The sequence below is a fragment of the Pseudescherichia sp. genome, assembly GCF_032052675.1.
Classification (GTDB): Bacteria; Pseudomonadota; Gammaproteobacteria; order Enterobacterales; family Enterobacteriaceae; genus Pseudescherichia.
The window spans coordinates 169409-224907 of record NZ_DAMBWA010000004.1 but is presented as its reverse complement, the minus strand read 5'-3'; the positions used below and the strand labels follow the sequence as shown (position 1 = coordinate 224907).

At 57.0% G+C, this 55499-nt stretch carries 60 protein-coding genes and 2 tRNA genes (2 of these 62 running past the window's edge); 40 read left to right on the top strand and 22 right to left on the bottom strand.

Translation table 11 applies throughout. The features are described 5' to 3' along the window. The 7 genes in view from rpoN to RTX96_RS07905 are tightly spaced (at most 47 nt apart) and all read right to left on the bottom strand, a layout consistent with a single transcriptional unit that may run on beyond the window. Positions 1-1019, bottom strand: partial view of an RNA polymerase factor sigma-54 gene (gene rpoN / locus RTX96_RS07935; protein ID WP_103821360.1) — the 5' portion only. 415 nt of this gene lie to the left of the window's left edge; 1019 of the gene's 1434 nt are visible here — the first part of the coding sequence; the start codon lies at positions 1017-1019; its stop codon lies beyond the left edge, outside the window. A gap of 47 nt (positions 1020-1066) precedes the next feature. Next, positions 1067-1792 (bottom strand): LPS export ABC transporter ATP-binding protein, encoded by a 726-nt coding sequence (gene lptB, locus RTX96_RS07930; RefSeq protein ID WP_103821359.1) that lies wholly within the window; start codon positions 1790-1792, stop codon positions 1067-1069. Positions 1793-1798: 6 nt separating this feature from the next. Further along, complete coding sequence (gene lptA, locus RTX96_RS07925; RefSeq protein ID WP_103821358.1) at positions 1799-2353, bottom strand: lipopolysaccharide ABC transporter substrate-binding protein LptA; 555 nt, start codon at positions 2351-2353, stop codon at positions 1799-1801. Beyond that, positions 2322-2897, bottom strand: a complete 576-nt coding sequence (lptC, locus tag RTX96_RS07920) for an LPS export ABC transporter periplasmic protein LptC (RefSeq protein ID WP_103821357.1) — start codon at positions 2895-2897, stop codon at positions 2322-2324. Before lptC ends, lptA begins: the two co-directional genes overlap by 32 nt. Further along, a complete protein-coding gene (gene kdsC, locus RTX96_RS07915; protein ID WP_103821356.1) occupies positions 2894-3460 on the bottom strand; it encodes a 3-deoxy-manno-octulosonate-8-phosphatase KdsC in 567 nt (188 codons plus the stop codon). Before kdsC ends, lptC begins: the two co-directional genes overlap by 4 nt. A gap of 13 nt (positions 3461-3473) precedes the next feature. Beyond that, entirely contained in the window at positions 3474-4460 is a 987-nt protein-coding gene (kdsD, locus tag RTX96_RS07910) for an arabinose-5-phosphate isomerase KdsD (protein ID WP_103821355.1), read from the bottom strand. Positions 4461-4473: 13 nt separating this feature from the next. After that, a complete protein-coding gene (locus RTX96_RS07905; RefSeq protein ID WP_312670673.1) occupies positions 4474-5439 on the bottom strand; it encodes a calcium/sodium antiporter in 966 nt (321 codons plus the stop codon). A 224-nt stretch (positions 5440-5663) separates the two neighbouring features. Between RTX96_RS07905 and mlaF the strand changes: the two genes are divergently transcribed. The 7 genes from mlaF (at position 5664) to murA (ending at position 10460) form a co-directional block, all read left to right on the top strand. Next, positions 5664-6476 carry a phospholipid ABC transporter ATP-binding protein MlaF gene (mlaF, locus tag RTX96_RS07900; protein WP_103821353.1) on the top strand — a complete coding sequence of 271 codons (813 nt, stop codon included), beginning with the start codon at positions 5664-5666 and terminating at the stop codon, positions 6474-6476. Positions 6477-6483: 7 nt separating this feature from the next. Continuing rightward, positions 6484-7266: a lipid asymmetry maintenance ABC transporter permease subunit MlaE gene (mlaE, locus tag RTX96_RS07895; protein ID WP_103821352.1), complete on the top strand. Its 783-nt coding sequence runs from the start codon at positions 6484-6486 to the stop codon at positions 7264-7266. A 4-nt stretch (positions 7267-7270) separates the two neighbouring features. Then, complete coding sequence (mlaD, locus tag RTX96_RS07890) at positions 7271-7825, top strand: outer membrane lipid asymmetry maintenance protein MlaD (protein WP_312670672.1); 555 nt, start codon at positions 7271-7273, stop codon at positions 7823-7825. Between the two features lie 13 nt (positions 7826-7838). Next, the gene (gene mlaC / locus RTX96_RS07885) at positions 7839-8474 is read left to right on the top strand and encodes a phospholipid-binding protein MlaC (protein WP_103821350.1); all 636 of its coding nucleotides are present in this window, start codon (positions 7839-7841) and stop codon (positions 8472-8474) included. Next, positions 8474-8767 carry a lipid asymmetry maintenance protein MlaB gene (gene mlaB / locus RTX96_RS07880; RefSeq protein WP_103821349.1) on the top strand — a complete coding sequence of 98 codons (294 nt, stop codon included), beginning with the start codon at positions 8474-8476 and terminating at the stop codon, positions 8765-8767. The genes mlaC and mlaB overlap by 1 nt, the downstream gene beginning before the upstream one ends. Before the next feature lie 125 nt (positions 8768-8892). Next, complete coding sequence (gene ibaG / locus RTX96_RS07875) at positions 8893-9147, top strand: BolA family iron metabolism protein IbaG (RefSeq protein ID WP_042390090.1); 255 nt, start codon at positions 8893-8895, stop codon at positions 9145-9147. A gap of 53 nt (positions 9148-9200) precedes the next feature. Continuing rightward, a complete protein-coding gene (gene murA, locus RTX96_RS07870) occupies positions 9201-10460 on the top strand; it encodes a UDP-N-acetylglucosamine 1-carboxyvinyltransferase (protein WP_312670671.1) in 1260 nt (419 codons plus the stop codon). Positions 10461-10525: 65 nt separating this feature from the next. Here the strand turns inward: murA and sfsB are convergent, their stop codons facing one another. Continuing rightward, the gene (gene sfsB / locus RTX96_RS07865) at positions 10526-10810 is read right to left on the bottom strand and encodes a DNA-binding transcriptional regulator SfsB (RefSeq protein ID WP_103821347.1); all 285 of its coding nucleotides are present in this window, start codon (positions 10808-10810) and stop codon (positions 10526-10528) included. Positions 10811-11020: 210 nt separating this feature from the next. After that, positions 11021-11992 carry an octaprenyl diphosphate synthase gene (gene ispB / locus RTX96_RS07860; RefSeq protein ID WP_103821346.1) on the bottom strand — a complete coding sequence of 324 codons (972 nt, stop codon included), beginning with the start codon at positions 11990-11992 and terminating at the stop codon, positions 11021-11023. A gap of 260 nt (positions 11993-12252) precedes the next feature. Between ispB and rplU the strand changes: the two genes are divergently transcribed. The 4 genes from rplU to cgtA all read left to right on the top strand — a co-directional run bounded on the left by rplU (position 12253) and on the right by cgtA (position 15089). After that, the gene (gene rplU, locus RTX96_RS07855) at positions 12253-12564 is read left to right on the top strand and encodes a 50S ribosomal protein L21 (RefSeq protein ID WP_042390095.1); all 312 of its coding nucleotides are present in this window, start codon (positions 12253-12255) and stop codon (positions 12562-12564) included. Positions 12565-12584: 20 nt separating this feature from the next. Further along, entirely contained in the window at positions 12585-12842 is a 258-nt protein-coding gene (gene rpmA, locus RTX96_RS07850; protein WP_017457338.1) for a 50S ribosomal protein L27, read from the top strand. Between the two features lie 96 nt (positions 12843-12938). Beyond that, complete coding sequence (locus RTX96_RS07845; protein WP_103821345.1) at positions 12939-13904, top strand: DMT family transporter; 966 nt, start codon at positions 12939-12941, stop codon at positions 13902-13904. Between the two features lie 15 nt (positions 13905-13919). Beyond that, complete coding sequence (gene cgtA / locus RTX96_RS07840; protein ID WP_103821344.1) at positions 13920-15089, top strand: Obg family GTPase CgtA; 1170 nt, start codon at positions 13920-13922, stop codon at positions 15087-15089. Positions 15090-15834: 745 nt separating this feature from the next. Here the strand turns inward: cgtA and dacB are convergent. Next, positions 15835-17268: a serine-type D-Ala-D-Ala carboxypeptidase gene (gene dacB, locus RTX96_RS07835; RefSeq protein WP_312670670.1), complete on the bottom strand. Its 1434-nt coding sequence runs from the start codon at positions 17266-17268 to the stop codon at positions 15835-15837. A 246-nt stretch (positions 17269-17514) separates the two neighbouring features. Here dacB and greA point away from each other — a divergent pair, with 246 nt between their 5' ends. Next, positions 17515-17991 carry a transcription elongation factor GreA gene (gene greA, locus RTX96_RS07830; protein WP_042390099.1) on the top strand — a complete coding sequence of 159 codons (477 nt, stop codon included), beginning with the start codon at positions 17515-17517 and terminating at the stop codon, positions 17989-17991. Between the two features lie 154 nt (positions 17992-18145). Here the strand turns inward: greA and yhbY are convergent, their stop codons facing one another. After that, positions 18146-18439, bottom strand: coding sequence for a ribosome assembly RNA-binding protein YhbY (yhbY, locus tag RTX96_RS07825; protein ID WP_042390674.1), 294 nt, complete (start codon positions 18437-18439; stop codon positions 18146-18148). A 126-nt stretch (positions 18440-18565) separates the two neighbouring features. On the opposite strand from yhbY, the gene rlmE reads away from it, so the two are divergent. From rlmE to RTX96_RS07785, 8 genes are all read left to right on the top strand, one after another. After that, entirely contained in the window at positions 18566-19192 is a 627-nt protein-coding gene (gene rlmE, locus RTX96_RS07820; RefSeq protein WP_042390101.1) for a 23S rRNA (uridine(2552)-2'-O)-methyltransferase RlmE, read from the top strand. Positions 19193-19294: 102 nt separating this feature from the next. Continuing rightward, on the top strand, positions 19295-21226 hold the full coding sequence (ftsH, locus tag RTX96_RS07815) for an ATP-dependent zinc metalloprotease FtsH (RefSeq protein ID WP_103821342.1): 1932 nt from the start codon (positions 19295-19297) through the stop codon (positions 21224-21226). Positions 21227-21321: 95 nt separating this feature from the next. After that, on the top strand, positions 21322-22170 hold the full coding sequence (gene folP, locus RTX96_RS07810; protein WP_103821341.1) for a dihydropteroate synthase: 849 nt from the start codon (positions 21322-21324) through the stop codon (positions 22168-22170). Continuing rightward, positions 22163-23500, top strand: a complete 1338-nt coding sequence (glmM, locus tag RTX96_RS07805) for a phosphoglucosamine mutase (RefSeq protein WP_103821340.1) — start codon at positions 22163-22165, stop codon at positions 23498-23500. The genes folP and glmM overlap by 8 nt, the downstream gene beginning before the upstream one ends. 113 nt (positions 23501-23613) lie before the next feature. Continuing rightward, the gene (locus RTX96_RS07800; RefSeq protein ID WP_312670669.1) at positions 23614-24264 is read left to right on the top strand and encodes an A24 family peptidase; all 651 of its coding nucleotides are present in this window, start codon (positions 23614-23616) and stop codon (positions 24262-24264) included. Between the two features lie 241 nt (positions 24265-24505). Beyond that, positions 24506-24841: a preprotein translocase subunit SecG gene (secG, locus tag RTX96_RS07795; protein WP_042390130.1), complete on the top strand. Its 336-nt coding sequence runs from the start codon at positions 24506-24508 to the stop codon at positions 24839-24841. A 9-nt stretch (positions 24842-24850) separates the two neighbouring features. Continuing rightward, positions 24851-24937: transfer RNA gene (locus tag RTX96_RS07790), tRNA-Leu, on the top strand. Positions 24938-25081: 144 nt separating this feature from the next. Next, positions 25082-25741 (top strand): metallophosphoesterase, encoded by a 660-nt coding sequence (locus RTX96_RS07785; protein WP_312670715.1) that lies wholly within the window; start codon positions 25082-25084, stop codon positions 25739-25741. Between the two features lie 35 nt (positions 25742-25776). Here the strand turns inward: RTX96_RS07785 and RTX96_RS07780 are convergent, their stop codons facing one another. Beyond that, positions 25777-26526, bottom strand: a complete 750-nt coding sequence (locus RTX96_RS07780; protein ID WP_312670668.1) for an SDR family oxidoreductase — start codon at positions 26524-26526, stop codon at positions 25777-25779. 100 nt (positions 26527-26626) lie between these two features. On the opposite strand from RTX96_RS07780, the gene RTX96_RS07775 reads away from it, so the two are divergent. Beyond that, a complete protein-coding gene (locus RTX96_RS07775) occupies positions 26627-26986 on the top strand; it encodes a winged helix-turn-helix transcriptional regulator (protein ID WP_103821336.1) in 360 nt (119 codons plus the stop codon). Positions 26987-27075: 89 nt separating this feature from the next. Beyond that, positions 27076-28311 (top strand): bifunctional glucose-1-phosphatase/inositol phosphatase, encoded by a 1236-nt coding sequence (gene agp, locus RTX96_RS07770; protein ID WP_312670667.1) that lies wholly within the window; start codon positions 27076-27078, stop codon positions 28309-28311. Positions 28312-28510: 199 nt separating this feature from the next. Here agp and argG read toward each other — a convergent pair whose 3' ends face one another. Next, positions 28511-29857 carry an argininosuccinate synthase gene (gene argG / locus RTX96_RS07765; RefSeq protein WP_181016664.1) on the bottom strand — a complete coding sequence of 449 codons (1347 nt, stop codon included), beginning with the start codon at positions 29855-29857 and terminating at the stop codon, positions 28511-28513. Positions 29858-30210: 353 nt separating this feature from the next. Here argG and RTX96_RS07760 point away from each other — a divergent pair. The 12 genes from RTX96_RS07760 (at position 30211) to mtr (ending at position 43920) form a co-directional block, all read left to right on the top strand. Continuing rightward, a tRNA-Met gene (locus RTX96_RS07760) sits at positions 30211-30287 on the top strand. Positions 30288-30494: 207 nt separating this feature from the next. Further along, positions 30495-30947, top strand: coding sequence for a ribosome maturation factor RimP (rimP, locus tag RTX96_RS07755; protein WP_042390143.1), 453 nt, complete (start codon positions 30495-30497; stop codon positions 30945-30947). 28 nt (positions 30948-30975) lie between these two features. Continuing rightward, positions 30976-32463, top strand: a complete 1488-nt coding sequence (gene nusA / locus RTX96_RS07750; RefSeq protein WP_103821333.1) for a transcription termination factor NusA — start codon at positions 30976-30978, stop codon at positions 32461-32463. Positions 32464-32487: 24 nt separating this feature from the next. Further along, positions 32488-35205, top strand: coding sequence for a translation initiation factor IF-2 (infB, locus tag RTX96_RS07745; RefSeq protein WP_103821332.1), 2718 nt, complete (start codon positions 32488-32490; stop codon positions 35203-35205). Between the two features lie 82 nt (positions 35206-35287). After that, a complete protein-coding gene (gene rbfA / locus RTX96_RS07740; protein ID WP_042390148.1) occupies positions 35288-35689 on the top strand; it encodes a 30S ribosome-binding factor RbfA in 402 nt (133 codons plus the stop codon). Continuing rightward, complete coding sequence (truB, locus tag RTX96_RS07735; RefSeq protein WP_103821330.1) at positions 35689-36636, top strand: tRNA pseudouridine(55) synthase TruB; 948 nt, start codon at positions 35689-35691, stop codon at positions 36634-36636. The genes rbfA and truB overlap by 1 nt, the downstream gene beginning before the upstream one ends. Positions 36637-36788: 152 nt before the next feature. Beyond that, positions 36789-37058 (top strand): 30S ribosomal protein S15, encoded by a 270-nt coding sequence (gene rpsO, locus RTX96_RS07730; protein ID WP_004385056.1) that lies wholly within the window; start codon positions 36789-36791, stop codon positions 37056-37058. A 242-nt stretch (positions 37059-37300) separates the two neighbouring features. Then, positions 37301-39436, top strand: a complete 2136-nt coding sequence (gene pnp / locus RTX96_RS07725; RefSeq protein WP_103821329.1) for a polyribonucleotide nucleotidyltransferase — start codon at positions 37301-37303, stop codon at positions 39434-39436. A 112-nt stretch (positions 39437-39548) separates the two neighbouring features. After that, positions 39549-40433: a lipoprotein NlpI gene (nlpI, locus tag RTX96_RS07720; RefSeq protein WP_103821328.1), complete on the top strand. Its 885-nt coding sequence runs from the start codon at positions 39549-39551 to the stop codon at positions 40431-40433. Between the two features lie 109 nt (positions 40434-40542). After that, positions 40543-40623 (top strand): protein YrbN, encoded by an 81-nt coding sequence (gene yrbN / locus RTX96_RS07715; RefSeq protein ID WP_131406004.1) that lies wholly within the window; start codon positions 40543-40545, stop codon positions 40621-40623. Then, complete coding sequence (locus RTX96_RS07710) at positions 40616-42541, top strand: DEAD/DEAH family ATP-dependent RNA helicase (protein ID WP_312670666.1); 1926 nt, start codon at positions 40616-40618, stop codon at positions 42539-42541. Before yrbN ends, RTX96_RS07710 begins: the two co-directional genes overlap by 8 nt. A 134-nt stretch (positions 42542-42675) precedes the next feature. Continuing rightward, complete coding sequence (gene mtr / locus RTX96_RS07705) at positions 42676-43920, top strand: tryptophan permease (protein ID WP_312670665.1); 1245 nt, start codon at positions 42676-42678, stop codon at positions 43918-43920. A 53-nt stretch (positions 43921-43973) separates the two neighbouring features. On the opposite strand, the gene RTX96_RS07700 is transcribed toward mtr, so the two are convergent. From RTX96_RS07700 to RTX96_RS07690, 3 genes are all read right to left on the bottom strand, one after another. Then, positions 43974-44981: a luciferase-like monooxygenase gene (locus tag RTX96_RS07700; protein ID WP_103821418.1), complete on the bottom strand. Its 1008-nt coding sequence runs from the start codon at positions 44979-44981 to the stop codon at positions 43974-43976. Between the two features lie 80 nt (positions 44982-45061). Next, on the bottom strand, positions 45062-45955 hold the full coding sequence (locus RTX96_RS07695; RefSeq protein WP_312670664.1) for a U32 family peptidase: 894 nt from the start codon (positions 45953-45955) through the stop codon (positions 45062-45064). Further along, positions 45946-46941, bottom strand: coding sequence for a peptidase U32 family protein (locus RTX96_RS07690; protein WP_312670663.1), 996 nt, complete (start codon positions 46939-46941; stop codon positions 45946-45948). Before RTX96_RS07690 ends, RTX96_RS07695 begins: the two co-directional genes overlap by 10 nt. Before the next feature lie 237 nt (positions 46942-47178). Between RTX96_RS07690 and RTX96_RS07685 the strand changes: the two genes are divergently transcribed. Beyond that, complete coding sequence (locus RTX96_RS07685) at positions 47179-47703, top strand: SCP2 domain-containing protein (RefSeq protein ID WP_103821323.1); 525 nt, start codon at positions 47179-47181, stop codon at positions 47701-47703. Then, on the top strand, positions 47697-48200 hold the full coding sequence (locus RTX96_RS07680) for a GNAT family N-acetyltransferase (RefSeq protein ID WP_103821322.1): 504 nt from the start codon (positions 47697-47699) through the stop codon (positions 48198-48200). Before RTX96_RS07685 ends, RTX96_RS07680 begins: the two co-directional genes overlap by 7 nt. On the opposite strand, the gene RTX96_RS07675 is transcribed toward RTX96_RS07680, so the two are convergent. Continuing rightward, on the bottom strand, positions 48187-48489 hold the full coding sequence (locus tag RTX96_RS07675; protein WP_312268631.1) for a GIY-YIG nuclease family protein: 303 nt from the start codon (positions 48487-48489) through the stop codon (positions 48187-48189). The two genes, RTX96_RS07680 and RTX96_RS07675, sit on opposite strands and share 14 nt — an antisense overlap. Before the next feature lie 53 nt (positions 48490-48542). Between RTX96_RS07675 and RTX96_RS07670 the strand changes: the two genes are divergently transcribed. Beyond that, positions 48543-48980, top strand: a complete 438-nt coding sequence (locus RTX96_RS07670) for a YhbP family protein (RefSeq protein ID WP_312670662.1) — start codon at positions 48543-48545, stop codon at positions 48978-48980. On the opposite strand, the gene RTX96_RS07665 is transcribed toward RTX96_RS07670, so the two are convergent. Next, positions 48966-49484, bottom strand: a complete 519-nt coding sequence (locus RTX96_RS07665) for a type 1 glutamine amidotransferase domain-containing protein (protein WP_103821319.1) — start codon at positions 49482-49484, stop codon at positions 48966-48968. The two genes, RTX96_RS07670 and RTX96_RS07665, sit on opposite strands and share 15 nt — an antisense overlap. A 124-nt stretch (positions 49485-49608) precedes the next feature. On the opposite strand from RTX96_RS07665, the gene RTX96_RS07660 reads away from it, so the two are divergent. Both RTX96_RS07660 and RTX96_RS07655 read left to right on the top strand, forming a co-directional pair. Continuing rightward, positions 49609-50256, top strand: a complete 648-nt coding sequence (locus RTX96_RS07660; protein ID WP_103821318.1) for an NAD-dependent epimerase/dehydratase family protein — start codon at positions 49609-49611, stop codon at positions 50254-50256. A gap of 75 nt (positions 50257-50331) precedes the next feature. Beyond that, positions 50332-51372 (top strand): permease, encoded by a 1041-nt coding sequence (locus RTX96_RS07655; RefSeq protein ID WP_312670661.1) that lies wholly within the window; start codon positions 50332-50334, stop codon positions 51370-51372. Positions 51373-51454: 82 nt separating this feature from the next. Here RTX96_RS07655 and dolP read toward each other — a convergent pair whose 3' ends face one another. The 4 genes from dolP to RTX96_RS07635 are packed head-to-tail and all read right to left on the bottom strand — an operon-like array spanning position 51455 to position 55136. Continuing rightward, positions 51455-52030 (bottom strand): division/outer membrane stress-associated lipid-binding lipoprotein, encoded by a 576-nt coding sequence (dolP, locus tag RTX96_RS07650; RefSeq protein ID WP_103821316.1) that lies wholly within the window; start codon positions 52028-52030, stop codon positions 51455-51457. Between the two features lie 9 nt (positions 52031-52039). Beyond that, a complete protein-coding gene (gene diaA / locus RTX96_RS07645) occupies positions 52040-52630 on the bottom strand; it encodes a DnaA initiator-associating protein DiaA (RefSeq protein ID WP_103821315.1) in 591 nt (196 codons plus the stop codon). Between the two features lie 20 nt (positions 52631-52650). Next, positions 52651-53049 carry a YraN family protein gene (locus tag RTX96_RS07640; protein ID WP_103821314.1) on the bottom strand — a complete coding sequence of 133 codons (399 nt, stop codon included), beginning with the start codon at positions 53047-53049 and terminating at the stop codon, positions 52651-52653. After that, positions 53007-55136 carry a penicillin-binding protein activator gene (locus tag RTX96_RS07635; RefSeq protein WP_312670660.1) on the bottom strand — a complete coding sequence of 710 codons (2130 nt, stop codon included), beginning with the start codon at positions 55134-55136 and terminating at the stop codon, positions 53007-53009. The genes RTX96_RS07640 and RTX96_RS07635 overlap by 43 nt, the downstream gene beginning before the upstream one ends. Positions 55137-55198: 62 nt before the next feature. On the opposite strand from RTX96_RS07635, the gene rsmI reads away from it, so the two are divergent. Then, positions 55199-55499, top strand: partial view of a 16S rRNA (cytidine(1402)-2'-O)-methyltransferase gene (gene rsmI, locus RTX96_RS07630; RefSeq protein ID WP_312670659.1) — the 5' portion only. 560 nt of this gene lie beyond the right edge of the window; 301 of the gene's 861 nt are visible here — the first part of the coding sequence; its start codon is at positions 55199-55201; its stop codon lies beyond the right edge, outside the window.

Genomic DNA, 55499 nt, shown 5'->3' with positions numbered 1-55499 from the left:
AAGGTATCGTTGCGGCTCTCCAGGCTCTTAATCAGCCATTTGGCTTCCTGAAGATTGCTGCGGATAAACTGGCTGTCCGCGTCGTTGCGCGTGCCGCTGCACATGGCCGCATAGTGCTGGTTAATCTGCAGGCGCGGAATGCTGTCAGCGTTCAGCTCTACCGTCCAGCGGCCATTATGCTTGCGCACCAGCACGTCGGGGATCACATACTCTGGCTCACCGGTCTGGATCGACTGGCCAGGGCGAGGATCCAGGGACTGGATCAGATTCACCGCCTCTTTCAGCACCTCTTCCTTCAGGCGGGTAACGCGCATCAGGGTGCGGAAATCGTGGTTGGCCAGCAGATCGAGGTGATCGCTGATGATCAGTTTGGCTTCGGCCCGCCACGGGGTATCGCTGGCGAACTGGGAGAGCTGGATCAGCAGGCAGTCGCGCAGATCCCGTGCCGCCACGCCCACCGGATCGAAACGCTGGACGCGTTTCAGCACCGCTTCGACTTCATCCAGACCAACGTTGCTGTCGCCCATGCTGTCGAGGATATCCTCCAGCGAGACGGTCAGGTAGCCGGTCTCATCCACGGCGTCGACAATAGAGGTCGCAATAGCGCGATCGGTATCGGAGAAGGGGGTCAGCTCCACCTGCCACATCAGGTAGTCCTGCAGCGACTGGGTGGTTTCGCCCTGGTAGACGGGAAGCTCGTCGTCCTGATAGTCCACGCCGTTGCCTGACGGCGTACCGGCGGTGTAGATCTCATCCCAGCTGGCGTCCAGCGGCAGCTCCTCGGGCATATCTTTCTGCTCAAGGGCGTCGGCGGAGTCTAACGTTTCGGTGTCCTGGGTCTGCTGTGCGTCTACTTCGTCGTGAAGATCGGTTTGCTCCAGCAGTGGGTTACTATCCAGCGCCTGCTGAAGTTCTTGCTGAAGTTCCAGCGTCGAGAGCTGCAACAGACGAATAGCCTGTTGCAGTTGGGGCGTCATGGCGAGCTGTTGGCTTAGCCGTAGTTGCAAACCTTGCTTCATGTTCAGAGCACTTCTCTCCCGCTAAAACATTACAGTAACTAACCCTATCAGAGTCTGAAGTCTTCCCCAAGATATACGCGTTTAACCTGTTCGTCTTCAAGGATTTGCTGCGGCGTGCCGTGGGCAATCAGATGACCCTGGCTGACGATGTAGGCGCGCTCGCATACGGCCAGCGTCTCTCGCACGTTGTGGTCGGTGATCAGCACGCCGAGCCCGCTGTCGCGCAGGTGCTCAATGATGCGCTTAATGTCGATAACCGAGATGGGGTCAACGCCGGCAAAGGGTTCATCCAGCAGGATAAATTTAGGATTTGCCGCCAGCGCGCGGGCGATCTCAACGCGACGGCGCTCGCCGCCGGAGAGAGCCTGGCCGAGGCTGTCGCGCAGGTGCTCGATGTGAAACTCTTCCATTAGCTCATTGGCGCGGTCTTCACGCTGTTCCGAGGAGAGATCGTCACGAATTTGCAGTACTGCCATCAGGTTATCATACACGCTCAGGCGGCGGAAAATGGAGGCCTCCTGCGGCAGATAGCCGATACCACGGCGCGCGCGGGCGTGCAGCGGCAGCAGGCTAATATCTTCGTCATCGATAATGATATTACCCGCGTCGCGGGAGACAATGCCAACGACCATGTAAAACGTGGTGGTTTTACCCGCCCCGTTAGGGCCAAGCAGGCCCACAATTTCGCCAGAGTTAACGGTCAGGCTGACATCCTCGACCACGCGGCGGCCTTTATAGGCTTTAGCAAGATTTTTTGCAGTTAACGTTGCCATAACGAATTAGTTACTCTTCTTCTGTGCCGGTGCCGGTTTATTGCCTTTGTCCTGCAGCTGAGACGGAACCAGGACGGTGGTCACGCGCTTGCCTTTTTCGCTAAACGCCTGCATTTTTTGCTCTTTGACCAGATAGGTAATCTTGTCACCGTTGATATTGCTATCCTGCTGCTCAAGGAAGGCATTGCCGGTCAGCACGACGAAGTCATTTTGCAGCTCGTAGTGCAGCTGTCCAGCATGACCCTGCACCGGCTTACCGTTATCCTGCATCTGGTAGAAGGTGGCCGGGTTGCCGTAGCCGTCAATGATCTCTTTGCCCTGCTCGCCGCCCGGACGGGTAACAACCACTTTATCGGCATTGATCTTAATCGTGCCCTGGGTCACCACCACGTTGCCGGTGAAGGTGACCACGTTGCCCTGCATGTCCAGAGACTGCTGGTCAGATTCAATATGGATCGGCTGATCGGTATCGCCGGTCACCGCCAGCGCCGGGACAGACGCGGCCAGAAGTACGCTGGCAAGCGCAAGATTAAGGCTGAGTTTGTTTATTTTGAATTTCATAGGAGGTTCTAACCTTTTCAATCAGCTCGGCGTTTTTGCTGCGTAAGTTGCCGCGCATTTTCAGGCCGCTGGAATTAAATGTTGTACCGTATAACGTGACCAGATCGTTCGAGGTAACATCCTGAGTGATCAGGTTAATCTGAGCGTTATCCGTCGTAATTTTCCGCAGTTGGGACTCTGCTGTCAGGGCATTGACCTCAACATGTCCATAAAGATACAGCATACGGTCATCAGTCAGTTTGGCTTTATCTGACCTAATCGACCAGGTCGGCACTTTATTTTCGTCAAAGGTCGTTAATACCGGCTGTGTAAACCATGACACCGCCTGGTCAGAAAAGTACTCAACGTGCTGGGCAATCAGGCGATAGTTCAGCGCCCCTTCCGGGCTATAGACCACGGTATCGGTATGCTCGCTGCGGTAGGTCGGATCGCTATTGTTGATCACCACCTCGCTGTCATCGTCCCGATCGGTCAGGTTGATGCCAATCAATACCAGCACCGCCAGCGATAGCAGAATGATAACCCAACGTCTGGTTTTACTCATATCGATTGCCCTTTGGCCTCTTCCAGTTTGCCCTGCGCCAGCAGCAGCAGGTCGCAGACTTCCCGTACCGCGCCGCGTCCACCCTGAATATGCGTAACGTAGTCTGCGCGCGGCAGCAGCAGCGGATGCGCATCGGCCACGGCCACGCTTAAACCCACTTCCGCCATCACCGGCCAGTCGATAAGGTCGTCACCCACGTAGGCAACCTCATCGGCATCCACGGCGAGGGTGGTGAGCAGCTCCCGGTAGGCAATCAATTTGTCAGACTGCCCCTGATAGAGGTGCGTGATCCCCAGCGTAGCGCAGCGGTCTTCCAGCAGTTTAGCCTTGCGGCCGGTAATAATCGCTACCTCAATGCCCGAGGTCAACGCGCAGCGGATGCCGTAGCCGTCGCGCACGTTGAACGCTTTCAGCTCTTCACCATTATTACCCATAAAAATCAGGCCGTCAGACATTACGCCATCGACGTCCAGGATCAGCAGGCGGATCTTCTCCGCCTTCGCTATCACTTGCGTACTGACCGGCCCGTAGCAGGTCGCCAGTGACGCACCAGCATTACTCATTCTCGTATCCTTTTTACACCACGCCCGCACGCAGCAGATCGTGCATATGTACCACACCCAGCAACTGGTCGCCATCGGCTACCATCACCGCCGTAATGTGGCGGGACTGCATCAAATTCAGGACGTCAACCGCCAGCGTACCTGCGCGAACGCGAATGCCGCCGGGAGTCATGACGTCCGCGATACCTAAGTTTCTCACGTCGGCACCCATATCAAACACGCGGCGCAGGTCGCCATCGGTGAAGATGCCTTCAATCTTCATCAGATCGTCGCACACCACCGTCATCCCCAGATTTTTACGGGTGATCTCCAGCAGCGCGTCGCGCAGGGACGCGTCTTTGCTGACGTGGGGGATCTCATCTCCGGTGTGCATAATATCGTTCACCCGCAGCAGCAGTTTGCGTCCGAGCGCGCCGCCGGGGTGGGAGAGGGCAAAGTCCTCGGCCGTAAAGCCGCGCGCCTTCAGCAGCGCTACCGCCAGCGCGTCGCCCATCACCAGCGCCGCCGTGGTGCTGGAGGTGGGTGCCAGCCCCAGCGGGCAGGCTTCACGCGGTACTTTAACGCACAGATGAATATCTGCCGCCCGCGCCATGCTGCTCTCCGGACGGCTGGTAACGCAGATTAACGGTACCTGCAGACGTTTCAGCACCGGAATAAGCGCAAGGATTTCGTTAGATTCACCGGAGTTTGACAGGGCGATCACGATATCCTGCGGCGCAACCATGCCGAGATCGCCGTGGGCGGCCTCGCCAGGATGAACAAAAAACGACGGCGTGCCGGTGCTGGCAAAGGTCGCCGCCATTTTACGCCCGATATGGCCAGATTTGCCCATGCCCATCACCACCACTTTACCGGCGCAGTAGAACATCTTTTCGCAGGCTTCGGTAAAGTCCTCGTTGATATAGCGGTCAAGCTCGGCCAGGCCTTCACGTTCAATGGTCAGAACATCCCTGCCTGCCTGTTGAAAGTCAAAGCCCGGCGGCAAATCTATGTGCGACATAATAGGTTTCCGATTATCCAGTGATATACGGCGATAGCCAGTAGAGCATCGCCATCCATATAATAAAACCGCCCAGTAACAGCGCCCCTGCGCCTCTGCCCGTCTGGCGCTGCCGACGCCAGCACAGCAGGGCAAAGATAACGCTGACCACCAGCATCACGCCGTAGTCGCGCGTAAAGGCCAGCGGATTAAAGGAGCCAGGTACAATCAGCGCGGGCAGGCCCAGTACAATGGCGATATTAATAATGCTGGAGCCGATAATATTACCGATGGCGATATCATCTTCGCCTTTCCGTGCCCCGGCGATAGCGGTGGCCAGCTCCGGCAGGCTGGTGCCAATGGCAATGACCGTCAGGCCAATGGTCAGCTCGCTCATCCCCAGCACGTTGGCCAGCACCGTGGCGTTATCAATCACCATGCGGGTTGCCATCGGCATAACGATAAGCGCGACGCCCAGCCAGAGAAACGCCACCGACAGGCTACCTTCCCGGGGCAGCTCTGCCAGCTGCTCCCGCGTCAGGCTATCGTTGCCCTGGCGGCCAATCTTAACAATGAATACCAGCCAGAGCACGGCTAACAGCAGTAAAAAGAGGCCGTCCGCCCGGCTAAGCTGGCCATCGTACAGCACCACGCCGGCCAGCGCGCTAACGATCAACATTAGCGGGATTTCGCGACGCAGAATATCAGAATGTACGGTAAATGGATGGAACAGGGCGGCCAGACCGAGGATCAGCAGAATATTGACAGTATTAGAGCCCAGCGCCGTGCCAATCGCTAAATCCATCTGCCCATGCAGGGAGGCGGCCATTGAGACAATGATTTCTGGCAGGGAGGTGCCGATGGTGACCACCGTCATACCGATGATCAGCGGCGGGATCCCGACGCTCCGACAGAGAATAGATGCGGCAAACACCAGACGATCGGCACTGTAGACCACCAAAAGTAAACCAATAATTAACAGCGCCATCGCTAAAAGCATCTAAAGTCCTTTCTTCAGGTATAATCGCCGGTCCGCAGTCAGCGATCGCCAGGCGAGAAGAGGATCGGTTAGACACAGCGAGTCCTAATTTTGACTTTAAGCGGCTTAAAAGTAAAACAAATGCCAGCTTTAGCTAACCTATGCAGCCAATATTCTGTAAAAATATCGTGACCAGGCGCAATGACGCGCCGCGGTTACACCTCATAAGGCAGAAGGAAAAGTAAATGAGCCAGACGATGGCGAATTTAGTCGATGTCCGTGGCGTCAGCTTCTCCCGTGGCAATCGGTGTATCTTCGACAATATTTCACTGACGGTGCCGCGCGGCAAGATCACCGCAATCATGGGACCGTCAGGGATCGGTAAAACCACGCTGCTGCGCCTGATCGGCGGGCAGATCCCACCGGATGGCGGTGAGATCCTGTTTGACGGCGAAAACGTGCCGGCGATGTCGCGCACCCGCCTCTACACCGTACGCAAGCGCATGAGCATGCTGTTCCAGTCCGGGGCGCTGTTCACCGACATGACCGTGTTTGACAACGTGGCCTATCCGCTGCGCGAGCACACGCATCTGCCGCCTGCGCTGCTGAAGAGCACGGTGATGATGAAGCTGGAGGCCGTTGGCCTGCGCGGCGCGGCAAAGCTGATGCCGTCCGAGCTCTCCGGCGGCATGGCCCGCCGGGCGGCGCTGGCGCGGGCAATTGCCCTGGAGCCGGATCTGATCATGTTTGATGAGCCTTTTGTCGGCCAGGATCCCATTACAATGGGCGTGCTGGTTAAGCTCATCTCCGAACTGAACAGCGCGCTGGGGGTCACCTGCATTGTCGTCTCCCACGACGTGCCGGAGGTATTGAGTATTGCCGACTACGCCTATATCGTGGCCGACAAAAAGATTGTCGCCCACGGCAGCGCCCAGGGCTTACAGGAGAATGCCGATCCCCGGGTACGCCAGTTCCTCGACGGCATTGCGGATGGCCCGGTGCCGTTCCGCTATCCGGCAGGCGACTATCTTCATGATTTACTAGGAACAGGGAGCTAAGCCACTCATGCTGTTAAATGCACTGGCATCGCTTGGGCATCGCGGGATCAAAACGATCGCGACGTTCGGGCGCGCCGGGTTGATGTTATTCAATGCGCTGGTCGGCAAGCCTGAGTTCCGCAAGCATGCGCCGCTGCTGGTTCGCCAGCTCTATAATGTGGGCGTGCTTTCGATGCTCATCATTCTTGTCTCCGGGGTGTTCATCGGCATGGTGCTTGGGCTACAGGGTTACCTGGTGCTCACCACCTACAGCGCCGAAACCAGTCTCGGTATGCTGGTGGCGCTGTCGCTGCTGCGCGAACTGGGGCCGGTGGTTGCCGCGCTGTTGTTTGCCGGGCGGGCGGGGTCGGCGCTGACGGCCGAAATCGGCCTGATGCGGGCGACCGAGCAGCTCTCCAGCATGGAGATGATGGCCGTGGATCCGCTACGGCGGGTGATCTCGCCGCGCTTCTGGGCGGGGGTGATCTCGCTGCCGCTGCTGACGATCATGTTTGTCGCGGTCGGCATCTGGGGCGGCTCGCTGGTGGGGGTAAACTGGAAAGGCATCGATTCCGGCTTCTTCTGGACGGCGATGCAAAATGCCGTCGATCTGCGCCTCGATCTGGTGAACTGCCTGATCAAAAGCGTGGTGTTCGCTATTACTGTTACCTGGATCGCGCTGTTTAATGGTTATGACGCGATCCCCACGTCGGCAGGGATCAGCCGGGCCACCACACGTACCGTTGTGCACTCATCGTTGACCATTCTTGGCCTCGATTTTGTGCTCACCGCTCTGATGTTTGGGAACTGAGTAGATGCAAACGAAAAAAACAGAAATTTGGGTGGGTATTTTTCTTCTGATTGCCCTGCTGGCAGCGCTCTTTATCTGCCTGAAGGCGGCGGATGTCGCCTCTATGCGCACGGAGCCTACCTACCGCGTTACCGCCACCTTCGACAATATCGGTGGGTTAAAGGTGCATTCGCCGGTGCGCATCGGCGGCGTAGTGATTGGGCGCGTGGGCGATATTGAGCTTGATCCTAAAACCTATCTGCCGCGCGTGTCGCTGGATATTGAAGAGCGTTACAACCAGATCCCGGATACCAGCTCGCTGGCCATTCGTACCTCGGGCCTGCTGGGCGAGCAGTACCTGGCGCTTAACGTCGGGTTTGACGATCCTGAGCTGGGAAGTTCTATGCTTAAAGACGGCAGCACTATTCAGGATACCAAGTCCGCAATGGTACTGGAGGACCTGATCGGACAATTCCTTTACAACAGCAAAGGTAGCGACAATAAGAGTTCAGGTAATGCGCCAGCGCCGGGCGCTGCCGATACTCAAGCTGCACCGTCCGCCACCCCGACGAATCCATGAGGAGAAGTGACGCATGTTTAAACGACTGTTAATGATTGCCGTACTGGCTATTGCTCCGCTGACGGCAGCGACCGCCGCTGACCAGAGCAACCCGTACAAGCTGATGCAGGAAGCGGCGCAAAAGACCTTCGATCGCCTTAAAACCGAGCAACCGAAAATCCGTGCTAACCCTGACTACCTGCGTGAGGTCGTTGATCAAGAACTGCTGCCCTACGTGCAGGTGAAATACGCCGGGGCGCTGGTGCTGGGCCGCTACTACAAAGAGGCAACGCCTGCCCAGCGTGATGCCTACTTCGCTGCATTCCGTGAATACCTGAAGCAGGCCTACGGCCAGGCGCTGGCAATGTATAACGGCCAGACCTACCAGATTGCGCCGGAGCAGCCGCTGGGTAGCGCCACCATCGTCCCGATTCGCGTCACCATCAACGATCCAAACGGCCGTCCACCGGTACGCCTGGACTTCCAGTGGCGTAAGAACAGCCAGACCGGCAACTGGCAGGCCTATGACATGATTGCCGAAGGCATCAGCATGATCACCACCAAACAGAATGAGTGGAGCGACCTGCTGCGTACCAAAGGTATCGATGGTCTTACCGCCCAGCTGAAATCTATCTCGCAGCAGAAAATCACCCTGGACGAGAAGAAATAATGGCTGACCAGCTACGCTGGACGCGCGATGGCGAGCGGCTGGCTCTCCAGGGAGAGCTGGATCAGGACGTATTGAACGAGCTGTGGGAGGCGAGGGCGCAGGCGCTGAACGGGGTTGACGTGATTGACCTGACCGGGGTCGCCCGCGTCGACACTGCCGGCGTTGCCCTGCTGGTTCACCTGGTCGCATTTGCCAGGAAACAGGGGCGCACGGTGGTACTCGAGGGCGTTAGCGACAAGGTCCGAACCCTGGCGCAGCTCTATAACCTCCCCGCCGATGCGCTGCCACACTAATATTTTCAGTACGTTACTACTCATAGCCTCGCTTGATTGATAAGCGAGGCTTTTTGCTTATTTAAGACAGCGCCACTTTCCTCTAAGATGTTGGACTGTTTTCACTACCAGATGAATTAAAGCCCATGGAAAATCATGAAATCCAGACCGTGCTGATGAACGCACTCTCCCTGCAGGAAGCCCACGTTAGCGGCGATGGCAGTCACTTTCAGGTTATTGCGGTGGGTGAAATTTTTGCCGACATGAGTCGCGTGAAGAAGCAGCAGGCCGTCTATGCGCCGCTGATGGAGTATATCGCGGACAACCGCATCCACGCCCTGTCGATCAAAGCCTATACGCCTGCTGAGTGGGCGCGCGATCGTAAACTTAACGGTTTTTGAGCTGGCGGTCGTTGACCGGCAGTACGTATGAATTCTTAACAGAGAAGAGATGAATGGATAAGTTTCGTGTACAGGGGCCGACCCGGCTTCAGGGCGAAGTGACAATTTCAGGAGCGAAAAACGCAGCGTTGCCAATTCTTTTTGCCGCCCTGCTGGCAGAAGAGCCCGTCGAAATTCGTAACGTTCCGAAACTGAAAGATATCGATACCACCATGAAGCTGCTGAGCCAGCTCGGCATGAAGGTAGAGCGCAACGGCTCCGTCTGGATGGACGGCAGCGCGGTGAATATCTATCGCGCGCCCTACGAGCTGGTGAAGACCATGCGCGCCTCGATCTGGGCCCTGGGCCCGCTGGTGGCGCGTTTTGGTAAAGGTGAAGTTTCCCTGCCGGGCGGCTGCGCTATCGGCGCGCGTCCAGTAGACCTGCATATCAGCGGCCTGGAGCAGCTGGGTGCAGAGATCAAGCTGGAAGAGGGCTACGTTAAAGCCTCCGTGAACGGTCGCCTGAAAGGGGCGCATATCGTGATGGATAAGGTCAGCGTTGGCGCGACCGTGACCATCATGTCGGCGGCGACGCTGGCCGAAGGCACAACGATTATCGAAAACGCCGCGCGTGAGCCGGAAATTGTCGATACGGCAAACTTCCTCAACGCCCTGGGCGCGAAGATCAGCGGCATGGGTACGGATAGCATCACTATTGAGGGCGTTGAGCGCCTGGGCGGCGGTGTCTATAGCGTGCTGCCTGACCGTATTGAAACCGGGACCTTCCTGGTGGCTGCGGCGATTTCCGGCGGCAAAATTGTCTGCCGTAAGGCCCAGCCGGATACCCTTGATGCGGTACTGGCCAAGCTGCGCGAAGCGGGTGCGGATATTGAGCTTGGCGAGGACTGGATCAGCCTCGACATGCACGGTAAACGTCCGAAGGCGGTTAACGTGCGCACTGCGCCGCATCCGGCGTTCCCGACCGATATGCAGGCGCAGTTTACGCTGCTCAACCTGGTCGCGGAAGGAACCGGGGTTGTCACAGAGACCATCTTCGAAAACCGCTTTATGCACATTCCGGAGCTGATCCGTATGGGCGCGCACGCGGAGATCGAGAGCAATACCGCTATCTGTCACGGCGTAGAGAAACTCTCTGGGGCTCAGGTGATGGCTACCGACCTACGTGCTTCTGCAAGTCTGGTGCTGGCGGGATGTATCGCAGAAGGGACCACCATCGTTGAGCGTATTTATCATATCGATCGTGGGTATGAGACCATTGAGAACAAGCTGCGGGCGCTGGGCGCGAACATCGAACGCGTGAAGGGCGAGTAAGGCTTAATGGAAGGCAGCCCCCTTGCCGAAAGGAGAAGGGGGTTGGCTTGCCGAATTAACGATTTTTATCCTTTAGCGTGTTTTCGTCTCTCCTTGCGGATCAGCTTGGATCGGTCGATAAACTCATGGGTAACAGGATCGTGATAGCGCGAGGGCCAGATCACCCACGGATCCGTCTCAATCGCCCTGGCGATAATCATCTCCCCCTTCGGCCACGGACGCGTCAGCACGTTTGCCAGCGTTGATGAACTCAGGCCACTCTTACGTGACTCTGCCGCCATTGAGGTTCCTTTTTTGCGTAGCGCGGCAATGATATCGGCTGGGTGCCAGTCAATCAGTTTCTGTTCCATATTTCCTCCCTGTGATTGCGATAAGCACTGCGCTAAACGGTGCACGGGCCTATCATATCTCTTGGGGAGCTTAGGCTCTAATAAGTTCTTATAAAAGAGGGCGATTTAGGAATTTGCCAGGGATAATCCTATGGTGTTACTGGGTTTTTTAGAAAGTGATTATTGGAACTTTTTGGAATAATCCCGCGCCGTAACGCGGGAGTGTGGGGATCAGCGATCGCGCTGGACCGCGATGTGCGCCAGGCCAATCAGCGCCTCACGCCACGGAGAGTCCGGCAGTACCTGAAGCGCAGCAATGGCTTTATCCGCCTCCTCTTCTGCCCGCTGGCGCGTCCACTCAAGCGAGCCGCAGGCGGCCATCGCCTCCAGCACGGGCGTCAGCAGGTGGCGGCCGTTGCCCTGCTCAATGGCTTCACGGATCATCTGCGCCTGCTCTGGCGTACCGTGACGCATGGCGTGCAGCAGCGGCAGGGTAGGTTTGCCTTCGTTGAGATCGTCGCCAACGTTTTTACCCAGCGTTTCGCCATCGGCGCTGTAGTCCAGCAGGTCGTCAATAAGCTGGAAGGCAGTACCCAAATAGCGCCCATAATCCTGCAGGCCTTTCTCTTGCGCCTCGCTACAGCCTGCCAGAATACCTGAGCACTGGGAGGCGGCCTCGAACAGACGTGCGGTTTTGCTGTAGATGACCCGCATGTAGTTCTCTTCGGTGATATTGGGGTCGTTAACGTTCATCAGCTGCAGGACTTCGCCTTCAGCAATCACGTTCACCGCTTCCGACATCACCTCCAGCACCCTGAGCGAGCCGAGACTGGTCATCATCTGGAAGGAGCGGGTATAGATAAAATCACCCACCAGCACGCTGGCAGCGTTGCCAAACGCCGCGTTAGCAGTGGCTTTGCCCCGGCGCATATCCGATTCATCCACCACATCGTCATGGAGCAGCGTCGCGGTGTGGATAAATTCAATTAGCGCCGCGATAGTGACGTGGGCATTCCCCTCATAGCCGACGGCGCGAGCGGCCAGCACGGCGATCATTGGACGGATACGTTTGCCGCCGCCGCTGACAATGTAATACCCCAGCTGGTTGATCAGCTGCACGTCCGAGTCGAGCTGTTGCAGTATTGTCGCATTGACACCCGCCATATCTTGCGCGGTTAACTCATTGATTTTTTCTAAATTCATCGCAAAAGCCGGGCTTAAAGTCCTGTTTATCACCTGTCAAAATGGGATAACAAAGGGTTACGGGTTAGCTATAGTATTGTTGATTGTACTGAAAAAACGCGCCAGATAAACGTCACCGTGCACGTTGTGTTTTTTTTCTTCGTCTATTGACGATCGCACTTGTCAAAGCCTCGCGTTTTGCGTAATATTCGCGCCCTATTGTGAATATTTATAGCGCACTCTGAATCACTCGAAAGATGTGCGCGGAAGCGGAGTTTTTTATGTACGCGGTTTTCCAAAGTGGTGGTAAACAACACCGAGTAAGCGAAGGTCAGACCATTCGCCTGGAAAAGCTGGACATCGCAACTGGCGAAACTATTGAGTTCGCTGAAGTTCTGATGGTCGCAAACGGTGAAGAAGTCAAAATCGGCGTTCCTTTCGTTGATGGCGGCGTTATCAAAGCTGAAGTTGTTGCTCACGGTCGTGGCGAGAAAGTTAAAATCGTTAAGTTTCGTCGTCGTAAACACTATCGTAAGCAGCAAGGCCATCGTCAGTGGTTCACTGATGTTAAAATCACTGGCATCAGCGCTTAAGACTAGGGGAGCAGATTTAAATGGCACACAAAAAGGCTGGCGGCTCAACTCGTAACGGTCGCGATTCAGAAGCTAAACGTCTGGGCGTAAAACGCTTCGGCGGAGAAGCAGTACTGGCAGGTAGCATCATCGTTCGTCAACGTGGTACTAAGTTCCACGCTGGCTCTAACGTTGGTTGCGGCCGTGACCACACTCTGTTCGCTTTGACTGACGGTAAAGTTAAGTTCGAAGTTAAAGGCCCGAAAAACCGTAAGTTCATCAGCATCGTTGCTGAATAAGTTTTTCGCGTCCCGGTAACGGATGAAAGCCCCGCAACACGTTGCGGGGCTTTTTACATTCGACGTCCGGAAAATCTCTTGTAGGGAAAACGGGCAATGAAGCAGCAGGCAGGCATTGGGATCCTTTTGGCGCTAACGACAGCCATGTGCTGGGGCGCATTGCCAATCGCAATGAAGCAGGTGCTGGAGGTGATGGAACCGCCCACAATCGTGTTCTATCGCTTTTTAATGGCGGCTATAGGTCTCGGGTCGATTCTGGCTATCAAAGGCAAGCTGCCGCCGATGCGTATTTTCCGCCAACGCCGCTGGCTGGTGTTGCTGGCTATTGCCACCGGGGGCCTGTTCGGGAATTTCATTCTCTTCAGCTCTTCTCTACAATATTTAACCCCGACGGCCTCCCAGGTGATTGGACAGCTCTCACCGGTGGGCATGATGGTGGCCAGCGTATTCATCCTCAAAGAGAAAATGCGCGGCACTCAGGTCATTGGGGCGATGATGCTGCTTTGCGGGCTGGTGATGTTTTTCAACACCAGCCTGATAGAGATCTTCACCAGACTAACCGATTACACCTGGGGTGTGATTTTTGGCGTCAGCGCCGCCGCAGTCTGGGTGAGCTATGGGGTCGCGCAAAAGGTGTTATTACGCCGGTTGGCCTCGCAGCAGATCCTCTTTTTGCTGTACACTTTATGCACAATAGCGTTGCTGCCGCTGGCAGAGCCAGGCGTAATAGCCCAGCTTAGCCACTGGCAGCTAGCCTGCTTGATCTTCTGCGGCCTTAATACGCTGGTAGGGTATGGCGCGCTCGCCGAGGCGATGGCGCGCTGGCAGGCAGCGCAGGTGAGCGCATTAATCACGCTGACTCCGCTGTTTACGCTGTTGTTTTCAGATTTATTATCACAGGCCTGGCCCGATGTCTTCGCCAGACCGATGTTAAACCTTTTAGGTTATCTCGGTGCGTTTGTCGTGGTTGCGGGCGCTATGTATTCCGCCATAGGCCACCGCCTCTGGGGACGCTGGCGCAAGCGTGAAGTGATTGTCACTTTACCCCGCTCAGGCGAATGAGTAACGGAGAGTAAAATGAAGTTTGTTGATGAAGCTACGATTCTGGTCGTGGCAGGTGACGGCGGTAACGGCTGCGTAAGCTTCCGTCGTGAAAAATATATTCCGCGCGGCGGCCCTGACGGCGGTGACGGTGGCGATGGCGGCGATGTCTGGCTGGAAGCGGACGAGAACCTCAACACCCTGATCGACTACCGTTTTGAGAAATCCTTCCGTGCCGAGCGTGGGCAGAACGGCCAGAGCCGTGACTGTACCGGCAAGCGCGGTAAAGATGTTACCGTTAAGGTGCCGGTAGGGACACGCATCATTGACCAGGGCACTGGCGAGACGATGGGCGATATGACCAAACACGGTCAGCGCCTGATGGTCGCTAAAGGCGGCTGGCACGGTCTGGGCAATACGCGCTTTAAATCCTCCGTTAACCGTACCCCGCGTCAGAAAACGATGGGTACGCCGGGCGACAAGCGCGATCTGCAGCTGGAGCTGATGCTGCTGGCCGATGTCGGCATGCTGGGCATGCCAAACGCCGGTAAATCGACGTTCATCCGCGCCGTCTCCGCAGCGAAGCCGAAGGTGGCAGACTATCCGTTTACCACGCTGGTGCCAAGCCTCGGCGTAGTGCGTATGGATACCGAAAAGAGCTTTGTGGTTGCCGACATTCCGGGCCTGATTGAAGGTGCGGCTGAGGGCGCAGGGCTGGGTATTCGCTTCCTGAAGCACCTTGAGCGTTGCCGCGTGCTGCTGCACCTGATCGACATCGATCCGATTGACGGTTCCGATCCGGTTGAGAACGCGCGCATCATCATCGGCGAGCTGGAGAAGTACAGCGAGAAGCTGGCAGCCAAGCCGCGCTGGCTGGTCTTCAACAAGATTGACCTGATGGATAAGGCTGAGGCCGAAGAGAAGGCGCAGGCGATTGCTAAGGCGCTGGGCTGGGAAGAGAAGTACTATCTCATCTCTGCGGCCAGCCAGCAGGGCGTAAAAGACCTCTGCTGGGACGTCATGACCTTCATCATTGAGAATCCGCTGGTGCAGGCTGAAGAGGCGAAGCAGCCAGAAAAAGTCGAATTCATGTGGGATGACTACCACCGCCAGCAGCTTGAAGAAGCTGACGTGGAAGACGACGATGAAGACGACGACTGGGATGAAGAGGACGACGAAGGTATCGAATTCATCTACAAGCGTTAATCTCCGGCCATAAGCCTAATGCCAGTTAGTTACACTGCTGGAGAAGGGAAATATGTGACTCAGGTATATGTGTTCCGTTCACCTCATGGAGGGCAGAACATATAGCGAGTGTCACACGTGAACGGGATAAGGGGGCCACCGCGGCCCCCTTATCGATCCCCGCGGCCCCGCAAGGAAACCGGTGCTGCGCACTGCGCTCACCTCCCGTCCGGCTGACCGACGGCCGGCTCGACTCGACGTCGTGTCTCGTTTCGCCTCTGGCCGCCATCCCTGGCGTCCAGTCCTTGTCATCCGGTCTCCGGTTCGCCGGTTTCAGCGGGGACTCAACACCTCGCTGCGGGACCGTACTCCACAGCAACAAAGAAATCGCTGTGGGCTCGGTATTAAAGCGAGGTGTTGGGTCCGGCTGAAAATCGCCGAGGCGTTCACTTCTGGCCGGGGCAGCCCGCATGGATGCGGGCTGAGGGCGTGCCTTACAGGGAAGTTACCTCGCGCCCGACCCGGAAGCCGGAAGGGATAAGCCGAGGACAAAATTGCCGGGAGCCCGGGTCGCCAGAGTGGTGGCGGCGAGCCACCCTGGCACGTTCACGTGTGTAGATTTCCCAAAGAAGCACTGTCCATGAGGTGAACGGAACCTTAGCGGCATCTCATATTCCTCCTGTTCTTGCCACAAAAAATGCCAGTCAGCTTAACTGACTGGCATTATGGCCATGAGCCGGGGTTTTTGCTTTTTGACGTCGGCGAATTAATTATTCTGGTAAATGTCTTTGTACAACCGGCTCTCGAAGCGCACCAGCGGGATACGGCGATTACGCTGATCGGCAGGCTCTACCGCATAGCCTGAGAGATACTGCACAAAGGCCATACGTTGGCCGCTGGCGGTGGTGATAAAGCCCGCCAGGTTATAGACCCCCTGCAGAGAGCCCGTCTTCGCCGATACCTTGCCGTCCACACCTGCGGCATGCAGGCCGGCGCGGTACTGCAACGAGCCGTCATAGCCCGCCAGCGGCAGCATTGAGATGAAGTTCAGCTCGGTATCATGCTGAGCAATATACTGCAGCACCTGCATCATGGTGGCGGGAGAGATAAGGTTATGCCGCGACAGGCCGGAGCCATCCACCACAATGCTGTTGCCCAGATCGACGCCGGCCTGCTGGCGCAGGATCTGCCGCACGGCATCCGCTCCGGCACGCCACGTGCCCGGCACGCCAAAGCGCGCATGGCCGATGGTGCGAAATACGGTATCGGCGATCATGTTGTCTGACTTTTTCAGCATGATCTTTAAGAGATCGTGCAGCGGCGCGGACTGTTTGCTGGCGATCACCGTGCCCGGCTCGTTAACCAGCGTCTGGCGCAGCAGCGTGCCGCTGTAGGTAATGCCGGCCTGCTTAAGCTCATCCTTCAGCACGGCACCGGCGTAGCTCGCCCCGTCCTGGATGGCAAAGGCCAGCGGTAGCGGATCGGCGCGCTGGGTCAGGCAGCCGGTCAGCGTAAAGCGGTTGAGATCGCCAGGCACAACATCCAGCTCGCAGTACTGGGCATCAGGAGAGCCTTTCGCCAGCGTGCGCACCTGGCTAAACATGGTGACAGGGTAGTAGGAGGCGATGCGGATAAACGCCAGGTCGTTTGCTTTCTGGGCGCTGTAGAGCGATACCGAGAAGCAGTTACGATCGATAATCGCGGCGGCGGGCGGCGCGCTGAAGCACTGGGTCAGATCGTTCCACGGCCAGCCGGGGGCCTTATCGTGGCTGGCAAACACCGAGGTGTCGATCAGGACGTTACCGTCAATCTGCTGGACGCCCGATTTTTTCAGCACCGCGACCATATTGCGGATATCCTGGCGTTTTAGCGTCGGATCGCCGCCAAATCGTGCCACCAAATCCCCTTTTAACACCCCGTTCGCAACGTTGCCTTTACTCTCAAGCGTGGTGGTAAAACGGAAATCTGGCCCCAGCTGCAGCAAGGCGGCCAGCGCGGTTATCACCTTCTGGGTACTGGCGGGCAGGGCCATCTGCTGGCTGTGGTAATCAATATCGGGAGCCTGATCGCCAACCTTCTGCACCATCAGGGCGAGGTTTGCGCCAGCAGGGAGCTGGTTAATGTACTCATCAACGTTCGCAGCCTGCACATTCAACGCTATACTGGTGGTCAATCCGATGACATATCTGGAAAATCGCATAATCTCGCGCTAGAAACCTGGAAACAGGCCGTCATACTACGGTGCATCGTACCGGAAAGTAAACGATGACCCATAAGGAACTTCCGGGTAAAATACGTATCAAATTGAAAAATTGCTGCTGACCTGGAGCTCTGCCTCCGGGTCGGTTTTCTTTTTGCTTTTGGCCTCTCTTTTGCGCGGTATGCAGGGGCAAAGCTGCCGGGGCGGGGCCACCGCTCCCTACAGGAATGTTTAAGAGGTATAACAATGCAAGCTATTCCGATGACCTTACGTGGTGCTGAAAAATTACGCGAAGAGCTGGATTTCCTGAAATCCGTGCGTCGTCCTGAAATCATCGCTGCGATTGCCGATGCCCGCGAGCATGGTGACCTGAAAGAGAACGCCGAGTACCATGCCGCCCGCGAGCAGCAGGGGTTCTGCGAAGGCCGCATCAAAGACATTGAGGCCAAGCTCTCCAATGCGCAGGTGATCGACATCACAAAAATGCCTAACAATGGCCGCGTGATCTTTGGCTCCACCGTGACCGTATTGAATCTCGATAACGATGAGGAGCAGACTTACCGTATCGTGGGTGATGACGAGGCGGATTTTAAGCAGAATCTGATCTCCGTCAACTCGCCAATTGCACGCGGGCTGGTGGGTAAAGAGCAGGACGATGTGGTCGTTATCCGTACCCCGGGTGGCGAAGTTGAGTACGAGATCCTCAAGGTAGAATATCTTTAATTACGCGCCAACCTGTAATATGTTGACGTAATGTAAAGATAAGAAAAAGGCCGCATAGCGGCCTTTTAACAACGTCAAGAGCGTGGCATTTTGCTTGTCAGCTTGCGGAAAACCCCTCGTTTTACACAGATTTTGTGTTCTATCCAGGATATTCTTAGCGTGGCAGCGAAATTTTACGCTCCTTCGATGGGCGGTACAGCACCAGCGTTTTACCGATGACCTGTACGTTAGAGGCGCCGGTTTCACGAACAATCGCTTCCACGATCAGCGTCTTAGTTTCGCGGTCTTCGGTAGCGATCTTGACCTTGATAAGCTCATGGTGCTCTAGCGCTTGTTCAATCTCGGCCAGTACCCCTTCGGTCAAACCATTGTTGCCAAGCATAACTACCGGCTTGAGCGGATGTGCCAGACCTTTAAGGTGCTGTTTTTGTTTAGTACTCAGATTCATCGTATATTTTTGCTTACGTTGGGATTGAAAACGGTTCATTCTACCGCCATCTCCAGTGTATCGCCAAATCTGCTGTGCTGATAGTTGATAGCCTGCTACTCACGATGAACAACGTTGGAAATAGAGATGACAGGTAAAAAGCGTTCTGCCAGCTCAAGCCGCTGGCTTCAGGAACACTTTAGCGATAAATATGTGCAGCAGGCGCAGAAAAAAGGGTTACGTTCCCGCGCCTGGTTTAAACTTGATGAAATACAGCAAAGTGACAAACTTTTTAAACCAGGCATGACGGTTGTCGACCTGGGGGCAGCACCGGGCGGCTGGTCACAGTATGTGGTCACGCAGATCGGCGGCAAAGGGCGGATCATCGCATGCGATCTTCTCCCTATGGATCCCATCGTTGGTGTCGATTTCCTTCAGGGCGATTTTCGTGATGAATTAGTGGTAAAGGCGCTGTTGGAACGCGTCGGCGACGAAAAGGTTCAGGTGGTCATGTCTGACATGGCTCCCAACATGAGCGGAACACCGGCGGTGGATATTCCCCGCGCCATGTATCTGGTGGAGCTGGCGCTGCAGATGTGCCGCGACGTTCTCGCACCGGGCGGAAATTTTGTAGTGAAGGTGTTTCAGGGCGAAGGTTTCGATGAGTATCTAAGAGAAATTCGCTCTCTGTTTACGAAGGTAAAAGTGCGTAAACCTGACTCTTCGCGTGCGCGTTCACGCGAAGTGTACATTGTAGCGACCGGGCGAAAATGATAAACCGTTGAGTGCAGACTAAGGTTTGAATGAGACGGGATACAGAGTATCCTGACGCTGTTTTTAACACAGTTGTAATATGAGGTTAATCCCTTGAGTGACATGGCGAAAAACCTAATACTCTGGCTGGTCATTGCCGTTGTGCTGATGTCAGTATTCCAGAGCTTTGGGCCCAGCGAGTCGAACGGCCGTAAGGTGGATTACTCTACCTTCCTGCAAGAGGTCAATCAGGACCAGGTTCGCGAAGCGCGTATCAACGGACGTGAGATCAACGTTACCAAGAAAGATAGTAACCGTTACACGACTTACATCCCGGTCAACGATCCAAAACTGCTTGATAACCTGCTGACGAAAAATGTCAAAGTGGTTGGCGAGCCGCCGGAAGAGCCAAGCCTGCTGGCTTCTATCTTCATCTCGTGGTTCCCGATGCTGCTGTTAATCGGCGTTTGGATATTCTTTATGCGTCAGATGCAGGGCGGCGGTGGCAAAGGCGCCATGTCGTTTGGCAAGAGCAAGGCGCGTATGCTGACCGAAGATCAGATCAAAACCACCTTTGCTGACGTTGCAGGCTGCGACGAAGCCAAAGAAGAGGTGGGTGAGCTGGTTGAATACCTGCGTGAACCGAGCCGCTTCCAGAAGCTGGGCGGTAAGATCCCGAAAGGCGTGTTAATGGTTGGCCCGCCGGGTACCGGTAAAACGCTGCTGGCAAAAGCCATTGCCGGTGAAGCGAAGGTGCCTTTCTTTACCATTTCCGGTTCTGATTTCGTGGAAATGTTCGTGGGTGTCGGTGCATCTCGTGTGCGTGACATGTTCGAGCAGGCCAAGAAAGCCGCGCCGTGTATCATCTTCATCGATGAGATCGACGCCGTAGGCCGCCAGCGTGGCGCAGGCCTGGGTGGTGGTCATGATGAGCGTGAGCAGACCCTGAACCAGATGCTGGTTGAGATGGACGGCTTTGAAGGCAACGAAGGCATTATCGTCATCGCCGCGACGAACCGTCCAGACGTGCTTGACCCGGCGCTGCTGCGTCCAGGTCGTTTTGACCGTCAGGTTGTAGTAGGTCTGCCGGACGTGCGTGGCCGTGAGCAGATCCTGAAAGTGCACATGCGTCGCGTACCGCTGGCGCCGGATATCGATGCGGCAATCATTGCCCGTGGTACGCCTGGCTTCTCCGGTGCGGATCTCGCTAACCTCGTCAACGAAGCAGCGCTGTTCGCTGCCCGTGGCAACAAACGCGTTGTCTCGATGGTTGAGTTTGAGAAAGCGAAAGACAAAATCATGATGGGTGCGGAACGTCGCTCTATGGTGATGACCGAAGCCCAGAAAGAGTCCACCGCCTATCACGAAGCGGGCCATGCGATTATTGGTCGCCTGGTGCCGGAACACGATCCGGTACATAAAGTCACGATTATTCCGCGCGGCCGTGCGCTGGGTGTGACCTTCTTCCTGCCTGAAGGCGACGCGATTAGCGCCAGCCGTCAGAAACTGGAAAGCCAGATCTCCACGCTGTACGGTGGCCGTCTGGCAGAAGAGATCATCTACGGCGTTGAGCATGTTTCTACCGGTGCGTCCAACGACATTAAAGTGGCGACTAACCTGGCGCGGAACATGGTCACCCAGTGGGGCTTCTCCGACAAACTCGGTCCGCTGCTGTACGCAGAGGAAGAGGGCGAAGTGTTCCTGGGCCGCAGCGTGGCGAAAGCGAAACACATGTCCGATGAAACGGCACGTATTATCGACCAGGAAGTGAAGTCTCTGATTGAGCGTAACTACAACCGCGCTCGTCAGATCTTGAACGATAACATGGACATCCTGCATGCGATGAAAGATGCGCTCATGAAGTATGAGACCATCGATGCGCCGCAGATTGATGACCTGATGGCCCGTCGCGATGTGCGTCCGCCAGCGGGCTGGGAAGATCCTGGCTCAAACAGCTCCGATAGCAATGGCACCCCGCGTGCGCCGCGTCCGGTCGATGAACCGCGTACGCCGAACCCGGGTAACACCATGTCAGAGCAGTTTGGCGACAAATAAGCCCTTGCGGCATCTGCATTAGCATTATTTAAAACCCCGGGGCGTGCTCCGGGGTTTTTTCATATCTATCACCCACACAGTACAAGGGATGCTCTATGAAACTCTTCGCTCAGGGAACTACGCTCGATCTCTCTCATCCGCACGTGATGGGGATCCTCAACGTCACACCCGACTCCTTCTCTGACGGCGGTGCGCATAACACGCTCATCGACGCGGTCAAACATGCCAACCTGATGATCAATGCCGGGGCCACCATCATCGACGTCGGCGGCGAGTCAACCCGGCCGGGTGCGGCTGAGGTGAGCGTCGATGAAGAGCTCTCCCGCGTAGTGCCGGTGGTGGAGGCGCTGGCGCAGCGTTTCGAAGTCTGGATCTCAGTGGATACCTCGAAACCGGCGGTGATTCGGGAGATTGCTCGCGTGGGCGCGCATCTGATTAACGATATCCGCTCCCTGAGCGAGCCGGGGGCGCTGGAGGCGGCGGCGGAAACCGGCCTGCCGGTCTGCCTGATGCATATGCAGGGCGATCCGAAGACGATGCAGGATGCGCCAAAATATGCTGATGTCTTTGCTGACGTTGATCGCTATTTCCACGAACAGATTGCAAGGTGTGAGAAAGCAGGCATTACAAAGGATAAATTGGTACTCGACCCCGGCTTCGGTTTCGGTAAGAATCTCTCCCATAACTATGCGCTTCTTGCTCGCCTGGCAGAGTTTCACCATTTTGGTCTGCCGCTGCTGGTCGGCATGTCCCGTAAATCGATGATTGGCCAACTGCTGAACGTGGGGCCATCAGAGCGCCTGAGCGGCAGCCTGGCGTGCGCAACGATAGCGGCCATGCAGGGAGCGCACATAATTCGCGTACATGACGTGAAAGAGACAACAGAAGCCATGCGGGTGGTCGAGGCCACGCTATCAGCGAAGGAAAACAAACGCTATGAGTAGTCGCAAATATTTTGGTACAGACGGTATTCGTGGGCGCGTCGGCGATGCGCCTATCACGCCTGATTTCGTTCTTAAGCTGGGCTGGGCAGCAGGTAAAGTACTGGCGCGTCATGGCTCGCGCAAAATCATTATCGGTAAGGATACGCGTATCTCTGGCTATATGTTGGAGTCGGCGCTGGAAGCAGGCCTGGCAGCGGCCGGCATCTCTGCCTCCTTCACCGGGCCGATGCCAACCCCGGCGGTGGCCTATCTGACCCGCGCATTCCGCGCTGAAGCAGGGATCGTCATCTCTGCCTCCCACAACCCGTTTTATGATAATGGGATTAAATTCTTCTCCACCGACGGGACCAAGCTGCCGGATGAGGTAGAAGAGGCCATTGAAGCCGAGCTGGAAAAGGAGATCAGCTGCGTTGACTCCGCGCTGCTGGGTAAAGCCAGCCGCATTGTGGACGCTGCCGGACGCTACATTGAGTTCTGTAAGGGCACCTTCCCGAACGAGCTGAGCCTGAAAGCGCTGAAAATCGTGGTCGACTGTGCCCACGGCGCGACCTACCATATTGCCCCTAGCGTCTTCCGCGAGCTGGGTGCGGACGTTATCACCCTCGGCTGCGAGCCGAACGGCGTTAACATCAACGAAGAGGTAGGGGCCACCGACGTTCGTGCGCTGCAGACACGCGTGCTTGCTGAGAAGGCCGATCTCGGTATCGCCTTTGACGGCGACGGCGACCGCGTCATCATGGTCGATCACGAAGGCAACAAGGTCGACGGGGATCAGATCCTCTACATTATCGCACGCGAAGGCCTGCGTCAGGGGCAGCTGCGCGGCGGCGCGGTTGGCACGCTGATGAGCAACATGGGTCTGGAGCTGGCCCTGAAGCAGCTGGGTATTCCGTTCGCCCGCGCTAAGGTCGGCGACCGCTACGTGCTGGAGAAGCTGCAGGAGAAGGGCTGGCGTATTGGCGCAGAGAACTCCGGGCACATCATTCTGCTGGACAAAACGACCACTGGTGACGGTATCGTTGCCGGCCTGCAGGTCGTTGCCGCGATGGTGCGCAACAATATGACCCTGCACGATCTCTGCAGCGGCATGAAGCTCTTCCCACAGATCCTCGTTAACGTACGCTTTACCGCCGGGAAAGGCGACCCGCTGGAGCACGAAACCGTTAAAGCGGTGACGGCAGAGGTTGAAGCGGCGCTGGGCAGCCGCGGGCGCGTCCTGCTGCGTAAATCCGGCACCGAGCCGCTGATCCGCGTCATGGTTGAAGGCGAGAACGAAGCCCAGGTTACTGAGTTCGCTCACCGCATTGCCGACGCGGTAAAACAGGCCTGATCGTATTACTACGTCACTTCAGAAATGGAGTGGCGAAGAGGTAAAAGTGCTCTTCTTAACTCCCTGAAACTGCATTAAATTCATCTGTTTAATGCGGTTAGCTAAGGGGGGTTATGGATAGGGGGGCGTGGTATCTCTGTCTGGCGTTGGGGCTGGGGCTGTTAACGGGCCGCTTCCTTAACGTCATCATCTACCGCTACTGTGAAGGCGCTTTTGCGGTTCGCTATCCGCTAAGTGAATTATTAACAGGCGCGGTTTTCCTCGCGCTGGACTACCGTTACTCTCCGTACTGCACCGCGGTACAGCTCCTCTTTCTGGCCTGCTTTTTCTGCCTGCTCTATATGCTAGCCGTTATTGATATCACGACTTTTTTGCTGCCTGATGGTTTGGTCTACCTGCTGATGTGGCTTGGGCTTGCTGCATCGGTGCTAAACATGATTCCGGTGTCGCCCCAGGATAGCGTGATGGGGGCGATCGTGATCTGGTGCTCTACCCGGCTGATAGCCCAAGGGCATATCTGGCTTTGCAAGCGGGAAGGACTGGGCAACGGTGATGTTAAGCTTTATGCAGCCTGTACGATCTGGCTTGGCATTGACCATATTGCGGAGCTGATGCTGGGGTCGGCGGCGCTGGGCATGCTCGCTTTTACTCTTCGTGGCCTGCTGCGTTTTCGACGACGGGCTAAGGCCAATCCCTATATGCCGTTTGGACCCGCTATTGCAGTTGCTGCGCTTCTGATTTTGCACATAGCGGTGCTCGGCTAATGATAATAAGCGCCTGTTTTTCGCCCGCTTTGTACAGCAGATAGCCTTTCAGTGCGGCTTTTGCTCTTTTTTTCCGCAGTTGATACAATGCAGCGAAATTGCCCTTGCGCAGGTCATGCGCTTTGGTTAGTATTCACACCCGCTCAAGTGGGAAATAACATTAACTCCCGCTTTTGGTTTGAAACCCATTCAGGGTTTGAAGCTTAAGTTATGCGGCAACTCCGCAAGGAACAGGTTGATTATGTACGAAGCTCTTTTAGTAGTTTTCCTTATTGTGGCGATTGGCCTTGTAGGTCTGGTCATGCTGCAGCAAGGTAAAGGCGCTGATATGGGAGCCTCCTTTGGTGCAGGCGCTTCCGGTACGCTGTTCGGTTCAAGTGGTTCTGGTAACTTCATGACCCGTATGACGGCTGTATTGGCTACCCTGTTCTTCATTATCAGCCTGGTGCTGGGTAACATTAACAGCAATAAAACCAACAAAGGGAGCGAGTGGGAAAATCTGAGCGCGCCAGCGAAATCTGAGCAGACTCAACCCGCAGCGCCGGCTAACAAGCCGACCAGCGATATCCCACAGTAAGTATTCCGTACCGAGGTGGTGGAATTGGTAGACACGCTACCTTGAGGTGGTAGTGCCCTAACGGGCTTGTGGGTTCGAGTCCCATCCTCGGTACCAATATTCCAGAGAAAAGAGATCGCAAGATCTCTTTTTTTTCGTCTGTACATCATGAAAACGTCATGAAAATGATGGCGGGCACTTCCTCATATTCTCTCCCGGCTATACTGCTTAAAACCAGCAACGACTCCCGTACGGTACAGTATCATGACCTGGCAGCGGCTCAACGGTGCGGCATGGCGCAACATTTGGGTTACCGGCGACCTTCACGGCTGCTATAGCCTGCTGTTGAATAAACTGAGCTTCGTTGGGTTTGACACGTCGCAGGATCTACTGATTTCCGTGGGCGATCTTACCGATCGCGGCGTGGAGAACGTGGAGTGCATGACGCTGGTCACCTGTCCCTGGTGCCGGGCAGTACGCGGCAACCATGAGCAGATGATGCTGAACTGCCTGCTCCACAACGGCAGCGCCAGCCACTGGCGGATGAACGGCGGCAGCTGGTTTTTCAATCTTGATGATGAGCAAGCGCAGCAGGCCAGAGCGCTGCTGCCACACATCGCTGCGCTGCCGCTGGTTATTGAAGTCACCACGCAGGGTAAAAAAGTGATCGTTTGTCATGCTGACTACCCTGACGATAACTATGTTTTTGGCGCCCCGCTAGATGAAGAGCAGCTTCTCTGGAACCGGGATCGGCTGGCTGCCTCGCAGGCGGGCAGGGTGAAAGATATTCACGGTGCCGATCTCTTTATCTTTGGCCACACGCCGCTGCGTAAGGCGCAGCGCTTTGCTAATCAGTACTACATTGATACCGGCGCGGTAATGAGTGGCAACCTGACCCTGATGCAGATCCAGACGGGTTAACGCCTTGAAAAGGGGCCCGCAGGCCCCGCAGAGAGTTACAGGCTGCCGACGCCGCCATCGACCAGCAGATCGGTGCCCACCGTATAGCTTGAGTCATCCGACGCGAGATACAGCGCGGCCTTCGCCAGCTCCCGTACGGTACCCATTCGTCCGAGCGGCACCAGGTTGATGATCTCCTCCTGCATGGCCCGTAATGCTTCTGCGTCAAGGCCAAGCTTGCCCAGCGCCGGGGTTTCCACCGGGCCTGGACTAAGACCGTTCACGCGGATGCCGCGCGGCAACAGCTCGGCCGACAGCGTGCGCGCCAGCGAAAGCAGGCCAGCTTTGCTGGCGGCGTAGACGCTGCTGGCAGGCAGGCCGATGCGCGCGCTAACCGAGCCACAGAGGATCACCGAAGAGGGATTATTCAACAGCGGCAGCAGAGCCTGAATCAAAAAGAAGGGGCCTTTAAGGTTTATGGCCATCAGGCGATCCCATTTGGCCTCGTCCCACGCCTCGATCTCACCGTGGGTAACGTCTCCTGCGTTGATGAAGATTGCATCCAGCCGCGGCCAGCGGGCAGCAATCTTCTCGGCAAGTTGCTTTTGCGCGGCAATATCGCCTGCGTCCGCAGGGATCACCCAGGCGTTATCCCCCAGAATGCGCTTCGCATCGGCAAGCGTGTCGGGATTACGGCCCGTCACCGCCACGTGCGCCCCCTCGGCGATAAATTCCTGCGCCGTCGCCAGGCCAATGCCCGTCGTACCGCCGGTAATCAGCGTATATTTATCTGCTAAACGACCCATGTGCTTCTCCTGATTGAAGAGTGGAGAAAGCACTATAGAAACGTTAGTATCTAAAAGAAACCAGGTACCAATTGGATACTAAAGAGGCGAGAGGTGTGCAATGGCGGTATTACTCGACTGTGCGGAAGAAAAAAATTGTCAGCATGAGCCCTGCCCGATGACCAGCTTTATCGGGCTGCTTTCCGGAAAGTGGGCCATCCCGATTATCTATCGTCTGATCGTCATCAATGAGCCGGTGCGGTTTGGCGATCTGCTGCGGGCCGCCGCACCCATTACGCAAAAAGAGCTGACCAAACAGCTGCGTCTGTTCGAACAGCGCGGGCTGGTCACGCGTACCGTCTACCCTGAAATTCCGCCCCGCGTGGAGTATCAAATCACCCCCCTTGGCCTCACTCTGCAAAGTGCTCTCGCGCCGCTGGCCGACTGGATGCATCAATACGGTCATCAGCTTAGGCAGTAGCCGCTTGCCCACTTTGCGAAACGGCTCCGGGAAATTTGTCATCAATCTGTCACACTTAGCGCGACAATGACAAAGGTGAGGAGTTAGGGATGAAAAGAGCACTACTCGCAGTTGCGCTGGCCGGGGCATTAACCGCAGGTGCGCAGGCGCAGACGGCCCCGGAGGGCTATCAGCTACAGCAGGTGTTGATCATGAGCCGCCACAACCTGCGCGCGCCGCTGGCGGATAACGGCAGCGTACTGCAGCAGTCAACGCCGAATAAATGGCCGGAGTGGGATGTGCCGGGCGGGCAACTCACTACCAAAGGTGGAGTGCTCGAAGTTTACATGGGGCACTACATGCGTGAATGGCTGGCCGAACAGGGGCTAGTGAAAGCGGGGGAGTGCCCTACCTCTGATGCCGTTTATGCCTATGCCAACAGCCTGCAGCGCACCGTCGCCACGGCACAGTTCTTTATCACCGGCGCGTTCCCCGGCTGCGACGTGCCGGTCCACCATCAGGATGCGATGGGCACGATGGATCCCACCTTCAATCCGGTCATCACCGATAAGGACGCAGCGTTCCGCGACAAAGCGGTGCAGGCCATGCAGACCGAGCGTCAGGGAATGCAGCTGGATGAGAGCTATAAGCTGCTAGCGCAGATCACAGACTATGCCGACGCCCCCTCCTGCAAAGAGAAACAGGTCTGCTCCCTGACCGACGCGAAAGATACCTTCAGCGCCGGATATGAGAAAGAGCCAGGCGTCTCCGGGCCGCTGAAGGTCGGCAATTCGCTGGTGGATGCCTTCACCCTACAGTATTACGAAGGCTTCCCGATGGATCAGGTCGCCTGGGGTGAGATCAAAACTGACCAGCAGTGGCGCGTGCTGTCGAAGCTGAAAAACGGTTACCAGGATTCGCTCTTCACCTCTACGGCCGTGGCGCAGAACGTGGCGAAACCGCTGGTGAAGTATATCGACAAGGCGCTGGTGACGGACCGGGCCAGCGCGCCGAAAATCACGCTGCTGGTGGGGCATGACTCCAACATCGCCTCGCTGCTAACGGCGCTGGATTTCAAACCTTATCAACTGCATGACCAGTACGAGCGTACACCAATCGGCGGCAAAATCGTCTTTCAGCGCTGGCATGACCAGAGCGCGAACCGCGACTTGATGAAGATTGAGTATGTCTATCAAAGTACGGAACAGCTGCGTAATGCGGATGTGCTGACATTGCAGGCACCGGCGCAGCGCGTGACGCTGGAGCTGAAGGGCTGCCCGGTCGATGCGGATGGTTACTGTCCGGCAGATAAATTCGATGCGGTACTGAACGACGCGGCGAAGTAAAACCTGTACGGCCACACTGCTTTTTCGCCCGGTGGCGCTGTGCTTACCGGGCTTATAAACCACTCCGTGCCCACCGTAGGCCGGGCAAACGCAGTGCCGCCCGGCGTTATAACATCAGCACAGTTATGCCCGGTGGCGCTACGCTTACCGGGCCTACTGTCTGGCGTTGTTTATACGCCCTTTGCGCTTAAATCCGAGATTACTGCTTGTCGGTGTGCTCAAGGCTATCCATCTGCGGCAGGCCGGTGCTGGCAGAGGAGGAGAGCAGGCCCGTTTCAGCGTAGTTGAACAGCTTCTCGCGGGTGTCGGTGATATCCAGGTTACGCATGGTCAGCTGACCGATACGATCGTCCGGTGAGAAGACCGAGTCGCCTTTCTCCATCGTCAGACGCTCTGCCTTGTAGGTCAGGTTGTCAGAGACCGTATTCAGGATGGAGTAGTCGTTACCGCGACGCAGCTCCAGCGTCACCTCACCGGTGATGGCGCTCGCCACCCAGCGCTGCAGGGCATCACGCAGCATCAGCGCCTGCGGATCGAACCAGCGGCCCTGATAGAGCAGTTTGCCGAGCTGGCGACCGTGAGCGTGATACTGCTCGATGGTATCTTCGTTGTGAATACCGGTCAGCAGACGCTCGTAGGCGATGTGCAGCAGCGCCATCCCCGGCGCTTCATAGATGCCACGGCTCTTCGCTTCGATAATGCGGTTCTCAATCTGATCGCTCATGCCCAGACCGTGACGGCCACCGATACGGTTAGCTTCCAGCATCAGCTCAACGTCGTCCGCGAAGGTTTTGCCGTTCAGCGCTACCGGATAGCCACGCTCAAAGCGGATGGTCACCTCTTCCGCCGGGATCTTCACGCTCTCATCCCAGAATTTGACGCCCATGATCGGGTTAACGATCTTCACGCTGGAGTTGAGGAACTCAAGGTCCTTCGCTTCGTGGGTCGCGCCCAGCATGTTGGAGTCGGTGGAGTAGGCTTTCTCGACTGACATTTTGTAGTCAAAGCCGCAGGCGATCATGAATTCAGACATCTCCTGGCGGCCGCCCAGCTCGTCGATAAAGTCGGTATCGAGCCACGGCTTATAGATCTTCAGCTCGGCGTTGGTCAGCAGGCCGTAGCGGTAGAAGCGCTCAATGTCGTTGCCCTTATAGGTGCTGCCGTCGCCCCAGATGTTCACGCCATCCTCTTTCATGGCGGCAACCAGCATAGTACCGGTGACGGCACGGCCCAGCGGCGTGGTGTTGAAATAGGTCAGCCCGCCGGTGGTATTATGGAACGCACCGCACTGAATAGCGGCGATGCCTTCAGCAACCAGCTGCTTACGACAGTCGATCAGGCGCGCGTTTTCCGCACCGTACTCTTTCGCACGGCGTGGGATTGCCTCATAGTCATCCTCATCTGGCTGACCCAGATTCGCCGTGTAGGCATAAGGAACCGCGCCCTTTTGGCGCATCCACAGCAGGGCTGCGCTGGTGTCGAGGCCGCCGGAGAAAGCGATGCCAATACGTTGTCCAACCGGAAGATGCTTGAGAATCGTCGTCATAAAATAGATCCCTGCTAACTATACCTATGGTGAGAGACTTAACAGCCACGCCATGATGATAGGCTAAACATTACCGCAAAAAGCGCCTGGGCACCCATCAGTAATGCATGATTATGCAAAATAAGTGAGTTTTCATTTAATCATCTTTTCGTGGAGACCGGAAGCGTTGCGTAACAAAATCATTAAAAAAAATGAATGGATAATAGTGAAGCAGATGAGAAGGGCGCGTTTTTTTGTTGCAATGAATAAAATCAATTGATTATAATGTCTGTCTAATCAGTCGTTCCCGGTGTTTACACCTGTCTTAACTTGCATTTAGTGCAATATCGGCGTAGTATTTGCCACGATTCAGGCGCGGGGTGGAGCAGCCTGGTAGCTCGTCGGGCTCATAACCCGAAGGTCGTCGGTTCAAATCCGGCCCCCGCAACCACTTTCCCTTAGTGTTCTTTTTCAAATATACTATGAAGACCTTGTGCCTTCGGCGTCGCATTTGAAAAAAACAGTAGCGAAAGGTTCTCCAGGCCGTTGTTACGGCTATAGGGTTCAGTTATCTAAAGCCTCGATTTATCGGGGTTTTTTGTTATCTGACTACAGAATAACTGGGCTTACGCCCTTTTTTTATGTCTTGGGGGTGGGTTTGTCCACATTAGAGCAAAAATTAACAGAGATGATTACCGCACCGGTCGAAGCGCTGGGCTACGAACTGGTTGGTATTGAATTTATCCGTGGTCGCACATCTACGCTGCGCATCTATATTGATAGTGAAGATGGCATCAATGTTGATGATTGTGCTGATGTCAGCCATCAGGTTAGCGCCGTGATGGACGTTGAAGATCCCATTACCGTCGCTTATAACCTGGAAGTCTCCTCACCTGGTCTTGATCGTCCGTTGTTCACAGCCGAACACTACACGCGCTATTTAGGCGAAGAGGTCACGCTGGTACTGCGTATGGCGGTTCAGAATCGTCGCAAATGGCAGGGCATTATCAAAGGTGTCGATGGCGAGATGATCACCGTTACGGTCGAAGGTAAAGATGAAGTGTTCGCCCTGAGCAATATTCAGAAAGCGAACCTGGTCCCCCACTTTTAACAGTCTGGATTGAGGTGAAAGGCCCCCAATGAACAAAGAAATTTTGGCTGTTGTTGAAGCTGTTTCCAATGAGAAAGCGCTGCCGCGCGAGAAAATTTTTGAAGCGCTGGAAAGTGCGCTGGCTACAGCAACAAAGAAAAAATATGAGCAAGAGATCGATGTCCGCGTTGAGATCGATCGTAAGAGCGGTGACTTTGATACCTTCCGCCGCTGGGTAGTGGTTGAAGAAGTCACCATGCCGACGCGTGAAATCACGCTGGAAGCCGCACGCTACGAAGATGAGAGCCTGAACCCGGGTGACTACGTTGAAGATCAGATTGAGTCTGTGACCTTTGACCGTATCACGACGCAAACGGCGAAGCAGGTTATCGTGCAGAAGGTACGTGAAGCCGAGCGCGCGCTGGTGGTCGATCAGTTCCGCGAGCACGAAGGTGAGATCATCACCGGCGTGGTGAAGAAGGTGAACCGCGACAATATCACTCTGGATCTGGGCAGCAATGCTGAAGCCGTGATCCTGCGTGAAGATATGCTGCCGCGTGAAAACTTCCGTCCGGGCGACCGTATTCGCGGCGTGCTCTACGCAGTGCGTCCTGAAGCACGCGGTGCGCAGCTGTTCGTGACCCGTTCCAAACCGGAAATGCTGATCGAACTGTTCCGCATTGAGGTGCCAGAGATCGGTGAAGAAGTTATCGAGATCAAAGCGGCGGCGCGCGATCCGGGTTCCCGTGCGAAAATCGCGGTGAAAACCAACGATAAGCGCATCGATCCGGTTGGTGCTTGCGTCGGTATGCGCGGCGCGCGCGTTCAGGCGGTCTCTACCGAACTGGGCGGCGAGCGTATCGATATCGTCCTGTGGGATGACAACCCGGCGCAGTTCGTGATCAACGCGATGGCGCCGGCAGACGTTGCCTCTATCGTCGTGGACGAAGACAAGCACACGATGGATATCGCCGTCGAAGCCGGTAACCTGGCGCAGGCGATTGGCCGTAACGGCCAGAACGTCCGTCTGGCATCGCAGCTGAGCGGCTGGGAACTCAACGTGATGACCGTTGACGATCTCCAGTCCAAGCATCAGGCGGAAGCCCATGCGGCGATTGATACCTTCACCCGGCACCTGGATATCGACGAAGATTTCGCTACCGTGCTGGTTGAAGAAGGGTTCTCAACCCTGGAAGAGCTGGCCTATGTGCCAATTAAAGAGCTGCTGGAAATTGAGGGTCTGGACGAAGAGACCGTTGAGGCCCTGCGCGAACGCGCGAAAAACGCCCTGACGACCCTGGCCCTGGCGCAGGAAGAGAGCCTTGGTAATAACAAACCGGCTGACGACCTGCTTAACCTTGAAGGCCTCGATCGCGAGCTGGCGTTTAAACTGGCTGCTCGTGGTGTTTGTACGCTGGAAGACCTCGCTGACCAGGGCGTTGATGACCTGAGCGATATCGAAGGGTTAACCGACGAGAAAGCGGGTGAGCTCATCATGGCCGCACGTAATATTTGCTGGTTCGGCGACGAAGCGTAATAAACTGTAGCAGGAAGGAACAGCATGACAGATGTAACCGTAAAAGCGCTGGCCGCTGAGATTCAGACCTCCGTGGACCGCCTGGTACAGCAATTTGCTGATGCAGGGATCCCGAAGGCGGCTGAAGACTCAGTGACGGCACAAGAGAAACAGACGCTGCTGGCGCATCTGAACCGTGAACACGGTTCGGCGCCGGACAAGCTGACGCTGCAGCGCAAAACGCGCAGCACGCTGAATATCCCTGGCACCGGCGGGAAGAGTAAATCGGTGCAGATCGAAGTCCGTAAAAAGCGCACCTTTGTAAAACGCGATCCGCAAGAGGCTGAACGTCTCGCCGCGGAAGAAGAGGCGAAGCGCGAAGCGGAAGAGAAGGCAACGCGTGAAGCAGAGGAAGCTGCGAAGCGGGAAGCCGAGGACAAAGCCAAGCGTGACGCACAAGAGAAAGCGAAGCGTGAAGCCGAAGAAAAAGCGAAACGCGACACCGCTGATACGGCGAAGCGCGAAGCTGCGGAAACGAGCAAAGTGAGCAATCAACAATCTGACGAAATGACCAAAGCTGCCCAGGCTGAAAAAGCACGTCGTGAAGCCGAGGCGCAAGAGCTGAAGCGTAAAGCCGAAGAAGAGGCGCGTCGTAAGCTTGAAGAAGAAGCACGCCGCGTAGCAGAAGAAGCACGCCGTATGGCGGAAGAAAACGAGAGGAACGGGGTTATCGAACCTGCAGAAACCGAAGACACCAGCGATTATCACGTGACCACCTCTCAGCATGCTCGCCAGGCTGAAGATGAGAACGATCGCGAAGTAGAAGGCGGCCGTGGCCGTACCCGTACCGCGGCGAAAGCTGCCCGTCCGCAGAAGAAAGGCAACAAACACGCCGAATCCAAAGCTGACCGTGAAGAAGCGCGTGCAGCTGGCCGTGGCGGTAAAGGCGGCAAGCAGCGTAAAGGCTCTTCCCTGCAGCAGGGCTTCCAGAAGCCAGCCCAGGCCGTTAACCGTGACGTCGTCATCGGCGAAACCATCACCGTTGGCGAACTGGCGAACAAGATGGCGGTAAAAGGCTCTCAGGTCATCAAAGCGATGATGAAGCTGGGCGCAATGGCCACTATCAACCAGGTTATCGACCAGGAAACCGCACAGCTGGTTGCCGAGGAGATGGGCCACAAGGTTATCCTGCGTCGTGAAAACGAGCTGGAAGAAGCGGTAATGAGCGACCGTGACACGGGCGCAGCGGCCGAGCCGCGTGCACCGGTTGTGACCATCATGGGTCACGTTGACCACGGTAAAACCTCGCTGCTTGACTACATTCGTTCTACTAAGGTTGCCTCCGGCGAAGCGGGTGGTATTACCCAGCACATCGGTGCGTACCACGTAGAAACCGAAAACGGCATGATCACCTTCCTGGATACCCCGGGCCACGCCGCGTTTACCTCCATGCGTGCTCGTGGTGCGCAGGCAACGGATATCGTTGTACTGGTGGTGGCGGCTGACGACGGCGTGATGCCGCAGACCATCGAAGCTATCCAGCACGCGAAAGCGGCGCAGGTACCGCTGGTGGTTGCAGTCAACAAAATTGATAAGCCAGAAGCCGATCTGGACCGCGTGAAGAACGAACTCTCCCAGTACGGCGTTATGCCGGAAGAGTGGGGCGGCGAAGCGCAGTTCATCCCAGTGTCAGCGAAAGCCGGTACCGGTATCGACGACTTGCTGAACGCTATCCTGCTGCAGGCTGAAGTGCTTGAGCTGAAAGCGGTACGTAAAGGCATGGCGAGCGGTGCGGTCATCGAATCCTTCCTCGACAAAGGTCGTGGCCCGGTTGCTACCGTGCTGGTACGTGAAGGTACGCTGAACAAAGGCGATATCGTACTGTGTGGCTTCGAATATGGCCGCGTGCGTGCGATGCGTAACGAACTGGGTCAGGAAGTACTGGAAGCGGGTCCGTCCATTCCGGTTGAGATCCTGGGCCTCTCCGGCGTGCCGGCTGCCGGTGACGAAGTGACCGTTGTTCGTGACGAGAAGAAAGCGCGTGAAGTTGCGCTGTACCGTCAGGGCAAATTCCGTGAAGTTAAACTGGCGCGCCAGCAGAAATCTAAACTCGAGAACATGTTTGCTAACATGACCGAGGGCGAAGTGCACGAAGTGAACGTCGTGCTGAAAGCTGACGTTCAGGGCTCTGTGGAAGCGATCTCCGACTCCTTACTGAAACTCTCTACTGACGAAGTTAAAGTGAAGATCATCGGTTCTGGCGTAGGGGGTATCACCGAAACCGACGCGACCCTGGCTGCGGCGTCCAACGCCATCCTGGTTGGCTTCAACGTCCGTGCTGATGCTTCCGCGCGTAAAGTGATCGATGCTGAAAGCCTGGATCTGCGCTACTACTCCGTCATCTATAACCTGATCGACGAAGTGAAAGCAGCGATGAGCGGCATGCTGTCGCCTGAGCTGAAACAGCAGATCATCGGTCTGGCTGAAGTACGTGACGTGTTCAAATCACCGAAATTCGGCGCTATCGCAGGCTGTATGGTTACCGAAGGCACGATTAAGCGTCACAACCCAATCCGCGTTCTGCGTGACAACGTGGTTATCTACGAAGGCGAGCTGGAGTCCCTGCGTCGCTTCAAAGATGACGTTAACGAAGTCCGTAACGGCATGGAGTGTGGTATCGGCGTGAAGAACTACAACGACGTTCGCGTTGGCGATATGATCGAAGTGTTCGAGATCATCGAGATCAAACGTAGCATTGAGTGATTGTAGGCCGGGATCGCCTCGCGTCACCCGGCAATCATATTAAAAGGGGCTAATGGCCCCTTTTTTGTCTGGAGAATTTATTATGGCGAAAGAATTCGGTCGCCCGCAGCGCGTGGCCCAGGAGATGCAGAAAGAGATTGCAATGATCCTGCAGCGCGAAATCAAAGATCCGCGTCTGGGCATGATGACCACCGTTTCCGGTGTCGAGATGTCCCGCGATCTGGCCTATGCCAAAGTGTTTGTTACCTTCCTGAACGACAAAGATGAAGACGCGGTAAAAGCGGGCCTCAAAGCGTTGCAGGAAGCGTCTGGCTTTATCCGCTCGCTGCTTGGCAAAGCCATGCGCCTGCGTATCGTGCCGGAGCTGACCTTCTTCTACGACAACTCGCTGGTCGAGGGGATGCGCATGTCTAACCTGGTGACCAACGTGGTGCGACAGGACGATGAGCGTCGCGTCAACCCGGACGACAGCAAGGAGGACTGATGAGTCGTCCTCGTCGTCGCGGTCGCGACGTGCACGGCGTGCTGCTGCTGGATAAGCCTCAGGGGATGTCCAGCAACGACGTGCTGCAAAAAGTAAAGCGTCTCTACAATGCCAACCGTGCCGGGCACACCGGCGCGCTGGATCCGCTGGCGACCGGCATGCTGCCGATCTGCCTGGGGGAGGCGACAAAGTTTTCCCAGTACCTGCTGGACTCCGATAAACGCTACCGGGTGGTTGCTCGCCTCGGCCAGCGCACCGATACCTCCGATGCGGATGGTGAGATCGTAGAGGAGCGCCCGGTAACCTTTAGTGCGGAACAGCTTGCTGACGCGCTGGAAAGTTTTCGTGGCGACACGATGCAGGTTCCATCGATGTACTCGGCGCTCAAGTACCAGGGTAAAAAGCTCTATGAGTACGCGCGCCAGGGCATTGAGGTGCCGCGTGAAGCCCGGCCTATTACCGTCTATGAGCTGCTGTTTATTCGCCACGAAGGTAACGAGCTGGAGCTGGAAGTGCACTGCTCGAAAGGCACCTATATCCGGACCATCGTTGACGATCTCGGTGAGAAGCTGGGCTGCGGGGCACACGTGACCTTCCTGCGTCGTCTGGCCGTCAGCACCTATCCCGTTGATCGCATGGTAACCCTGGAGCAGCTGCATGCGCTGGTTGCGCAGGCGGAGCAGCAGGAGAGACCCGCCGCCCAGCTGCTGGACCCGCTGCTGATGCCGATGGACAGTCCGGCTGCGGACTTCCCGGTGGTCAATCTGCCGCTGACCTCGTCGGTCTACTTCAAGAACGGTAACCCGGTACGAACCACGGGCGCGCCGCTGAACGGGCTGGTGCGCGTGACGGAAGGGGACGACGGCAAGTTTATCGGCATGGGCGAGATGGACGATGAGGGCCGCGTTGCCCCGCGTCGGCTTGTCGTAGAGTATCCGGCGGCATAAGCTTATGCAGCTACCTTGCGATAACAGGGTACTGCGAGTAGAATATTGCCGCTTAACGCCGCGTTGGCTGTGTAACAGCGAGCGGGCGTTATACCTGGGATCGCTGAATTAGAGATCGGCATCCTTTCATTCTTTTAATTCTGGAGTTCAAAATGTCTCTAAGCGTTGAAGCTAAAGCAAAAATCGTTTCCGAGTTCGGTCGTGGCGAAAATGACAGCGGTTCTACCGAAGTACAGGTTGCCCTGCTGACTGCTCAGATCAACCACCTGCAGGGTCACTTTGCAGAGCACAAAAAAGATCACCACAGCCGTCGTGGTCTGCTGCGTATGGTTTCTCAGCGTCGTAAACTGCTCGACTACCTGAAACGTAAAGATGTTGCACGCTACACTGCGCTGATCGAGCGTCTGGGTCTGCGTCGCTAAGTCTGGCGAGTTTCAGAGAAAGGGGCCTTATGGCCCCTTTTTTCAACCAGACGGCAGCAATTCACTCTAAACTATTGTATTGTTGCTTTGAATGATCTTCGTTGCAGAGGTTCGCGCGGCTAATGAGAGGCTTCACCCAAAGCGGTGTCGGTTGTCATTAGTCGCGAGGATGCACTGAGGATCGGGTTTAACGTCAGCACGCCGCAAGGTGTGCTGTCAAACATTTAAGAAAGGGTAAAATTTTGCTTAATCCGATCATTCGTAAATTCCAGTACGGTCAGCATACCGTTACGCTGGAAACCGGCATGATGGCCCGTCAGGCGACGGCTGCCGTTATGGTAAGCATGGACGACACCGCGGTCTTCGTCACCGTTGTGGGTCAGAAAAAAGCGAAGCCGGGCCAGGACTTCTTCCCGCTGACCGTTAACTACCAGGAGCGTACCTACGCTGCCGGTAAAATCCCGGGTGGCTTCTTCCGTCGTGAAGGCCGTCCAAGCGAAGGCGAAACCCTGATCGCGCGTCTGATTGACCGCCCGGTTCGTCCGCTGTTCCCGGAAGGCTTCGTGAACGAAGTGCAGGTTATTGCCACCGTGGTTTCCGTTAACCCGCAGGTTAACCCGGACATCGTGGCCATGATTGGCGCTTCCGCAGCTCTGTCTCTGTCCGGTATCCCGTTCAACGGCCCGATCGGCTCTGCGCGTGTTGGTTACATCAACGACCAGTACGTTCTGAACCCGACTCAGGACGAGCTGAAAGAGAGCAAGCTGGACCTGGTGGTTGCCGGTACTGAAGCTGCCGTGCTGATGGTTGAATCCGAAGCAGAACTGCTGAGCGAAGACCAGATGCTGGGCGCGGTGGTATTTGGCCACGAGCAGCAGCAGATCGTTATCCAGAACATCAACGACCTGGTGAAAGAAGCCGGTAAACCGCGTTGGGACTGGCAGCCGGAAGCGGCAAACGACGCGCTGAACGCACGCGTTGCTGCCCTGGCAGAATCCCGTCTGAGCGATGCCTACCGCATTACCGACAAGCAGGAGCGTTACACTCAGGTTGATGCAATCAAATCTGAAACTATCGCCACCCTGGTTGCCGAAGACGAGTCTCTGGACGCTAACGAGCTGGGCGATATCCTGCACGCCATCGAGAAAAACGTGGTGCGTAGCCGCGTGCTGGCAGGCGAGCCGCGTATCGACGGCCGTGAAAAAGATATGATCCGTGGCCTGGACGTGCGTACTGGCGTGCTGCCGCGTACCCACGGCTCCGCGCTGTTCACCCGTGGCGAAACGCAGGCGCTGGTTACCGCGACTCTGGGTACCGCACGTGATGCACAGAACATTGATGAGCTGATGGGCGATCGTACCGACAGCTTCCTGTTCCACTATAACTTCCCTCCGTACTCCGTAGGTGAAACCGGTATGGTTGGCTCGCCGAAGCGTCGTGAAATTGGTCACGGTCGTCTGGCGAAGCGCGGCGTACTGGCAGTGATGCCGGATATCGAGAAGTTCCCGTACACCGTACGCGTGGTGTCTGAGATCACCGAATCCAACGGCTCCTCCTCTATGGCTTCCGTGTGTGGCGCGTCGCTGGCACTGATGGACGCCGGTGTGCCGATCAAAGCCGCCGTTGCCGGTATCGCGATGGGTCTGGTGAAAGAGGGCGACAACTTTGTCGTGCTGTCCGACATTCTGGGTGACGAAGATCACCTGGGCGATATGGACTTCAAAGTCGCGGGTTCCCGCGAAGGTATCTCTGCCCTGCAGATGGATATCAAAATTGAAGGCATCACCAAAGAGATCATGCATGCTGCGCTGAACCAGGCGAAAGGTGCACGTCTGCATATCCTGGGCGTGATGGAGCAGGCGATCAACGCGCCGCGCGGCGACATCTCTCAGTTCGCACCGCGTATCCACACCATTAAGATCAGCCCGGACAAGATCAAAGACGTGATCGGTAAAGGCGGCTCTGTTATCCGTGCCCTGACCGAAGAGACCGGCACCACCATCGAAATCGAAGATGACGGTACCGTGAAGATCGCAGCGACCGACGGTGAGAAAGCAAAATACGCTATCCGTCGTATCGAAGAGATCACCGCTGAGATCGAAGTTGGCCGTATCTACAATGGTAAAGTGACCCGTATCGTTGACTTTGGCGCGTTTGTTGCCATCGGCGGCGGTAAAGAGGGTCTGGTTCACATCTCTCAGATCGCTGACAAGCGCGTTGAGAAAGTGACCGACTACCTGCAGATGGGTCAGGAAGTACCGGTAAAAGTTCTGGAAGTTGACCGCCAGGGCCGTGTCCGTCTGAGCATCAAAGAAGCAACCGAGCAGTCTCCGTCCGCTGACGCGCCGCAGGCGCCGGCAGCAGACCAGGGCGAGTAACGTTGCCATTAGCTCCTCGCCGCTGGCGGGGAGCTTTTACAACCGGGCAGGATGCCAGCATTGCAGCCGGGGGACAGGACGTTCAACCTTTTGTTGTCTTCGGGAGTAGGAAATGAAGCCTTTTTTGCGCTGGTGTTTCGTTGCGACAGCTCTAACGCTGGCAGGATGCAGCAACTCTGCCTGGCGTAAGAACGAAGTCCTCGCAGTGCCATTGCAACCGACTTTGCAGCAGGAAGTGATTCTGGCACGTATGGAACAAATTCTTGCCAGTCGGGCTTTAACCGATGATGAACGCGCACAGCTTTTATATGAGCGCGGAGTGTTGTATGATAGTCTCGGTCTGAGAGCACTAGCGCGAAATGATTTCTCACAAGCGCTGGCAATCCGACCCGATATGCCTGAGGTATTCAACTACCTGGGTATTTACTTAACGCAGGCAGGCAATTTTGATGCTGCCTATGAAGCGTTTGATTCTGTACTTGAGCTTGATCCAACTTACAACTACGCGCACTTGAATCGCGGTATCGCTCTCTACTACGGCGGTCGTGACAAGTTAGCGCAAGATGATCTGCTGGCGTTTTATCAAGACGATCCCAACGATCCTTTCCGCAGCCTGTGGCTTTATCTCGCCGAGCAGAAGCTCGATGAGAAGCAGGCGAAAGAAGCACTGGAACAGCGCTTCGAGAAATCGGACAAGGAGCAATGGGGATGGAACATTGTCGAGTTCTACCTGGGCAACATTGACGAAAAAACGTTAATGGAGCGCCTGAAGGCGGACGCAACGGATAACACCTCGCTCGCTGAGCATCTCAGTGAAACCAACTTCTATTTAGGTAAGTACTACCTAAGTCTGGGGGACAAGGACAGCGCTACGGCACTGTTCAAATTAGCGGTTGCTAACAACGTACACAACTATGTTGAGCACCGTTATGCATTGTTGGAATTATCGCTCTTGGGCCAGGAGCAAGACGACCTGGCAGAATCGGACCAGCAATAGCTGACGACATAAACATCAGCCCACAATCTTTTTTGATTGCCATCATCTTCACGGGTGAGGGCGTTGTTGTTCGTCAATACACCTACTTTGAGCCGGTTCACACTTTTCAATGAAAATTGCAGATCAATTTCATGATGAGTTATGTAGACTGGCCGCCAATGACATTGAGGCACTCGTACTACATGGCTGAATTCGAAACCACTTTTTCCGATCTTGGGCTGAAACCTTCTATTATTGAGGCGCTTAACGATCTCGGTTACGAAAAACCTTCTCCGATCCAGGCTGAGTGCATTCCGCACCTGCTCTCTGGTCGTGACGTGCTGGGTATGGCCCAGACCGGTAGCGGTAAAACCGCAGCATTCTCGCTGCCGCTGCTGAACAACATCGATCCGGAACTGCGCGCCCCGCAGATCCTCGTGCTCGCTCCAACCCGTGAACTGGCGGTTCAGGTTGCTGAAGCGATGACTGACTTCTCTAAACATATGCACGGCGTAAACGTGGTTGCCCTTTACGGCGGCCAGCGCTATGACGTGCAGCTGCGCGCCCTGCGCCAGGGCCCACAGATTGTTGTGGGTACGCCGGGCCGCCTGCTCGATCACTTAAAACGTGGCACGCTGAACCTCTCCGGCCTGAAAGGCCTGGTGCTGGACGAAGCGGACGAAATGCTGCGTATGGGCTTCATCGAAGACGTTGAAACCATCATGGCGCAGATCCCGGCTGAACATCAGACCGCGCTCTTCTCCGCCACCATGCCGGAAGCGATCCGTCGCATCACCCGCCGCTTTATGAACGAGCCGCAGGAAGTGCGCATTCAGTCTAGCGTGACGACTCGCCCGGACATCAGCCAGAGCTACTGGTCTGTCTACGGCATGCGTAAAAACGAAGCGCTGGTGCGTTTCCTGGAAGCGGAAGATTTTGACGCGGCGATTATCTTCGTCCGTACCAAAAACGCGACCCTGGAAGTGGCTGAAGCGCTGGAGCGCAGCGGTTATAACAGCGCCGCGCTGAACGGTGACATGAACCAGGCGCTGCGTGAGCAGACCCTGGAGCGTCTGAAAGATGGTCGTCTGGACATCCTGATCGCCACCGACGTTGCGGCCCGTGGCCTTGACGTAGAGCGTATCAGCCTGGTGGTTAACTACGACATCCCGATGGACTCCGAGTCTTACGTTCACCGTATCGGCCGTACCGGTCGTGCGGGCCGTGCAGGCCGTGCGCTGCTGTTCGTTGAGAACCGCGAGCGTCGTTTGCTGCGTAACATCGAACGCACCATGAAGCTGACCATTCCGGAAGCCGATCTGCCGAACGCAGAGCTGCTGGGCAAACGCCGTCTGGAAAAATTCGCCGCTAAAGTTCAGCAGCAGCTGGAGAGCAGCGATCTGGATCAGTACCGTGCTCTGCTGGCGCAGATCAAGCCAACGGCGGAAGGTGAAGAGCTGGATCTCGAAACCCTGGCAGCAGCCCTGCTGAAAATGGCTCAGGGCGAACGCGCGCTGATCGTACCGCCAGATGCACCGATGCGTCCGAAGCGCGAGTTCCGCGAGCGTGATGACCGTTTCGAGCGCCGTGGCGACCGTAACGATCGTGGTCCGCGTGGTGACCGTCCGGAGCGTGGTGGTGAAGACCGTCCGCGTCGCGAGCGTCGTGACGCTGGCGATATGCAGCTGTACCGCATTGAAGTGGGCCGTGATGACGGCGTTGAAGTGCGTCATATCGTTGGCGCTATCGCTAACGAAGGCGACATCAGCAGCCGTTACATCGGTAACATCAAGCTGTTCGCTTCTCACTCCACCATCGAGCTGCCGAAAGGCATGCCGGGTGAAGTTCTGCAGCACTTCACCCGCACGCGTATTCTGAACAAGCCGATGAATATGCAGCTGCTGGGCGATGCACAGCCGCACGAACGTGGTGAGCGCCGTGGCGGTGACCGTCCGGCTGGCGAACGTCGTAGCTTTGGCGGCGGCGAGCGTCGTGAAGGCGGTCTTGGCCCGCGTCGTGAAGGTTCTGCGCCAGCAGGTGCAGGCCGCTTCAGCGGTGAGCGCCGTGAAAGCCGCGGTCCGCGCCGTGATGACTCCGCACCGCGCCGTCGCTTCAACAACGACGCGTAAGCGAGTAAGAGTAGAAACGTTACTGTAAAGTAAGCGTTCCAGCCCCGATCTCAACAATCGGGGCTTTTTTTATCGGTAATGTACTCATGTACTGGTACAATACGTAGCGAACCGCATTTTAGAGAGAAGAGAGAATGGCTACGCTTTCCACCACCCATACTACCCCGTCGCTGCTCGGCGGCGTGGTGATCATCGCAGGAACCATTATTGGCGCAGGGATGTTCTCGCTGCCGGTGGTGATGTCGGGCGCCTGGTTCTTCTGGTCGCTTGCGGCGCTGGTCTTTACCTGGTTCTGCATGCTGCACTCCGGGCTGATGATCCTCGAGGCTAACCTCAACTACCGCATCGGCTCAAGCTTTGACACTATCACCCGTGACCTGCTGGGCAGAGGCTGGAACCTGATCAACGGCGTCTCTATCGCTTTTGTGCTCTATATCCTGACCTACGCCTATATCTCGGCGAGCGGATCGATTCTGCACCATACCTTTTCGGAGATGTCGCTCAACGTCTCGCCACGCCTGGCGGGGCTAGGCTTTGCCCTAATCGTAGCGTTTATCGTCTGGCTCTCAACCCGTGCGGTGAGCCGCATGACCGCCATCGTGCTGGGGGCGAAGGTCATCACCTTCTTCCTCACCTTCGGTAGTCTGCTGGGGCACGTCGAGCCCGCCACGCTGTTTAACGTGGCCGAGAGCAACGCCTCCTACACGCCGTACCTGCTGATGACGCTGCCGTTCTGCCTCGCCTCGTTTGGCTATCACGGCAACGTGCCGAGCCTGATGAAGTACTACGGCAAGGATCCGCGCACTATCACGCGCTGCATCGCCTACGGCTCGCTGCTGGCGCTGGGTCTGTATACCATCTGGTTACTGGTGACGATGGGGAATATCACCCGTCCGGCGTTTATCGGCATTGCCCAGCAGGGGGGGAATATTGACGTGCTGGTGCAGGCTCTGAGCGGCGTGCTGAATAGCCGCAGCCTGGATCTGCTTCTGGTCGTCTTCTCTAACTTTGCAGTGGCCAGCTCGTTTCTGGGGGTGACGCTGGGGCTGTTTGATTACCTGGCCGATCTTTTTGGCTTTGACGACTCCGCCAGCGGCCGCTTTAAAACCGCGCTGCTGACCTTCCTGCCGCCGATTGTCGGTGGGCTGCTGTGGCCGAACGGCTTCCTCTACGCCATCGGCTATGCCGGGCTGGCGGCAACCATCTGGGCAGCGATTGTTCCGGCGCTGCTGGCGCGTGCATCACGTAAGCGCTTCGGTAGTCCTAAATTCCGCGTCTGGGGCGGCAAGCCGATGATTGCGCTGATCCTGCTGTTTGGGGTAGGCAACGCCGTGGTACATATATTATCGAGTTTTAATGTATTACCGGTATATCAATAGATCGCCATGAACCGTAGGCCGGGCAAGCGCAGCGCCGCCCGGCGAAACGAAACTTACCCCAACAACTCCTCTTTCACCTGCATCGCCAGCTCAAACGAGTGCAGCCGCGCCTGGTGATCGAAAATCTGGCCGTTGACCATGATCTCGTCGGCCTCGGTTTCGCGGAGAATTGACTCCAGCCCGTGGCGAACTTTGGTTTTATCCCCCACCAGCGACATGCTTAATGCCTGCTGCACGCCATACTGCTCGGACGGCGACCAGAAGGCGCCGATATCGGCAATCGGTGCCGGCAGCTGGCCGGTTTCGCCCCGGCGCAGCTTCACAAACGCCTGCTGCATTGAGGTAAACAGGAACTCCGCGTCGCGGTTGCTGTCGGCGGCAACGATGTTGATGCACACCATCGCATAGGGTTTCTCCAGCCGCGCGGAGGGCTTGAAGTTGGTGCGGTAGAGATGTAACGCCTGGAAGAGCATATCCGGGGCAAAGTGTGAGGCAAAGGCAAACGGCAGCCCCAGCTGAGCGGCAAGCTGAGCGCTATAGAGGCTGGAGCCAAGCAGCCACACCGGGATCTTCTCCCCGTAGCCCGGGACCGGACGCACGTGCGGATTCGGATCGCGGGCGTCAAACCAGTCCACCAGCTCCGCCACGTCGCGCGGGAAGTTATCGATATCGCCGCTCATGTGGCGGCGTAGGGCCATCATGGTGCGCTGGTCGCTGCCCGGCGCTCGGCCCAGGCCCAGATCGATACGCCCCGGATAGAGCGCATTCAGGGTGCCAAACTGCTCGGCGATCACCAGCGGGGCATGGTTAGGCAGCATCACGCCGCCGGAGCCGAGGTGCAGCGTCTGGGTATTGGCGGCCAGGTAACCAATCAGCACCGACGTCGCCGCGCTGGCGATGCCGGTCATGTTGTGGTGCTCGGCCAGCCAGAAGCGGCGATAGCCGCGCTTCTCTGCCAGCTGGGCGAGATCCAGGGAGCGGTGGAAGGCATCGCGCGCCGTAGCGCCCTGCGGAATCGGGGCTAAATCCAGCACCGAGAAAGAAACGGTTTTGTCAGTCATCATATGCTCACTTTGTCGACGGCAATCTTTTAATACTGCATTAAAAATTGATTACCGTAGTTAACAAAGTGAGCTTTTTTTCATACCAGCTCAAGGCCAGCGAGGCGCTTCCAGTAGCCGTTGCAGTCGCTATCCGCCGTCAGCGGCAGCGGCGCAGCACCGTTTTCATTGGCGCGGAAGGCATCAAGCATGGCGAAAGTCTCCGTCCCCAGCGGTGAGAGGCGCACCATATCCACCAGCCCCTGCATCGAAGTCAGCTCATTACCGAGGTTGTAGATATAGCCGCTCATGGTCTGGATGCCGTTCAGGACAAAGACCTGCTGATTCTCCTGCGAGAGCACGTTGCGCCCGGTGGGGTACTTGATGCAGCAGGTTTCGCACTCGTCCTTGGGGCGATCCTCAGAGCGGGCGGTAAAACAGCGGGCGGAGTAGGCCAGCGGCAGATGACCGTAGCTCAACACCTCCACCTCAAACTGCTCGCGAATGCCTAGCTCGTCGCACTGATTAAGCAGATTCGCCAGCCAGTCGCGAGAGAGCTCTACCGGCATGCACCAGCGCACCATGCCCTGCTTCAGCAGCAGACGGAGGGTAACCGCGTTATAGCAGTTCAGGGCGTGCCCGGCGACGAAGGGCAACTTACGTTCGGCGCACATGTTCACCACGCCAAGATCGCTCGCCTCCAGCAGAAAGTCGCCGTTCTCCACGTAGCGCTTGAGTTCGCCCAGCTCAGAGGCGGCCTGCACCAGCGCGAGGGTAGAGAGCACCACCTGTTTGCCACTTCCCGCGAGGGATTTCGCCATCGCCAGCCAGTCGCCTACTTTGGTGGCGCGGCGCTTGCTGCATACCGCTTCGCCCAGGTAGATGGTATCGGCGCTGCTGCTGGCTGCCTGCCGGTAGAAATCCTCCAGCGTCTCTTTTGACCAGTAGTAGAGGACCGGCCCTAATGAATATTTCATTTTATCTCTCACTGCCATTTACGGTGATATGCGCCAAGGGTGGTCTGCGTGCCTTCAGACATCGCGCCGAGGGTCTCCATCCACGCCGGTTGCGGGGCATAGAGTTCTGGCGCGGCCATGCAGCGGTCGATGGCCTGACGCCACACCTTTGCCACCTGGCTGACGTAGGCCGGGCTGCGCTGACGGCCTTCGATTTTCACCGAGGCGATATTCGCCGCCAGAAGCTCAGACAGCAGCTCTAGCGTATTGAGGCTGGTGGGCTCCTCCAGGGCGTGGTAGCGCTCACCGTCGACGTGGTAGCGGCCTTTGCACAGCGTCGGATAGCCCGCGTTCTCCCCCTCCTGATAGCGGTCGATCAGCACCTCATTAAGGCGCGACTCCAGCCCCTGCGGCGTCTGCTGCCAGCGCACAAAGCGGGCAGGGGAGCAGGCCCCTACGGTATTAGGCGATTCACCGGTTAGATAGGAGGAGAGGTAGCAGCGCCCCTCGGCCATAATGCACAGGCTGCCAAAGGCAAAGACCTCCAGCGGCACCGGCGAGGTGCGGGCGAGCTGTTTTACCTGATGGATCGACAGCACGCGAGGCAGCACCACGCGGGCAACGTCAAAGTGGCGGTGATAGAAGCGGATCGCCTCGTCGTTGGTGGCCGAAGCCTGCACCGAGACGTGGCGCTCAATATGCGGGTAGCGCTCGGCGGCATACTCCAGCATCGCCAGGTCGGCGAGGATCAGCGCATCAGCTCCCAGCTGAGCCGCCATATCCACCGCCCGCTGCCAGCGCGCGTAGCCGTCGGGATGAGCAAAGGTATTGATGGCAATATGCAGCTTTTTACGCCGCTGATGGACAAAGCTTACCGCTTCCTGCAGCTTTTTCTCCGTGAAGTTGAGACCCGCAAAGTGGCGGGCGTTGGTATCATCCTTCAGGCCTATATAGACAGCGTCGGCACCGTTTTCGATAGCCGCCTTTAACGCCGGTAGGTTTCCGGCCGGGCAGAGCAACTCCATAGTGTATCCCAGGTCAGGGGCCGGGTGGCCCGTAGGCACCGTTAAGGTGCAAAAATTGTTAACGGACTGGGATTTTAGTTAACCCTTCGGCGACAATTTTTGATTTAAGGCAGCTAATCGCGTATTGATGGGGGGAATAGGGGGTAGTTTCATCTGCGCAATTGTTGATTTATGCCGCTATGGGAAGTTGAGGTTATGGCAGAATAGCCAGACTTTTCATATCAGGGAGTAAAGCTTGTGTTGGATATACTGCGCTCACGTCTCGTTCATGCCGCGCCGTCTCTGCTGAGCGTGCCGGTAAAGCTCGCGCCTTTCGCGCTTAAACGTCAGGTGCTGGAGCAGCTTCTGCGCTGGCAGTTCCAGCAGGCGCTGGCGGATGGCGAGCTCGAGTTCCTGGAGGGCCGCTGGTTGAGCATTGAAGTACGCGATATTGGTCTGCGGTGGTTTACATCCGTTGAGAATGAGCAGTTAATTGTGCGTGAGTCTGCCGCTGCCGACGTCAGCTTTAGCGCCGACGCCAGCGACCTGCTGATGATTGCCGCGCGCAAGCAGGATCCAGACACGCTATTCTTCCAGCGCCGGCTGGTGATTGAGGGCGATACCGAACTGGGGTTATATGTTAAAAACCTAATGGACGCCATTGAACTGGAGCAGATGCCCAAACCGCTGCGCGTTATGCTGCTGCAACTGGCGGAGTTCGTCGAGGCTGGCCTGCAAGCCCCGCCTGCGACTAAACCAACTTCTGTAGGTGAGCCATGCTGATTCGAGTTGAAATACCTATCGATGCGCCAGGCATTGATGCACTCCTTCGTCGCGCATTCGGCGGGGAGAGCGAAGCTAACCTGGTCCACTCCCTGCGGGAAGACGGGCTGATTACGTTAGGGCTTGTCGCCACCGATGATGAAGGGCAGGTAGTCGGCTACGTCGCCTTTAGTCCGGTGGACGTTGAGGGTGAAGATCTGCAGTGGGTTGGCCTTGCGCCGCTGGCGGTGGATGAACACTATCGCGGCCAGGGGCTGGCGCGCCAGCTGGTCTACGAGGGGCTGGATTCGCTCAACGAGTTCGGCTACGCCGCCGTCGTTGCGCTGGGCGAGGCGGATTTCTATCAGCGTCTCGGCTTTGAGCGGGCGGCACACTACGATCTACACTGTCGTTGGCCGGGCACGGAGAGCGCTTTCCAGGTGCATCGCCTGGCAGATGATGCCTTAAACGGCGTGCATGGCCTGGTGGAGTACCACGAACACTTCAACCGTGTTTGATTGTCTCGGGCTGCAACGCTGCCAGCAGCGTGTCAAAGGACCCATCCCCGGCAACGAGGCGCTCTTTCTGGCGCTTCGTTAGCTGTTTGATACGGTATTCAATTTTCAAAGCTAGTGAGCGCTCACCTACTGGTGCCGCGAAGGCCAGCCGCAGCTCCCCTTTGCCGCGCAGCGCCTTTGCCCCTTTTCCCGTCTGATGCTGGGTGAAGCGGCGGGCAACGTCGGTCGTAATGCCGGTATAAAGGGCATCATCGGCGGTACGGATAAGATATAAAAACCAGGGCGTCATAGCGTGATTTTACAGAATAAGGTGAGCGCACCTTAGCATGAGGGAGATAAAAAATGGAAACTCTCGCCGCCATTCATCGCTGGCTGGCAAAGCAGCATGTGGTGACCTGGTGCGTCGCCAGTGAAGGCGATCTGTGGTGTGCTAACGCTTTCTATCACTACGATCCGCAGGAGGTTGCCTTCTATGTCATGAGTGAGGATCGTACCCGTCATGCGCAGATGAGCGGCAGTCGTGCCCCGGTGGCGGGAACGGTTAACGGCCAGCCAAAAACGGTGGCGTTGATCCGTGGCGTACAGTTTAAAGGCGAGATCCGCCGTCTGGAGGGAGCGGAAAGCGAGGCCGCGCGTGAGCGCTATAACCGTCGCTTCCCGGTTGCCAGAGCATTGTCGGCCCCGGTATGGGAGATTTCACTGGACGAAATTAAGTTCACCGACAACACGCTGGGCTTTGGCAAAAAGCTGCACTGGCTACGGGACTCAGACTCCCAGTAAGCGCAGGGTTTCCCGGTTGAACGCGGGCAGGTCGTCAGGCGTGCGGCTGGTGATCAGCTGGTCGTTATCATTCACCACTTCCTGATCGTAAAACTCTACCCCGGCGTTTTTCAGATCGATAACGATCGGTTTAACCGCCGTCAGCTTGCGTCCGCGCACCACTTCGGCGCTGATCAGCAACTGCGGGCCGTGACAGATAGCAAACACCGGCTTACCGGAGTTCACGAAGTCGCGGGTAAAGGTCACAAAGCGTTCATCGCCGCGCAGCGAGTCCGGAGAGTGGCCGCCTGGCAGCAGCAGGGCGTCAAACTCCGCTGGCGTCACCTCATCGATCGCTTTATCGATCGTGACGCTGGCTTCGCCCTGTTTCCCTTTTACAGTTTTCCCGGCTTCCTTCTCAATGGTGATCACCTCGTGGCCCGCTTTACGGTACGCTTCGGCCGGGGAAGTGAATTCTGAATCTTCAAAGTCGTCAGTGATCAAGACTGCGATTTTCTTGCCCATGTTTCCTCCATTGTTTTGGCTCTGGATGGGTGATTTCGCCATCTATCGTTAATAATGACGTATAAACAAGTGTGGTTCAGCGAACTCACATTGCAAGGCGGACTAATCTGCAAAAGGGGGCGAGATGAGTCAGGTACTGATTACCGGAGCCACCGGGCTGGTTGGCTCACATCTGCTGCGTATGCTCATTCAGGAGCCGCGGGTTAACTATATTGCCGCCCCGACGCGTCGGCCACTGCTGGGGATGCCCGGGGTCTTTAACCCCTGCGATCGCCAGCTCACCGACGCGCTGGCGCAGGTCAACGAGCCTATCGATATCGTCTTCTGCTGCCTCGGTACGACCCGCCGGGAAGCGGGCAGCAAAGAGGCGTTTATCCACGCCGACTACACCCTGGTAGTGGATACCGCGCTGGCCGGGCTGCGGCTCGGGGCGAAGCATATGCTGGTGGTCAGCGCGATGGGGGCCAATGCTGGCTCGCCCTTTTTCTATAACCGGGTGAAGGGCAAGATGGAGGAGGCGTTAATAGCGCAGGATTGGCCGCGCCTGACCCTTGCCCGCCCGGCGATGCTGCTGGGCCGCCGGGCGAAGCAGCGGTTTGGTGAGTCTCTGCTTGGGCCGATGCTGCACCTGCTGCCCGGCAAGTGGAAATCCATCGAAGCCCGCGACGTGGCGCGTGCGATGCTGCTTACAGCGTTCTCTCCTTGCCGCGAGAGGGTGACTGTTTTGACCTCCGAGCAGCTGCATGCGATTGCCATCGGCGAGGAGAATTAACTGTTTCCAAAAGTGTCCAGTCAGGCGTAGTATCTTCCGGCTAACAATAATCCATACATCTTTCCGGGGAATGTAATGACTGGTCAGTCTTCATCTCAGGCGGCAACACCTGTCCAATGGTGGAAGCCCGCGCTCTTTTTTCTCGTCGTGATCGTAGGGCTCTGGTATGTGAAATGGCAGCCCTATTACGGTAAAGCCTTTACCGCCGCAGAAACCCACAGCATCGGCAAGTCCATCCTTGCTAACGCCGAAGCAAATCCATTCCGGGCCGCGCTCGACTATGCCATGATCTACTTCCTCGCGGTCTGGAAAGCCGCGGTGCTGGGCGTGCTTCTCGGCTCACTGGTGCAGGTGCTTATTCCTCGCGACTGGCTGCTGCGTACCCTGGGCCAGCAGCGCGTCGGCGGTACGCTGTTCGGCACGCTCTTCTCCCTGCCGGGCATGATGTGCTCCTGCTGCGCTGCGCCGGTTACCGCCGGGCTGCGCCGCCAGCAGGTGTCGATGGGCGGTGCGCTGGCGTTCTGGATGGGCAATCCGTTGCTTAACCCGGCGACGCTGGTGTTTATGGGTTTTGTACTGGGCTGGCATTTCGCCCTGATCCGCCTGGTGGCCGGTCTGGCGATTGTGCCGGGCGTGGCTCTGCTGGTGCAGCGCTGGGTGAAGGAGAGCGATCGGCCGTCGCTGCTGCCTGAGGCGGTTATCGCCGCCGAGCCGCAGGGCGGATTTATGGCGCGCTGGGGCCGGGCGCTGTGGACGCTGTTCTGGAGCACCATCCCGGTCTACATTCTGGCGGTGCTGCTGCTGGGCGCGGCGCGGGTCTGGCTCTTCCCCCACGCCGATGGCGTTATTGATAACTCACTGCTGTGGGTGGTGGCGATGGCTATCGTTGGCTGTCTGTTTGTGATCCCAACGGCGGCGGAAATTCCTATTGTACAGACGATGATGGTAGCCGGAATGGGGATTGCCCCCGCGCTGGCCCTGCTGATCACGCTGCCGGCGGTAAGCCTGCCGTCGCTAATTATGCTACGCAAATCCTTCCCGGCGAAAGCGCTGTGGCTAACCGGCGGGCTGGTGGCAGTAGGGGGGATGATTGTCGGAGGGATTGCTTTGCTGTGATAAATCGCCGGATGGCGCTGCGCTTATCCGGCCTACATGTCACGTAGGCCCGGTAAGCTTCGCGCCACCGGGCGTTAACCCACTACTTAATAAACGTAAACGCCGTGGTCACGTGCTTGACGCCCGACACGCGGCTGGCGATATCGGCAGCTGCAGACGCTTCACGCTCTGTCACCAGCCCCAGCAGGAACACCTCGCCGTTTTCAGTGGTGACCTTCACGTTGGACGATTTCACCTGATCGCTGCCCAGCAGCTGGGAGCGGACTTTGGTGGTGATCCAGGTATCTGACGAGGCGGTGCCCAGGCTAATCGGCTGGCCCTGACGGATCTCGTTATAGACCTCCGTTGCCCCCTCTACGCCCATCGCAATCTGCTTCGCACGCGAGGCCAGTTCGGTATCAGGTGCCTGGCCGACCAGCAGCACTTTACCCTGGTAAGCGGTCACGTTAATGCGTGCGCTTTTCTTAATCTGCTCGTCTTTAGCCAGCGCGCTGTTGACGCGTAGCTCCAGCGTTCCGTCATCAACCTGCGTGCCCACGGTACGCGGATCGGTCGCTGCTTTGGTGCCTACGGCGGCGCTGCCGACCACGGCCGCTGCGACACATCCCTGAAGCAGCAACGCGGAGAGTATTACCGCAAGGGGCGAAAGTGCCTTCATGTCTACTCCTTAATCATCCTGGTGAGGGAAAAGCGTGTTATCAATCAGATCGCACAGGCAGTTCACCGTCAGCATATGCATCTCATGAATGCGTGCGCTGCGGTGGGAAGGAATACGAATTTCGACATCCTGTGGCCCCAGCAGACCCGCCAGCTCGCCGCCGTCGTAGCCGGTGAGGGCAACAATGGTCATATCGCGGGTGACGGCCGCCTCAACGGCTTTCACGATATCCCGACTGTTACCCCGGGCGGAGATCGCCAGCAGCACGTCGCCGGCATGGCCCAGCGCGCGCACCTGTTTAGCGTAGATCTCATCATGCAATCTATCGTTGGCGATCGCGGTTAAGACCACGTTATCGGTATTAAGTGCAATCGCCGGCAGGCTTGGACGCTCGGTTTCGAAGCGATTGATCATGCTGGCAGCAAAATGCTGGGCGTTGGCGGCAGAGGTGCCGTTGCCACAGCAGAGGATTTTGTTACCGTTAAGCAGGGAGTGAACCAGGGTCATGGCCGCACGGGAGATCGCATCCGGCAGGGCTTCCGCCGCCGCAATCTGGGTTTGAATACTTTCCGTAAAGCAGACTTTAATTCTTTCGAGCACGGTGATCCCTATAATGTCAGCTAGTATGAGTGGTCGTTAAAGGCATCTTGTATCCACTCCACGTCGTTTCCGGTGAAGGCTACCACATCGAACCGGCAATCCACAGTGTCAAAACTCCCATTGTGCCGGGCGAGCCACAAACGCGCCGCCGATAAGAGTTTCAACTGCTTGCTGCGAGTGATGCTGGCCGCTGCGCCGCCGTACCGGGCCGTCTTGCGGTAGCGTACCTCAATGAAGACGGTTGTGGGGCCCTGACGCATAATCAGGTCGATCTCGCCGCCGCGTGAACGGACGTTGGCGGCGAGAAAGCGCAGTCCTTTGCCCTCCAGCCAGCGGCGCGCCGTTGCTTCCCACGCGTCGCCGGTCTGTTTACGGCTTAACTGGCCGGGACGATCTGCCCCTGCTGGTATTTGAGCCATGATAACTTCCTGTTTATCACGCAGTCTGGGGTAGCCGAGAGATCGCCTGTGTTGCCGCTGATCTCAAAGCCGGGAACCTGGCGCATCTGGGCAAAGTGGTTAGCCAGTGCCCATGCGTCAACGCCCATAGCATAGAGGCGGGCCAGCGAGTAGTCGTTGTTGACGCTGCCCAACGCCTGCTGCATCAGCGCAGGGTTGCTGCCTGCCAGCATCGGGATCTCGCTAAACTGTAACCCCTCCATCTCGAGACGGAAGTCCGGCCCTGCACCCCCTTGCGCGCTACGCGAGCTGGCGTACAGCGCTGCGCTGCTATGGCTGCCGGTGCGCATGGCGATCATCGGCTTGATAAGCGCAATCTCGTTCGGCGTCGCCAGGATATAGGCCGCATCGACGTTGCCGCCGCCGGTGATCTGCGCCTCGGTCGGCGGGGCAGGAATGGTCAGGCCGCCGATAGTCACTCCCTGCTGCTGCGGCAGGCTGGAGGCGACCGGCGTGCCGGTCAGGGCGATACCGGACCCGCTGTTAATGCCCATCTTCAGTTCTGCCGTAGAGCCAAACTTCTGCTGCAGCACGGTACCGCCGCCCAGTTTTTGCCACTCTTCGGCAAAGGCGGTGGTGACCCGATCCCCCAGCGAGCTGCGCGGAACCAGCAGCAGCGGCGCGCGGTGGCCCTGATCCCACATGTGACGAGCGGCGTCGCGGGCTTCATCTTCCGGCGAAAGGGCGAAGTAGCAGATATTTGCCCGGCTCTGCACCGACTCCGGCTGGTTCAGCGCCAGCACGTTCAGGGCGGTGTTGCTGCGCATCAGCTCTTCAACGTTACCCTTTAACAGCGGGCCAACCACGATGCTGGCACCGTCCTGCTGGACCTGATTGAGGATCTGATCGAGCGGCTGCGAGCTTGTATCATAAATTTTCAGATCGGCAGAAGGATTAGCCGGCGCGCTGGCTACCGCTGGCGTAGCGGCTGGCTGCGACTGGGCTTCAGGAGCGCTTACTGGCGCAGCGGTGTCAGCGGGCGCGGACGTTGCAGCGGGCGCAGTGGTTGCAGCTGGCGCTGGAGCCTGAGTCGCTTCAGGAGCAACTTCCGGTGCGTCCACTGGCGCAGCAGGCTGCGTCTGGGTCAGCTCATCTACCGGGGCCTGAGAGGGGCTAACGACGTCAGCGTCTCCCGTTGTCGCCGCCTGGGCAACCTGGACTGGCGTGGCCGGGCCGCTCACGGCAGGCGTACCGTTTTTCGCTGCTTCAAAACCCTGCTGGATAGCGCGGCCATAGACCGCCGCCTGGCCGTTCAGCGGCAGTAGCAGGGCGATTTTGTTGGTGGAGGCAGGTTTAAAGTTCTGCACGTTGGTTAACGCCGTCGGCAGCATCTTCGCCCCAGGGTTTTGCGGATAGCGGGTCTGCCAGTCGCTGATCCCCGCCTTCAGCATGTTCGGATCGGTACGGTTATCGAACCAGACGCGCTGCAGATCGAGCCAGCCCTGCAGCACGTTCTCATCGGCGTTGATCACCAGCGCCTGCGCCTGCTCCGGCGTCATGGAGGAGAGCGCCTGCCAGGTGGCATCGATATTTTTCTGCTTATCCTTCGCCGCCAGCAGCGGCTCCTGAGCAATCAAGGCCCGCAGCAGCGTCAGCGACGGACGGCCCTGGCTGGCATCAATCTGCGCCTGCCAGTAGCGTGCCAGCTGGTTACCCTCGAAATCAGCTGGCTTCAGATTAGCCAGCAGCGCCTGTGCGCCAGCAAAATCTTTCTGCACCAGCTTAAGCTCAACGGCCAGCAGCGACTGCTCTTTACGCTGGGTATCGTTCAGCTCCTGCGGCAGCTGGTTAAACAGCTCGCCCGCCTGCTGGCTTTTGCCCTCTTTCAACAGGGCACGAATGGCGAGTAATTGCCAGTTGGTCTTGGTATCATCTGTGCTTTGCTGCATCTGGCTCAGGTAGTAGCCAGAGTCAGCCTGCGCTGTACCCTGCATGTGCGCACTGCTCTGGTCTGGCGTCTGTGTTCCACAGCCTGCAAAAAGCAGGGCGGCCAGCATGACAGGCAGACAACGCGCTGCTTTTAAACGGAAAAATGTTGACTGTACCATTCTGTATCCAGTGATATTTTTTACGCAATGCTCAATATTAAATCGGCAATACGGATGAAACAATGAAACAACACGAATCGGCTGAGAATTCTCAAGGTCAGCTCTATATTGTACCCACTCCTATCGGGAATTTGGCTGATATCACCCAGCGCGCGCTGACCGTGTTGCAAAGCGTTGATTTAGTTGCCGCAGAGGATACCCGGCACACCGGCCTGCTGTTGCAGCATTTCGCCATTAGCGCCCGCCTGTTTGCCCTTCACGATCATAACGAGCAGCAGAAGGCAGAGACGCTGGTAGCGAAGCTTAAGGAGGGGCAGAGCATTGCCCTGGTCTCCGACGCCGGGACGCCGCTGATCAACGATC

Coding starts and splice junctions, on each gene's coding strand:
- lptB (WP_103821359.1), bottom strand. CDS start 1,792: ATGGCAACGTTAACTGCAAAAAATCTTGCTAAAGCCTATAAAGGCCGC.
- lptA (WP_103821358.1), bottom strand. CDS start 2,353: ATGAAATTCAAAATAAACAAACTCAGCCTTAATCTTGCGCTTGCCAGC.
- lptC (WP_103821357.1), bottom strand. CDS start 2,897: ATGAGTAAAACCAGACGTTGGGTTATCATTCTGCTATCGCTGGCGGTG.
- kdsC (WP_103821356.1), bottom strand. CDS start 3,460: ATGAGTAATGCTGGTGCGTCACTGGCGACCTGCTACGGGCCGGTCAGT.
- kdsD (WP_103821355.1), bottom strand. CDS start 4,460: ATGTCGCACATAGATTTGCCGCCGGGCTTTGACTTTCAACAGGCAGGC.
- RTX96_RS07905 (WP_312670673.1), bottom strand. CDS start 5,439: ATGCTTTTAGCGATGGCGCTGTTAATTATTGGTTTACTTTTGGTGGTC.
- mlaF (WP_103821353.1), top strand. CDS start 5,664: ATGAGCCAGACGATGGCGAATTTAGTCGATGTCCGTGGCGTCAGCTTC.
- mlaE (WP_103821352.1), top strand. CDS start 6,484: ATGCTGTTAAATGCACTGGCATCGCTTGGGCATCGCGGGATCAAAACG.
- mlaD (WP_312670672.1), top strand. CDS start 7,271: ATGCAAACGAAAAAAACAGAAATTTGGGTGGGTATTTTTCTTCTGATT.
- mlaC (WP_103821350.1), top strand. CDS start 7,839: ATGTTTAAACGACTGTTAATGATTGCCGTACTGGCTATTGCTCCGCTG.
- mlaB (WP_103821349.1), top strand. CDS start 8,474: ATGGCTGACCAGCTACGCTGGACGCGCGATGGCGAGCGGCTGGCTCTC.
- ibaG (WP_042390090.1), top strand. CDS start 8,893: ATGGAAAATCATGAAATCCAGACCGTGCTGATGAACGCACTCTCCCTG.
- murA (WP_312670671.1), top strand. CDS start 9,201: ATGGATAAGTTTCGTGTACAGGGGCCGACCCGGCTTCAGGGCGAAGTG.
- sfsB (WP_103821347.1), bottom strand. CDS start 10,810: ATGGAACAGAAACTGATTGACTGGCACCCAGCCGATATCATTGCCGCG.
- ispB (WP_103821346.1), bottom strand. CDS start 11,992: ATGAATTTAGAAAAAATCAATGAGTTAACCGCGCAAGATATGGCGGGT.
- rplU (WP_042390095.1), top strand. CDS start 12,253: ATGTACGCGGTTTTCCAAAGTGGTGGTAAACAACACCGAGTAAGCGAA.
- rpmA (WP_017457338.1), top strand. CDS start 12,585: ATGGCACACAAAAAGGCTGGCGGCTCAACTCGTAACGGTCGCGATTCA.
- RTX96_RS07845 (WP_103821345.1), top strand. CDS start 12,939: ATGAAGCAGCAGGCAGGCATTGGGATCCTTTTGGCGCTAACGACAGCC.
- cgtA (WP_103821344.1), top strand. CDS start 13,920: ATGAAGTTTGTTGATGAAGCTACGATTCTGGTCGTGGCAGGTGACGGC.
- dacB (WP_312670670.1), bottom strand. CDS start 17,268: ATGCGATTTTCCAGATATGTCATCGGATTGACCACCAGTATAGCGTTG.
- greA (WP_042390099.1), top strand. CDS start 17,515: ATGCAAGCTATTCCGATGACCTTACGTGGTGCTGAAAAATTACGCGAA.
- yhbY (WP_042390674.1), bottom strand. CDS start 18,439: ATGAATCTGAGTACTAAACAAAAACAGCACCTTAAAGGTCTGGCACAT.
- rlmE (WP_042390101.1), top strand. CDS start 18,566: ATGACAGGTAAAAAGCGTTCTGCCAGCTCAAGCCGCTGGCTTCAGGAA.
- ftsH (WP_103821342.1), top strand. CDS start 19,295: ATGGCGAAAAACCTAATACTCTGGCTGGTCATTGCCGTTGTGCTGATG.
- folP (WP_103821341.1), top strand. CDS start 21,322: ATGAAACTCTTCGCTCAGGGAACTACGCTCGATCTCTCTCATCCGCAC.
- glmM (WP_103821340.1), top strand. CDS start 22,163: ATGAGTAGTCGCAAATATTTTGGTACAGACGGTATTCGTGGGCGCGTC.
- RTX96_RS07800 (WP_312670669.1), top strand. CDS start 23,614: ATGGATAGGGGGGCGTGGTATCTCTGTCTGGCGTTGGGGCTGGGGCTG.
- secG (WP_042390130.1), top strand. CDS start 24,506: ATGTACGAAGCTCTTTTAGTAGTTTTCCTTATTGTGGCGATTGGCCTT.
- RTX96_RS07780 (WP_312670668.1), bottom strand. CDS start 26,526: ATGGGTCGTTTAGCAGATAAATATACGCTGATTACCGGCGGTACGACG.
- RTX96_RS07775 (WP_103821336.1), top strand. CDS start 26,627: ATGGCGGTATTACTCGACTGTGCGGAAGAAAAAAATTGTCAGCATGAG.
- agp (WP_312670667.1), top strand. CDS start 27,076: ATGAAAAGAGCACTACTCGCAGTTGCGCTGGCCGGGGCATTAACCGCA.
- argG (WP_181016664.1), bottom strand. CDS start 29,857: ATGACGACGATTCTCAAGCATCTTCCGGTTGGACAACGTATTGGCATC.
- nusA (WP_103821333.1), top strand. CDS start 30,976: ATGAACAAAGAAATTTTGGCTGTTGTTGAAGCTGTTTCCAATGAGAAA.
- infB (WP_103821332.1), top strand. CDS start 32,488: ATGACAGATGTAACCGTAAAAGCGCTGGCCGCTGAGATTCAGACCTCC.
- rbfA (WP_042390148.1), top strand. CDS start 35,288: ATGGCGAAAGAATTCGGTCGCCCGCAGCGCGTGGCCCAGGAGATGCAG.
- truB (WP_103821330.1), top strand. CDS start 35,689: ATGAGTCGTCCTCGTCGTCGCGGTCGCGACGTGCACGGCGTGCTGCTG.
- rpsO (WP_004385056.1), top strand. CDS start 36,789: ATGTCTCTAAGCGTTGAAGCTAAAGCAAAAATCGTTTCCGAGTTCGGT.
- nlpI (WP_103821328.1), top strand. CDS start 39,549: ATGAAGCCTTTTTTGCGCTGGTGTTTCGTTGCGACAGCTCTAACGCTG.
- yrbN (WP_131406004.1), top strand. CDS start 40,543: ATGAAAATTGCAGATCAATTTCATGATGAGTTATGTAGACTGGCCGCC.
- RTX96_RS07710 (WP_312670666.1), top strand. CDS start 40,616: ATGGCTGAATTCGAAACCACTTTTTCCGATCTTGGGCTGAAACCTTCT.
- mtr (WP_312670665.1), top strand. CDS start 42,676: ATGGCTACGCTTTCCACCACCCATACTACCCCGTCGCTGCTCGGCGGC.
- RTX96_RS07700 (WP_103821418.1), bottom strand. CDS start 44,981: ATGACTGACAAAACCGTTTCTTTCTCGGTGCTGGATTTAGCCCCGATT.
- RTX96_RS07695 (WP_312670664.1), bottom strand. CDS start 45,955: ATGGCAGTGAGAGATAAAATGAAATATTCATTAGGGCCGGTCCTCTAC.
- RTX96_RS07690 (WP_312670663.1), bottom strand. CDS start 46,941: ATGGAGTTGCTCTGCCCGGCCGGAAACCTACCGGCGTTAAAGGCGGCT.
- RTX96_RS07680 (WP_103821322.1), top strand. CDS start 47,697: ATGCTGATTCGAGTTGAAATACCTATCGATGCGCCAGGCATTGATGCA.
- RTX96_RS07675 (WP_312268631.1), bottom strand. CDS start 48,489: ATGACGCCCTGGTTTTTATATCTTATCCGTACCGCCGATGATGCCCTT.
- RTX96_RS07670 (WP_312670662.1), top strand. CDS start 48,543: ATGGAAACTCTCGCCGCCATTCATCGCTGGCTGGCAAAGCAGCATGTG.
- RTX96_RS07665 (WP_103821319.1), bottom strand. CDS start 49,484: ATGGGCAAGAAAATCGCAGTCTTGATCACTGACGACTTTGAAGATTCA.
- RTX96_RS07660 (WP_103821318.1), top strand. CDS start 49,609: ATGAGTCAGGTACTGATTACCGGAGCCACCGGGCTGGTTGGCTCACAT.
- RTX96_RS07655 (WP_312670661.1), top strand. CDS start 50,332: ATGACTGGTCAGTCTTCATCTCAGGCGGCAACACCTGTCCAATGGTGG.
- dolP (WP_103821316.1), bottom strand. CDS start 52,030: ATGAAGGCACTTTCGCCCCTTGCGGTAATACTCTCCGCGTTGCTGCTT.
- RTX96_RS07640 (WP_103821314.1), bottom strand. CDS start 53,049: ATGGCTCAAATACCAGCAGGGGCAGATCGTCCCGGCCAGTTAAGCCGT.
- RTX96_RS07635 (WP_312670660.1), bottom strand. CDS start 55,136: ATGGTACAGTCAACATTTTTCCGTTTAAAAGCAGCGCGTTGTCTGCCT.